Raw genomic sequence first — 55653 nt, forward strand, 5'->3', positions numbered from 1 at the left:
CGACCAGGCAGTACATCACGCCGATCTTCTTGTGATCGACGGAGGTGAACCACTCGTTCCAGAGATAGCCCCACTTCTTGAAATACGTGATCGCGCCCAGCAGCGCGGCACCGCCCAGGGCGACGCCGGCCAGCACGACCATGATGATCGGGTCATGAAACGGAATCGCCGACAAACTCAACTTGCCAAACATCATTGCTCCCAGGATTACGCGCCCGCCGCCAGCTTGGCCGGCGTGGTCATCGACAACTGCTCTTCGCCGAGGGTGTTGCGCGACGTGCAGATCGGGCCGCCCTTGAACCCGTCCGCGGCGACTGCCGTGCCGCTGTGGTCCATGTACTTGTGCAGGATGTTGTGGAAGAGCTGGTCTTCCACCTTGCCGTAGTACGTGACCGGCTCCTTCTCGCTGGGCTGTGCCAGCGTCTTGTAGCCTTCAACGCCCAGTTCGGTCGACGAGGCGCGAACCTTGGCGACCCAGTCGTCGAACTCGTAGTTCGACATGGCGACCGCCTTGAACTTCATGCCCGAGAAGCCGCCGCCGCTGTAGTTGGCGGACACGCCGTCATACGAGCCGGCATGGTTGGCGATCAGGTGCAGCTTGGTCTCCATCCCTGCCATGGCGTACACCTGGCTGCCCAGTTGCGGGATGAAGAACGAATTCATGATCGAATCCGAGGTGATCTTGAAGTTCACCGGGGTGTCGACCGGGAACGCGATCTGGTTGACGGTCGCGATCTTCAGTTCCGGATAGATGAACAGCCACTTCCAGTTCAGCGCGACCACCTCGATGGTGACCGGCTTCTTGTTCGATTCCAGCGGCTTGTACGGGTCCAGGTCGTGCGAGGACTTCCAGGTGATGATGCCCAGCGCGACGATGATCAGGCACGGGATCAGCCACACCACCACTTCGATCGCGGTCGAGTGTGACCAGTCCGGCTCATAGCGCGCCTTGGTATTGGACGCGCGGTACTTCCAGGCAAACACCAGCGTGAGCACGATCACGGGCACCACCACCAGCAGCATGAGCCAGGTGGCGATCAGGATGATGTTCTTGATGTCGACGCCGACCTGCCCTTTCGGGTCGAGCAGCGTCATGTTGCATCCGGCGAGCAGGAGCAGGCCGAGGCAGGGCAGGAACCGCGTCCAACGCGGCAGTATGGGTTTCTTCATGTCACGACTGGTTTGGTTACACCGCGCTTTGGGCAAAAGCGTGGCTAAACCGCCTGATGCTCGCGCAAGAGGCGTGGGGCTATGGGAAAACCGGAAGGACGTGTCCTTAGCTGGCGTTGCGGTCGGGCGGCGAATCTAACGCCGGAGGACCATGCGGCCTTGCAACGCCATGAACACGGAAGGACAACTGACTGCGCGCGCTGCAGGCCCTGTGGGACCTTGCCGGCGCTGCGGCACCTGATGGCCGAAACCGCGAACGGTCCCGGCTCAGTACAGCGGCCGGGTAGCGTTGGAATACGAGGTTTTTGCACTTCCCGACGGACCTGCCTTCAGCGACCTGAGGGCAAGCGCGGTTTTCGGCCGGGGAGCGCAACACGTAAAACATCGTGGGCGCGAATGTACCGCAACGCAACATTGAGGGTAAACCCAACGCCACAGAACACACCGTTCAGATAAACGGACAATCAAGTACTGCCCTCGCATCGCAGCATTTGATTGCCGTCAAGATCACAATATCGCCGATAAATATGCACAAAGCCGCGCATTGGCGCGGCTTTGCGGGTGCGGCATTTCTGTGTGGCATATTGTCGCAGCGCGTCAGAACCATTGTCGCAACTCAACGCCACACAGCCCGTTTTCGGTCATCCGTAGCGGCGGGAAATCGACTCGGCGACACATACCGGACGCTCGCTGCCCTCGCGCTCGATTGTCACCTCCCAGGTGGATTGGGCGCCCACCAGTTCCGGCGACTTCGGCAGCGGGTCCAGGCGTTCGACCTTGAGCAACTTGATTCGTGCCCGCAATTTGCTGCCGACTGGCACGGGCGCGGTGAAGCGCACGCGATTCAGGCCGTAGTTGACGCCGATTTTCGACGGCATGTGCAACGCGTTCTGCATGAACTTAGGCAGCAGCGACAACGTCAGGAAGCCATGGGCGATCGGGGCGCCATAAGGCGACTCCTTCTTGGCGCGCTCCACGTCGACGTGGATCCACTGGTGGTCGCCGGTGGCCTCGGCGAACTGGTTGACCTGCTGCTGGGTCACCTCCATCCAGTCGCTGACCGCGACTTCCTGCCCTTGCAGGGCTTCCAGCTCTTCCAGCGTTGCGATGGTACGCATTTCGGTTGCCTCCTATGAGTGAGTGGATGTGTCGTTATGCGGGGCGGCGGCCGTACATGCCCATGCCCTTGACCGTGCAGACGAGTTCGCCGCGCTGGTTGGTGGCTTCCCACTGGGTATGCACGATGCCGCGGTCCGGCTTCGATTGCGACGGGCGTGTGTCCAGCACATTGAGCACCACGGTCAGCGTGTCGCCGGCATAGACCGGCTTGATCCAGCGGATCTCGTCCACGCCGGGCGAGCCCATGCTGGCCGATTTGCCGGTGGTGCTCAGCACCAGCAAGCGCATCATGATCGAGCACGTCATCCAGCCGCTCGAGATCAGCCCGCCGTAGATGCTCCTGGCGGCGGCTTCCTTGTCGACATGGAACGGCTGCGGGTCGTACTGGCGGGCAAAGGCGAGGAGCTCTTCCTCGGTGACGACGTAGGAGCCCAGTTCGCGGCGGCTGCCAACCTCAAAATCCTCGAAATACAGCATTGCTTGTCTCTCCGTTGTGGATGGCTTTAGCCTTGTCTTGATGATGATCGCACGCACGCCAGCGCGCAGCGTGCGTATTTGCGGAAGGCGTCCCTAACAGGGCATAAAGAAAAACCGCGCCAAGGCCGAGTGGCCTATGGCGCGGTTTTGCGCTAGACGTGAGCCACCACCGCTGGTGAAGGCTCCCCTCTCCCACGCAGTGGGAGAGGGGTGGGGGAGAGGGCCGGCGCATCGACGAAGTACAGCGCGTCGGTATGCCACCGCCGGCCCTCTCCCCCTGCCCCTCTCCCGCAAGCGGGCGAGGGGAGCAAACCAGCGGTGTGCATGGCTTCCCGGCAATTTGCGTCAGGCTGCTTCCTGGAACCCCGGCTGGGCAGCAAACCGGCCCAGGTGGTGATCCACGTCGCCGAAGGTCGTGTTGATCAGCGTCAGCCGCTTGAACATATGCGCTGCCGGCAGTTCGTTGGTCACGCCCATGCCGCCGTGGATCTGCACCGCTTCCTGGCCGACCGTGCGCGCCGCCTGCCCCACGCGCGCCTTGGCGGCGGAGACGTAGCGGCGGCGCTCTTCAGGCGTTGCCTCTTCAAAACGGGCCGCGGCCAGCAACGTGATCGAGCGCGACTGCTCGGCATGGATGAACATCTCGACCATGCGGTGCTGCAGCGCCTGGAAGCGCGCGATCGGCTGGCCGAACTGCTGGCGCGTCTTGGCGTATTCCAGCGTGGCGGCATTGAGCGTGTCCATCACGCCCACGGCCTCGGCGCACAGCAGCACCGCGGCGTAGTCCGCCACCTGCTCGATGACCGGGAAGGCCTTGCCGGCCTCGCCCAGCAACTGGGCCGGCGCATCCTGGAACGTGAGGTCGGCCGCGCGCAGGTTGTCGATGGTGCGGTAGTCCTTGGTGCTGACACCGGCGCCCTTGGCATCGACCAGGAACAGCGAGATGCCGTCCTGGTCGGCGTCGCCGCCGCTGCTGCGCGCTGACACGATCAGCTTGTCGGCCTGCGCGCCATGCAGCACCACGGTCTTGCGGCCGTTGAGCTTGCCGTCGCGGGCCGTGACACGCACGTTGTTCAGTTCATAGCGCGCCTGCGGCTCGTTGAAGGCCACGGCCAGCTTCAGTTCGCCGCCGGCGACCTGCTCCAGCAGCGCGTCCTGCCCGCCCGCCAGGCCGAGCGCGTAGGCGCCCACCACGGTGGCCAGGTACGGCTCCACCACCAGCCCGCGGCCCAGCTCCTGCTGCACCACCATCATGTCGAGCGCCTTGCCCGAGAAGCCGCCCTGCGCTTCCGGCACCGGCAGCGCAGTGAGGCCAAGCTCGACCAGCGAGCCCCACGCGGATTCGCCGTAGCCGGCAGCGCCTTCGTAGTTCTTCTTGCGGTCCTCGAAACCGTAGTCCTTCTCGACAAAACGGCGGACGGCGTCGGCCAGTTGCTTCTGTTCGTCGCTGAGATTGAAGTTCATGTTACGTGTCTCCTCACAGCCCCAGAATCATCTGGCTGATGATGTTCTTCTGAATTTCGTTGGACCCGCCGTAGATGGAGGTCTTGCGATAGTTGAAGTAGTACGCGGACAGCGGCGCAGCGTCGTCGTAGCCGGTCACCGCATGCTCGGTCTCGCACTCCAGGTAGGCCGTGTCGAACGGCTGGGCGTACGGGCCGACAGCCTCGACCATCAGTTCGGTCAGCAACTGCTGGATCTCGGTGCCCTTGATCTTGAGCATCGACGCCTCGGGGCCGGGGCCCTTGCCGGCGGCTTCGCTCGACACCACGCGCAGCACGGTGATTTCAAGCGCCATCAGTTCGATTTCCAGCGCGGCGACCTTGGCGCCGAACACCGGATCTTCAAGCAGCGGCTTGCCGTTCTTCTGCTGCTGGCGCGCCACGCGCTTCAGGAAGCCCAGTTCGCGCTTGGAGTTGCCCACGCGCGCGATGCCGGTACGCTCATGGCCGAGCAAGTACTTGGCGTAGGTCCAGCCCTTGTTCTCTTCGCCGACGCGGTTCTCGACCGGCACCTTGACGTTGTCGAAGAAGACCTCGTTCACTTCATGCTCTTCATCGAGCATGATGATCGGGCGCACGGTGATGCCCGGGGTCTTCATGTCGATCAGCAGGAACGAGATGCCCTCCTGCTTCTTGGCTTCCGGGTCGGTGCGGACCAGGCAGAAGATCATGTCGGCGTGCTGGCCGAGCGTGGTCCAGGTCTTCTGGCCGTTGACGATGTAGTGCTTGCCGTCGGAGGTCAGTTCAGCGCGGGTCTTCAGCGAGGCCAGGTCCGAACCCGAGCCGGGCTCCGAATAGCCCTGGCACCACCAGTCGGTGCAGTCCAGGATGCGCGGCAGGTAGTACGACTTCTGCTGCTCATTGCCGTACTTCATGATCACGGGCGCCACCATGGCCACGCCGAACGGCAGCACGCCGGGCGCGCCGACGCGGGCGTTCTCTTCGTCCCAGATATGGCGCTGGGTGGCGTTCCAGCCGGTGCCGCCGAATTGGACGGGCCAGTGCGGCGCCGACCAGCCCTTGCCGGCGAGGATCTTGTGCCAGCGCACCAGGTCGTCGCGGTTCGGACGGCGGTGGTTGAGAATCTTGCCGCGGATGTCCGCCGGCAAGTTGGCTTCGAGCCAGCTACGCACTTCCTCGCGGAAGGCGTTGTCGGACGCCGAGTAGTTGAGATCCATGCCCGTCTCCATGATGGTGCCGGCATCGTCTCAGGCTGCCGGCGGTTTGTTCTGCCTTGCGCGTCATGCGCCGACAGCAACGGGCACAGGACGCAATTCAGTGAGCCGTCTGCTTCAGCGCATCCGGCACGACAAGCGGGAAAGTCTCGATGCCCTCATCGGCCAGCGCCTGCACTTCCTCTGGCGAAGCCGAGCCGCGAATGCCGCGTTCCGGCGCCTCGTCATAATGCATGCGCCTTGCTTCCTCGGCAAAACGGTCGCCAACATCCTCGGTCTGCGCCAGCACCTGCTTCACTGCCTTCATGTACAGCGCTTGCAGTGTCGCCGGTGCCGCGGCGGTTGCCGCTTGCTGCGCCGGCTTGGCGGCACCCTTCGGCGCGGTCGCGCCTGACAGGTTCAGGCGCGGCGCGCTGGGCAGCCGCGTCACGGCGTGGTCGCCACAGACCGGGCATTGGACGAGGTCGCGCGAGATTTGCGACTGCGCTTCTTCCTCCGAGGCAAACCAGCCCTCGAAACGATGGTCATGCGCGCAGCGCAGGTCGAGCACCTTCATGATCTTTCCAGCCCGTCAAAAGCTATATTATCCGCGAATCGAAATTTTGTGAACGGTCGTGCTAAATTTTTTCGAACGACCGTTCGACACACGAACATGCCGTTTTCGGCACATACGTTTATCGCCCTACACCCAGCTTAGCGCAGTGCGCGCCCCGCTGTCGGCGTGACTGAGCACGGGACCGCCTGCTCGCCCGGCTGCCAGGCACCGGAAACGACTTTCTCCAGCCAGAACGCCCCGATGATGGTCTTCACATCGCTGATGCGGCCGCTGCGCACCCAGTCGATCACCTGCCCCACCGGCGTGATGAATGTCTCAAGGAATTCGCCATCGTCCAGCTGCGCCTCGCCGTGCGTCAGATCGCGCGCCAGGAAGACGTCGATGAATTCGGTCGAGTAAGAGATGACCGGGTGGATGCGCGTCAGGTAGTCCCAGCGCCGGGCCGTATAGCCGGTCTCTTCCTGCAACTCGCGTTCGCCGCAGCGTTGCGCGCCCTCTTGCGGATCGAGCTTGCCGGCCGGGAATTCCAGCATGACTTCACCGATCGGATAGCGGAACTGCCGTTCCATCAGCACGGTGCCGTCGTCGAACAACGGGATCATCATCACCGCGCCCGGATGCACGATGTACTCGCGCCCGGTCTGCTTGCCATCTGGCAGGCGGACGATGTCTTGCTTCAGGGTGAGGAATTTGCCGCGATGGACGGTGGCCGAGGCGACGCAGACTTCCTTCAGTGCGTCGTCGTTGCCGGCGGGGTCGGCGAGCAAATGGGTGCCGCGTTGGATCTTGTCGGTCATGGACGCTCCGGATCAGGCAGGCCCGGCGCCGACAAGACCGGCTTCAGGCCGTGCGGTGTTTGACGAGGTATTGCCAGGTGAAGCCCGGGAAGGCGAACACCAGCATCATGCACGCGGTGATGGCGTAGAACTGCCAGCCCTGCGGGAAGGCATTGCCGAGGCTCGCCTCCACCGCAAAACCGGCGGCACCAGCCACCGCGTACCAGACGATCAGCTCCAGCAGGCGCAGCCACAGCGGCTTGCGCGCCCACCGGAGCGGGATCGCCATGAACAGGCGCTGGTTCACAAACGGCAGATTCGCACTGACGAGTGCCAGCAGGATGACAAACCAGCCGCTTGCGGATGCGCTCATGGCGTGTGGCTGATCAGGAACCCAGGGTCGAGCGGATGGCCTGGTAGCACAGGTTCATCAGCGCGGCCGGGAAAATGCCCAGCACGATCACGGCGGCGCCGTTCAGGCTCAGCATCGAGCGCAGGCCAGCGGTCGCTTCCAGCTGTTCTTCGCCTACAGGCTCATCGAAATACATCAGCTTGACGATGCGCAGATAGTAGAACGCGCCGATCAGCGAGAACATCACCGCGACCACGGCCAGCCAGCTCATGCCGGCCTTGACCACCGCATCCAGCACCGCCAGCTTGGCGTAGAAGCCCACGGTCGGCGGGATGCCGGCCAGCGAGAACATCATCACCAGCATCAGGAAGGCGAACCACGGGTTGCGGCGCGACATGCCCTTCAGGTCTTCCAGCGTCTCGGCCTCGAAGCCCTTGTTGGTGCGCAGCAAGATGATGCCGAAGGTGCCCAGCGTGGTCAGCAGGTAGGTCACCGAGTAGAACATCGACGCGCTGTACGCATCGGCGGCGCCATCGGCCTTGTTGGCCACCACGCCCGACAGCAGGCCCAGCAGCACGAAGCCCATGTGCGAGATGGTCGAGTACGCCAGCATCCGCTTCAGGTTGGACTGGACGATGGCGGTCAGGTTGCCGATCGCCAGCGAGATGATCGACAGCACCACCAGCATCATCTGCCAATCGTTGGCCAGCGGCAGCAGGCCTTCCACCAGCACGCGGATGAACAGCGCAAACGCTGCGACCTTCGGGCCGCCGGCAATCAGCAGCGTCACCGCAGTCGGCGATCCCTGGTAGATATCCGGGATCCACATGTGGAACGGCGCGGCACCCAGCTTGAACGACAGGCCGGCAACGATGAACACCACGCCAAAGGCGAGCATGGTGGTGTTGACGCGGCCCGACTCGACCACGCGGAACACCTCGCCCAGGTTCAGCGAACCGGTGGCGCCGTACATCATCGAGATGCCGTACAGCAGGAAGCCCGAAGCCAGCGCGCCCAGCACGAAGTACTTCATGGCCGATTCGGAGGTCACGCGCGACTCGCGGCGCAGCGCCACCAGCGCGTACGACGACAGCGACAGCAGTTCCAGGCCCAGGTACAGGGTCAGGAAGTTGTTGCCGGTAATCATCACGATCTGGCCGCCGAGCGTGAACAGCGCGAGCTGGTAGAACTCGCCGGCAAACATGTCGCGTTCCGCCAGGTAGCGGCGCGTGTAGACCAGCGTCACGAACAGGCCGGCGGAGCAGAACGCGGACAGCACGTTTGCCATCGGGTCGATCACGACCAGGTTGGAGAACGCGTAGTGCGTCTCACCGGCGGCGGCGTTCAGGCCGAACCAGACGGTCAGCACCAGCGTGGTCAGCAGCGACAGCGGATAGGCCACGCTTTGCTTGCCCTTGCCACGCGCAAGGTCGATCCAGTTGACCGCGCCGATGGCGATCGCCAGGAAAATAATCGGCGCCACGGGGCCGAATGTCGAGGACGGTTGCATGTTGATTTCTCTCCCCGATTACAGCTTGGACTGTGCCGCGTGGGACAGCAGGTTCACCACGGACTCGTGCATCACGTCGGTAAAGGGCTTCGGGTGCAAGCCCATGTACAGCGTCATGATGGCCAGCAGGCCGAGCATGACGAACTCACGCTTGTTCAGGTCGACCAGCTCGCGCACGTGCTGGTGCACGATGTCGCCGAAGATCACGCGCTTGACCATCCACAGCGAGTAGGCGGCGCCGAAGATCAGGGCGGTGGCAGCCAGCACGCCGATCCAGAAGTCGAACTTGACCGCGCCCAGGATCACCATGAATTCGCCGACGAAGCCCGAGGTGGCCGGCAGGCCGCAGTTGGCCATCGCAAAGAACACCACCAGCGCCGCGAACTTGGGCATGGTGTTGACCACGCCGCCGTAGTCGGCAATCTGGCGCGAGTGCACGCGGTCGTACAGTACGCCGATGCAAAGGAACATCGCGCCCGAGATAAAGCCGTGCGAGATCATCTGCACGATGCCGCCTTCGACGCCGATGTCGCTGAAGATGAAGAAGCCCAGCGTGACGAAGCCCATGTGGGCGATCGACGAGTACGCCACCAGCTTCTTCATGTCAGCCTGCACCAGCGCGACCAGGCCGATGTAGATCACGGCGATCAGCGAAATGGTGATGATGAACGGGGCCAGGTAGTGGCTGGCGTCGGGCGCGATCGGCAGCGAGAACCGCAGGAAGCCGTAGGCGCCCAGCTTCAGCATGATGGCGGCCAGCACCACCGAACCGCCGGTCGGCGCTTCCACGTGGGCGTCGGGCAGCCAGGTGTGCACCGGCCACATCGGCACCTTGACCGAGAACGCGGCGAAGAAGGCAATGAACAGCACGATCTGCTCGTTCATCGACAGCTTGGCCTGGTGCCATTCCAGGATCTGGAAGGTGCCGGTCTTGTTGTACAGGTACAGCAGCGCGACCAGCGTCAGCAGCGAGCCCAGCAGCGTGTACAGGAAGAACTTGAAGGCCGCGTAGACGCGGTTCGCACCGCCCCACACGCCGATGATGATGTACATCGGGATCAGCGTGGCCTCGAAGAACACGTAGAACAGCATGCCGTCCAGCGCGCAGAACACGCCGATCATCAGGCCCGACAGGATCAGGAACGAGGCCATGTATTCAGCCACGCGCTCGGTGATCACTTCCCAGGCCGAGATCACCACGATCACCGTGATGAAGGCGGTCAGCACCACGAACCACATCGAGATGCCGTCAACGCCCAGCAGGTACTGGATGTTGAAGCGCTCGATCCAGTTCGCCTTCTCGACGAACTGCATCGCCGCGGTCGTACGGTCGAAGTGGAACACCAGCGGCAGCGTGACGACGAAGCTGGCGATCGAGCCGAGCAGCGACATCCACCGCACGAAGCCGGGGCTGCGGTCCGAGCCGAAGGCCAGGACCAGCAGGCCGAAAAAGACAGGCAGCCAGATTGAGAATGACAGAACCATTTCTATGTTTTCCTTACTTGGTGCCTATCACTTGGTACCGATCACGCCCGTGACCGTCAGCGTCAGCAGCACCAGCATGCCGACGATCATCGCGAACGCGTAGTGGTAGATATAGCCCGATTGCAGGTAGCGGCTCGCCGAAGCGAACGACGCCACCACGCGCGCCGCGCCGTTGACGAACAGGCCGTCGATCAGGCTCTGGTCGCCGCCCTTCCACAGGCCGGTACCGAGCAGGCGTGCGCCGCGGGCGAACACGGCCTGGTTGATGGCGTCCATGTAGTACTTGTTGTCCAACAGCTTGTACAGGCCAGAGAAGCGATTCGCGATAGCCTCAGGGATATCCGGGCGCTTCATGTAGAAGAACCAGGACAGCACCACACCGGCAACGGCCAGCCACAGCACGGGCGTGGTCAGCGAGTGCTGCGCCATCGCCACCCAGCCATGGAAGGCTTCCTTCAGCTCCGCCATGGCGTGGTGGTTCTCGCCGACGAAGATCACTTCCTTGAAGGCGATGCCGTTCTTGAAGAAGTTGCCGAACAGCATCGGCTCGATCGCGATCGCACCAATGATCACCGACGGGATGGCCAGCAGCACCAGCGGCAGGGTCACCACCCACGGCGACTCGTGCGGCTTTTCGCCGGCAGCCAGGCCATGGTGGTGGTCGAGCGAGACTTCCTCATCCTCGTGGTCGCCCTCATGGTGCTGGTGCGCATGGTTCTGGCCCCAGCGCTCCTTGCCGTGGAAGACCAGGAAGTACATGCGGAACGAGTAGAACGCGGTCACGAACACGCCGGCCAGCACGGCGTAGTAGGCAAAGCCCGAACCGGCGATATGCGACTCCGCCACGGCCTCGATGATCGAGTCCTTGGAATAGAAGCCCGCGAAGAACGGCGTGCCGATCAGCGCCAGCGAACCCACCAGCGACGTGATCCAGGTGATCGGCATGTACTTGCGCAGGCCGCCCATATTGCGGATGTCCTGGTCGTGGTGCATGCCGATGATGACCGACCCCGCGCCCAGGAACAGCAGTGCCTTGAAGAAGGCGTGGGTCATCAGGTGGAACACGGCCACCGAGTAGGCCGAGGCGCCCAGTGCCACAGTCATGTAGCCCAGCTGCGACAGCGTCGAGTACGCGACCACGCGCTTGATGTCGTTCTGGATGATGCCCAGGAAGCCCATGAACAGCGCGGTGATGGCGCCGATCACCAGCACGAACGACAGCGCGGTGTCCGACAGCTCGAACAGCGGCGACATGCGGGCAACCATGAAGATGCCGGCGGTCACCATCGTCGCCGCGTGGATCAGCGCCGAAATCGGGGTCGGGCCTTCCATCGAGTCAGGCAGCCAGACATGCAGCGGGAACTGCGCCGACTTGCCCATCGCGCCGATGAACAGGCAGATGCACGCGACGGTGATCATCATCCAGTCGGTGCCCGGGAAAACCACGGTAGCCAGCTGGTCGCGCGCGGCGAACACTTCTGTGTAGTCCATGCTGCCGCTGTAGGCCAGCAGCAGGCCGATGCCCAGGATAAAGCCGAAATCGCCGACGCGGTTGACCAGGAACGCCTTCAGATTGGCGAAGATCGCGGTCGGGCGGGTGTACCAGAAGCCGATCAGCAGGTACGACACCAGGCCCACCGCCTCCCAGCCGAAGAACAGCTGCAGGAAGTTGTTGCTCATCACCAGCATCAGCATCGAGAAGGTGAAGAGCGAGATATAGGCAAAGAAGCGGTTGTAGCCGGGGTCCCCGTCCATGTAGCCAACGGTGTAGATATGCACCATCAGCGAAACGAAGGTGACCACGACCATCATCATCGCGGTCAGCGAGTCGACCAGGAAGCCGACCTCCATCTTCAGGTCGCCGATGGCCATCCACTCGTAGACGGTGCCGTTGTAGCCGGCGCCGTTCATCACGTCGAGCAGCACCATCACCGACAGCACGAAGGAAATGGCCACGCCCAGGATGGTCGCGGAATGCGCCACCATCCGGCCGCCGCGCGACTCCGAGGAAAACAGGTCGAAGAACTTGGTACCGAACAGGCCGGCGATTGCTGAGCCGACTAGCGGCGCCAGCGCAATCGCGAGCAGCAGGTTGGGGTTGAGCGTGGTTGCCATAGGACGCTTATTGGTGTGCGGTCGGTGAGTCTTGGTTATCTACGTAGTGCGGCACGGATCAGTACTTCAGGGTGTCCATGTCGTCCACGTTGATCGTATCCAGGTTGCGGAACAGCACGACCAGGATTGCCAGACCGATTGCCGACTCGGCGGCGGCCACCGTAAGGATGAAGAAAACGAAAACCTGACCAGCCAGGTCACCCAGGTAATGCGAGAAGGCGACGAAGTTGATGTTCACCGCAAGCAGCATCAGTTCGATCGCCATCAGCAGCACGATCACGTTCTTGCGGTTCAGGAAGATGCCGACGATGCTGATCGCAAACAGGATCGCACCGAGCACGAGGAAGTGGGCGAGAGAGAGCACAGCGTTTCTCCGGGCTTTAGTTCTTATTGGCGGTAGCCGCGGCTTCCGTCTGCGGGTTCTGGACCTCGGCCTGCATCGGCACCAGGCGCACGCGCTCGTCGCGGCGGGTGCGCAGCTGCGCCGACACGTTCTGGGCCTTGACGTCCTTGCGGCGGCGCATGGTCAGCACCACGGCAGCGATGATCGCCACCAGCAGGATGATGCCGGCCACTTCGAAGGCGTAGATGTAGTCGGTGTAGATCAGCTTGCCGAGCGCGGCGGAGTTCGAGTAGCCCGGCTCCTGCGAACCGTTGGTGACCACCGGCGTGGTGGTGCCGATGAAGCTGCGCACCAGCACGATCGCCATCTCGGCGATGATCAGCGCGCCCACCACCGAGGCCATCGGCACGTAGGTCCAGAAGTCGCGGCGCAGATGCTCGATATCGATATCGATCATCATCACCACGAACAGGAACAGCACCATCACCGCGCCGACATAGACCAGCACCAGCAGGATGGCGAGGAATTCCGCCTTGAGCAGCATCCAGATCGCGGCTGCCGTGAAGAACGACAGCACGAGGAACAGTGCGGAATGCACCGGGTTCTTCGCAGTGATGACTTTCAGTGCGGAGAGCACCAGCACCAGCGCAAAGACATAGAAGATGGTGGTCGTGAGTTCCATGGTTCCTATCGGATCCTCTCAGGGCCGTCCGGCACAAGCCTTCCCCTTCGGGTGGCCCGCTCCTGCGGCATCCTTGCTTTGGCCCCTCGCATTGAAGGGACCGTATTCAAATTCGGTGGCAGAAGCAGCCAGGTCTGATACTGGTGGCCGCCCTGCCGTTTGGCGCATGCGCCGGTCAGCGATACTTGGCGTCGGCAGCCTTGGCCGCCGCGATCTGCGGCTCGTAGCGGTCGCCCACTGCCAGCAGCATATCCTTGGTGAAGTACAGGTCACCGCGCTTCTCGCCGTGGTACTCCAGGATCTGCGTTTCCACGATGGCGTCGACCGGACAGGCCTCTTCGCAGAATCCGCAGAAGATGCACTTGGTCAGGTCGATGTCGTAGCGGGTGGTACGGCGCGTGCCGTCGTTGCGCACGTCCGACTCGATGGTGATGGCCAGCGCCGGGCACACCGCTTCGCACAACTTGCAGGCGATGCAACGCTCTTCGCCGTTCGGATAACGGCGCAGCGCGTGCAGGCCACGGAAGCGCGGCGAGATCGGCGTTTTCTCTTCCGGGAACTGGACGGTGACCTTGCGCGCGAAGAGATAGCGGCCAGTCAGCGCCATGCCCTTGAAGAGTTCCTTCAGGAGCAGGCTGTTGAAGAAGTCCTTGATGGCGAGCAGCATGACGATTGCTTCCTAGTATTTCCACGCGGTGCGCGCTGCCGTATTGCAGCGATGCACCGTCGTTTGGCCGTTCAGGGCCAGATGTTCCAGGGCGACTTGATCCAGATCGCCACGATGATCAGCCATGCCACGGTCAGCGGAATGAACACCTTCCAGCCCAGGCGCATGATCTGGTCATAGCGGTAGCGCGGGAACGAGGCACGGATCCAGATAAAGACCGACAGCAGCAGGAAAACCTTGATCAGCAGCCAGAAGAAGCCGGGGACCGCGTTGGTGACCACGCTCGAGAACGGAGGCGCCCAGCCGCCCAGGAACATCAGCGCGGTCATCGCCGAGATGATGATCATGTTGATGTACTCGGCCAGGAAGAACAGCGCGAAGCCCATGCCCGAATATTCGATCATGTGGCCGGCCACGATTTCCGACTCGCCTTCCACCACGTCGAACGGGTGGCGGTTGGTTTCGGCCACGCCCGAGATGAAGTAGACGCCGAACATCGGCAGCAGCGGCAGCCAGTTCCACGACAGGATGTTGATGCCCATGTCGGCGAAGTAGCCGGTGTTCTGGCCGTTGACGATGGCCGACAGGTTCAGGCTGCCGGCAACCATCAGCACCGTCACCAGCGCGAAGCCCATGGCGATTTCGTACGACACCATCTGTGCCGCGGCACGCATGGCGCCGATGAAGGCGTACTTGGAGTTCGAAGCCCAGCCGGCCAGGATCACGCCGTAGACGCCAACCGAGCTGATCGCCATCACGTACAGCAGGCCGGCGTTGACGTCCGCCATCACCACTTCGGCCTGGAACGGGATCACGGCCCAGACCGCGACGGCTGGCATCAGCACCATCAGCGGCGCGATCAGGTACATGCCTCGGCTGACCTGCGTCGGCATCATGACTTCCTTGAGCAGCAGCTTCAGCACGTCGGCGATCGGCTGCAGCAGGCCGAGCGGGCCGACGCGGTTCGGGCCCAGACGCACGTGCATCCAGCCGATCAACTTGCGCTCCCACAGGATCAGGTAAGCCACGCACAGCAGCAGGGGCACCACGATCAGCACGGCGCGGATCAGGATCCACAGCGGCGTCCAGTACGCGCCCAGTACGCCCTGCCCTTGCGAGGTAATCCAGTCAATCATGTCTTCTTCTCGCTCTTGTTCTTACGCCGTGGCCACGGCGCCGGTGGTGGCCGGTGCCAGGTCGATGGCCTTCTCTACGGTGACCGTGCCGAACATGCCGCCCAGGCCCATGGCCGCGGGCGTTGCCGCCGGCACGCGCACGGTGTTGCCCGGCAGCGTGGCTTCGAGCACGGCCGGCAGCACCACGCTGCCCTGCCCTTGCGTGACGCGGACCGGATCGCCCGACTGGATGCCCAGGCGGGCAAACATGTCGGCCGGCAGCGCGATCTGCATGGCGCGGCGCGCGGCAGCGGTCAGCTGCAGCGAGTCGGCGCGGCGCACGATCGGGTCGGCGTGGTAGATAGGCACGTCGGCGATACGTTCGATGCCGTTGGCGACGGCGGCGGCTACGCGGATCGGCGCATCGGTGGCGTTGTCCAGTTGGGCCTCGACCGGGGCCGACAGCGCTTCGGCACGGACCGACTCAGCGGTCTCGTAGTCGAAGCCGGCGACGTCCAGCAGGTTGCCCAGCACGCGCAGCACCTTCCAGCCCGGGCGCGACTCGCCCAGCGCGCGGACCACGCCATTGAAGCTCTGTGCCTTGCCTTCGCAGTTGACGAACGTGCCGGAGGTTTCGGTGAACGGCGTCACCGGCAGGATCACGTCGGCGTACTGCATGGCCGCTTCCGAACGGAACGGCGACAGCACCACCACGGTGTTGGCCTGCGACAGCGCGGCCAGTGCCTTGCCCGGATCGGCGGTGTCGAATTCCGGCTCGGTGTTCAGCAGGATATAGGCCTTGCGCGGCGCGTCCAGCATCGCCTGCGCGTTGGCGCCGCCTTGCTTCGGCAGCGCGCCGGCGATGTAGCCGCCGACGGTGTTGGCCGCTTCGGTCAGGAAGCCCAGCGTCGCACCCGTTGCGGTGGCGATCCACTGTGCCAGCGCATGCAGCGCCGAGAACTGCGGATGACGCACCGCCTCGTTGCCGAGGAACACGGCACGGCGCTCGCCCTGCAGCAGCGCTTCCGCCACCTTGGCGGCGGCATCGCCACCATCGAAACCATCGGTGCCGGCCGGGGCGGCTACGCCCTTGGCGGCGGCCACGGCACGGGCCACGCCGGCCAGTGCGGCGGTCCAGCCGGACGGCGCCACGTCGATGCGGGTCGCCGGCATCAGCAGGTCTTCACCGCCGGCGCCCAGCACGGCCACGCGGGCGCCCTTCTTGGTCGCCTGGCGCAGGCGCGAGGCCAGCAGCGGATGATCCTTGCGCAGCGACGAGCCGATCACCAGCACGCGTTGCAGCGCGGTGACGTCAGCCACCGGCAGGCCCAGCCACGGCGCGCCCTTCAGCGCGGCCGAGAAGTCGGACTGGCGCAGGCGGAAGTCGACGTTGTCGCTGCCCAGGCCACGCACCAGCTTGCCCAGCAGGAACAGTTCTTCCAGCGTGCTGTGCGGGCTGGCCAGCGCGGCGATCTGGTCGGCACCATGCTCGCGCTTGATGCCGGCCAGGCCATTGGCCACGTATTCCAGCGCGGTCTGCCAGTCGGTTTCCATCCATTCGCCGCCTTGCTTCAGCAGCGGGCGGGTCAGGCGGTCGGCGCTGTTCAGGCCTTCATACGAGAAGCGGTCCTTGTCGGAAATCCAGCACTCGTTGATGTCTTCGTTTTCCAGCGGCAGCACGCGCATCACGCGCTGGTTCTTGGTCTGCACCACCAGGTTCGCGCCCAGGCCGTCGTGCGGCGACACCGACTTGCGGCGGGCCAGCTCCCAGGTACGGGCCGAGTAGCGGAACGGCTTGCTGGTCAGCGCGCCGACCGGGCACAGGTCGATCATGTTGCCCGACAACTCCGAGTCAACGGTCTTGCCGACGAAGGTGGTGATCTCCGAGTGCTCGCCGCGGCCCAGCATGCCTAGCTCCATCACGCCGGCCACTTCCTGGCCGAAGCGCACGCAGCGGGTGCAATGGATGCAGCGGGTCATCTCCTCCATGGAGATCAGCGGGCCCACGTTCTTGTGGAACACCACGCGCTTCTCTTCCTTGTAGCGCGACTCCGATGCACCGTAGCCCACGGCCAGGTCCTGCAGCTGGCACTCGCCGCCCTGATCGCAGATCGGGCAATCCAGCGGGTGGTTGATCAGCAGGAATTCCATCACGGACTTCTGCGCCTTGACTGCCTTCTCCGAATTGGTGAAGACCTTCATGCCGGGGGTCACCGGCGTCGCGCAGGCGGGCAGCGCCTTCGGGGCCTTCTCGACCTCGACCAGGCACATGCGGCAATTGGCCGCGATGGACAGTTTGCGGTGGTAGCAGAAGTGCGGGATATAGGTGCCCAGCTTGCGGGCCGCTTCCATCACCAGGCTGCCCTCAGCAACCTCAACCTTCTTGCCGTCGATCTCTAGTTCAACCATGTTCTGCCACGCTTAGATGTAGGCCGGAACCATGCACTGCTTGTGTTCGACGTGATATTCGAACTCTTTCCAGTAGTGCTTGAGCATGCCGCGGACCGGCATCGCCGCGGCATCGCCGAGCGCGCAGATGGTGCGGCCCATGATGTTTTCCGCGACGTTGTTGAGCAGGTCCAGGTCTTCCTGGCGCCCTTCTCCGTGTTCGATGCGATTGACCATGCGATACAGCCAGCCGGTGCCTTCGCGGCACGGCGTGCACTGGCCGCACGATTCCTCAAAATAGAAGTACGACAGGCGCAGCAGCGAGCGGACCATGCAGCGCGTCTCGTCCATCACGATCACCGCGCCCGAGCCCAGCATCGAGCCGGCCTTGGCGATCGAGTCGTAGTCCATGTCGGACGCCATCATCAGGTCGCCCGGCACCACCGGCGCGGACGAACCGCCCGGGATCACCGCCTTGATGCGCTTGCCGCCGCGCATGCCGCCGGCCAGTTCCAGCAGCTTGGCGAACGGCGTGCCCAGCGGGATCTCGTAGTTGCCGGGACGCTCGACGTCGCCCGAGATCGAGAAGATCTTGGTGCCGCCGTTGTTCGGCTTGCCCAGCTTCAGATAGTTCTCGGGACCGATGGCCAGCAGGAACGGCACCGCGGCAAAGGTCTCGGTGTTGTTGATCGTGGTCGGCTTGCCGTACAGGCCGAAGCTGGCCGGGAACGGCGGCTTGAAGCGCGGCTGGCCCTTCTTGCCTTCCAGCGATTCGAGCAGCGCGGTTTCCTCGCCGCAGATGTAGGCGCCGTAGCCGTGGTGGGCGTGCAGCTGGAAATCAAAGCCCGAACCCAGGATGTTGTCACCCAGGAAGCCGGCAGCACGCGCCTCTTCGAGGGCTTCCTCGAAGATCTTGTACTCGTTCCAGATCTCGCCGTGGATGTAGTTGTAGCCCACGGTGATGCCCATCGCATACGCGCCGATGGCCATGCCTTCGATCAGCGAGTGCGGGTTGTAGCGGATGATGTCGCGGTCCTTGAACGTGCCGGGCTCGCCTTCATCGGTGTTGCAGACCAGGTATTTCTGACCCGGGAACGTGCGCGGCATGAAGCTCCACTTCAGGCCGGTCGGGAAACCCGCGCCGCCGCGGCCGCGCAGGCCGGAGGCCTTGACGTCGGCAATCACCTGCTCGGGCGGGATCTTCTCGGTCAGGATGCGCTTCAGTTGCTGGTAGCCGCCACGCTTGACGTAGTCTTCCAGGTGCCAATTCTTGCCGTCCAGGCCGGCCAGGATCAGCGGCTGGATATGGCGGTCGTGCAGACTGGTCATGTTACTTGCCCCCCTTGGCGGCTTCGCTCTTGAGCTCGTCGACAAGCGCGTCGAGCTTGTCGTCGCTCATGAAGCTGCACATGCGGGTGTTGTTGACGATCATCACCGGCGCGTCGCCGCAGGCGCCCATGCACTCGCCCTCTTTCAGGGTGAAGCAGCCGTCAGCGGTGGTCTCGTTGTAGTCGATCCCGAGCTTGCGCTTCAGGTAGTCGCCGGCCCGCTCGCCGCCCGACAGGGCGCACGGCAGGTTGGTGCAGACGGCGAGCTTGAATTTGCCCACCGGCTTGGTGTCGTACATGTTGTAGAAGGTCGCCACCTCTTCCACCCACACGGGCGGCATCTCGAGGTAATTGGCGACGAACTGCATGACTTCAGGGGAAACCCAGCCCACCTCGCCCTGTGCCACGGCAAGCGCCGCCATCACGGCCGACTGCTTCTGGTCGGCCGGATACTTCGCGATCGCGCGATCGATTTCCTTGAGAGCTTCTGCTGATAGCATGGTCATTGCAGTAAAACGGCGGATGCAGCGCCACTGGGCGTCCATCCGCAGGTTTGCAGCCGTCGCTGCCGTTCCGCCGGCGGGCCTTAGGCCTTGCCGGTCCGCCGCGGGTCTTCCGGGCCGCTCCGCTCGGCGGAGCTCCTCGGAAAGCGCCCGGATCGTCGTCCGGGCCGGCGGTCCGTGATTAGCGGTCGATCTCGCCGAAGACGATGTCTTGCGTGCCGATGATCGTTACCGCGTCAGCAATCATGTGTCCCTTGGCCATCTCGTCCAGCGCGGCCAGGTGCGGGAAGCCAGGCGCACGGATCTTCAGGCGGTACGGCTTGTTCGCGCCGTCCGAGATCGCGTAGATGCCGAACTCGCCCTTCGGGTGCTCCACCGCTGCGTACGCTTCGCCTTCGGGCACATGCATGCCTTCGGTGAACAGCTTGAAGTGGTGGATCAGTTCTTCCATGTTGGACTTCATGTCCACGCGCGAGGGCGGCGCCACCTTGTGGTTATCGGTGATCACCGGGCCCGGGTTGCGGCGCAGCCATTCGATGCACTGCCTGATGATGCGGTTGGACTGGCGCATCTCTTCCACGCGCACCAGGTAGCGCGCGTAGCAGTCGCCGCCCACGCCCACCGGGATGTCGAAGTCCACCTTGTCGTACACCTCGTACGGCTGCTTCTTGCGCAGATCCCACTCGATGCCCGAGCCGCGCAGCATCGGACCGGTAAAGCCCATCTGCATCGCACGTTCCGGGCTGACCACGCCGATGTCCACAAGGCGCTGCTTCCAGATCCGGTTGTCGGTCAGCAGCGTCTCGTACTCGTCGACGTACTTCGGGAAGCGGTTGGTGAAGTCCTCGATGAAGTCCAGCAGCGAGCCCGAACGCGCTTCGTTCATCACCTTGATGGCGCGCTCGTTGTGGATCTTCGAGGCACGATATTGCGGCATCGTGTCAGGCAGGTCGCGGTAGACGCCACCCGGACGATAGTAGGCCGCGTGCATGCGCGCGCCCGACACCGCCTCGTACATGTCGAACAGGTCTTCGCGCTCGCGGAAGGCGTACAGGAACACCGCCATCGCGCCCACGTCGAGTGCGTGCGCACCGATCCACATCAAGTGATTCATGATGCGGGTGATCTCGTCGAACATCACGCGGATGTACTGCGCGCGGACCGGCACTTCGACGTCCAGCAGGCGCTCGATCGCCATCACGTAGGCGTGCTCGTTGACCATCATCGACACGTAGTCGAGGCGGTCCATGTAGGGCACGCTCTGGATCCAGGACTTCTGTTCGGCCAGCTTCTCGGTGGCACGGTGCAGCAGGCCAATGTGGGGATCGGCGCGCTGGATGACTTCGCCGTCCAGCTCCAGCACCAGGCGCAGCACGCCGTGCGCGGCCGGGTGCTGCGGGCCGAAGTTCAGGGTGTAATTCTTGATGTCTGCCATGGCGCGTTCTCAGTGCTCCAAACCGCCGTACTTGTCCTCGCGGATCACGCGCGGCGTGATTTCGCGCGGCTCGATCGTGACCGGCTGGTAGATGACCCGCTTCTGTTCGGGGTCGTAGCGCATCTCGACATAGCCGGAGACCGGGAAATCCTTGCGGAACGGATAGCCGACGAAACCGTAGTCGGTCAGGATGCGGCGCAGGTCCGGGTGGCCGTCAAACACGATGCCGTAGAAATCGAAGGCTTCGCGCTCGAACCAGTTCACCGAGTTCCACACGTCGATCAGGCTGGCCACCACCGGGAAATCGTCGTCCGGAGCGAACACGCGCAGGCGCACGCGCCAGTTGTGGGTAATCGACAGCAGGTGCGAGACGGCGGCAAAGCGCGGGCCGTCCCATGCGCCGTCGCCGAAGTCGGAATAATCCACGCCGCACAGATCGATCAGCTGCTCGAAGCGCAGCGAGGGATCATCGCGCAGGATGCGGGCGGCTTCCAGGTAGTCGTCGGCCTTGACGATCAGCGTCAACTCGCCGGTCGCCTCGATCAGTTTCTGCACGCGCTTGCCGAGAGCCTTCTCGAGCGCGGTCTTCAGGATGTCGAGCTTCGCCATTTCAGCCCTTGCGCGCGATGGTGTTGGTACGCTTGATCTTGTTCTGCAGCTGGATCACACCGTAGATCAGCGCCTCAGCCGTCGGCGGGCAGCCCGGCACGTAGATATCCACTGGCACGATCCGATCGCAACCACGCACCACCGAGTACGAATAGTGGTAGTAGCCGCCGCCATTGGCGCACGAGCCCATGGAGATCACCCAGCGCGGCTCCGCCATCTGGTCGTAGACCTTGCGCAGCGCGGGGGCCATCTTGTTGCACAGCGTGCCGGCCACGATCATCACGTCCGACTGGCGCGGCGACGGGCGGAACACCACGCCGAAGCGGTCCAGGTCATAGCGCGCGGCGCCGGCATGCATCATTTCCACGGCACAGCAGGCCAGGCCGAAAGTCATCGGCCACAGCGACCCCGTGCGGGTCCAATTGATCAGCTTGTCAGCGGTAGTCGTGACAAAGCCTTCGTTGAGAACGCCTTCGATTGCCATTTCACATCACTCCCAATCGAGCGCGCCCTTTTTCCAGATGTAGACGAAGCCCACGATGAATTCCAGCAGAAACACGCCCATGGCGATGAAACCCGGCCAGCCGATATCCCTCAGGGCAACACCCCAGGGAAACAGGAAGGCGGTTTCGAGATCGAACAGGATAAAAAGGATGGCGATGAGGTAGTAGCGCACGTCGAACTTCATGCGCGCATCCTCGAACGCTTCGAAGCCGCACTCGTACGGCGACAGCTTCGCGGGATCGGGCTTGTTCGGACCGAGGATCCGACCAATCGACATCAATGCCACGCCGAGCACGACACCGAAGATGATGAAGATGAGAACGGGGAAGTAGGCTTCGAGATTCAAGGTACGGCCAGCCTTATCTGGAATGTTGTCAACAGCACCAGCTGAAGCGGCGTCCTGTTGCCCACCCCAGGCGCTAAGCCACGAGAACCATGGCGCGCCGCCTTGCGGACTGCCGGAGCCCCATGCGCGGGTGCATTGCCCGGCCAGGGACTCCGATCAAGTTGTTTGGTGCCGACGGCGAGACTCGAACTCGCACAGCTTTCGCCACTACCCCCTCAAGATAGCGTGTCTACCAATTTCACCACGTCGGCTGGGGGAGAAACAATATTGCCTGGCGCCGGGTTTTCAGGCCCTTCAGGACTCTCGCTGGGGCATTTTGCCTTCGCTTAAGACCCATCGCTGGGGAATCGTTTCAAGCCTTGCATTCTAACCTAAATTTCTTGCTTTGTTCAACGCACAACTGCAAAAAAACTCAGGAATCCGCCGCAAGGCAATCGGATTATTTCGGTACAGCGGGAGCTGCGGGTGCCGAAGCGTCAGCAGCGGCTGCCGGGGCAGCGACAGGAGCCGATGCGCCTGCCGTGGCCGGCGCTGAAGCCGGAGCGGCGCCCATCACGCCCAGCGACGCAGCGGGCTTGTAGTTGCCCAGCAACGTCAGCGCCAGCGTGCACACGAAGAACAGCGTGGCCAGCACGGCGGTGGTACGCGACAGGAAGTTTGCCGAGCCGGTGGCACCGAACAGGCTGCCCGAGGCGCCCGAGCCGAATGCCGCGCCCACATCGGCACCCTTGCCATGCTGGATCAGCACCAGGCCAATCACGCCCAGGGCCGACAGCACCTGCAACACCACCAACAAAGTCTTGAAGATTGCCATTTGATTTAAATAAGCGTTACTTGCCTGGTTACTTCCTGATCGAAACGATCGGAACGGCCGGCATTCAGGCGTTGCCGATCGCGAGAAAATCTTCCGACTTCAGCGAGGCGCCACCAATCAGCCCCCCGTCGATATCGGCCATGGAAAACAGCTCGGCGGCATTGTCCGGCTTGACGCTGCCACCGTACAGGATGGCCAAGCGCTCGGCCACGCCGGCGTCGCGCGCCGCCACCTTGCCGCGCAGGAAAGCATGCACGGCTTGCGCCTGCTCGCTGGTCGCGGTCTTGCCGGTGCCGATCGCCCAGACCGGCTCATAGGCCAGCACTACGCGGCCCAGCTGCTCCACCGACAGCACTTCCAGCACTGCCTGCAGCTGACGGCCAACCACGGCCTCGGTCTGGCCGGCCTCGCGCTCGGCCAGCGTTTCGCCTACGCAGACCACGGGGACAATACCGAATTCCAGCGCGCGCAGCGCCTTGGCGGCGACAACCTGGTCAGTCTCGGCATGGTAGGTGCGGCGCTCAGAGTGGCCGACCAGGGCATAAGTGCAGCCGAACTCACCCAGCATGGAAGCAGCCACTTCGCCGGTGAAGGCACCGCGCGCCTCCGCCGAGACGTCCTGCGCACCCCAGGTCACTTGCGAGCCGTTCAGCACCGCCTGGCATTGTGCAAGATAGGGGAACGGTGCGCACACCGCCAGCGACGCACGCGCCACGCCGGCCTTGATTCCCTCCAGCAGCGCCGCGTTCGCAGCCAGGCTGCCATGCATCTTCCAATTGCCGATGACGAGCTTTTGTCTCACGAAGTGCCCCTCCAAAATCAAACCCGCTATTGTAGCGTGTGGCAGGGGCGGGACGCTACCGCCGCCCGACAACGGCGGGCGGCGGCATTTTTCTGCGCCGTGCCGATGCCGGCATATTCAGCGCCAGCAGGCGGCGCGCGGCATCACCACGTCAGCACGATCTTGCCGATGTGCTCGCTCGACTCCATCAGGCGGTGCGCGTCGGCGGCCTGCGCGGCCGGGAAGACCTGGTGGATCACCGGCTTGATCTTGCCAGCGGCCAGCAGCGGCCACACCTGCTCGTGCAGCGCCGCGGCGATCTTGCCCTTGAACGACGCCGGACGCGGTCGCAGCGTGGAGCCGGTCACGGTGATGCGGCGGCGCAGGATATCGCCCAGCGGGATCTCAGCCTTGGCGCCGCCCAGCAGCGCAATGATGACAATGCGGCCGTCGTCGGCGATGCACTTCAACTCGCGCGCCAGGTACGGGCCGGCGACCATGTCGAGGATCACATCGACGCCCTTGCCACCGGTCAGCGCCGCCACCTCGGCCACGAAATCCTGCGTCTTGTAGTTGATCGCGCGATCGGCCCCCAGGTCCTCGCACGCCTTGCACTTTTCATCGGTGCCCGCCGTGACGAACACCTTGAAGCCCAGCGCCTTCGCGACCTGGATCGCGGTGGTGCCGATGCCGCTGGAGCCGCCCTGGATCAGCAGCGTTTCGTCCTTGCCACGCGGCCCCTGGCCCAGGTAGCCGCGGTCGAACACATTGCTCCACACCGTAAAGAAGGTTTCCGGCAGCGCCGCGGCTTCGATATCGCTGAGACCGTCGGGCGCCGGCAATACCTGCGCCAGCGGCGCGGTGCACAGTTGCGCGTAGCCACCGCCCTGCACCAGCGCGCAGACGCGGTCGCCCACCTTGAGGCCGAAGCGGTTGTCGACATGGGACAGGTCGCCGCCCACCACCACGCCCGCCACTTCCAGGCCAGGCAGATCCGACGCACCCGGCGGCACGGGGTAATTGCCGGTGCGCTGGAACACGTCCGGGCGATTCACGCCGGCGGCCGCCACGCGGATCAGCACCTCGCCCGCGGTGGGCACGGGATCGGGCCGCTCAGTCAGCTGAAGGACTTCGGGGGCGCCGTATTCGCGGATCTCGATGGCTTGCATGCTTCTTTGCTCCTTGTCTTTGCTCGGTGTGAGCCTTCGCTCGATGGGTTGCCGCAGTGTAAACAAAAAAACGGCCGGGCATCGCCCGGCCGTTTTTCCACGGCACCGCCTTGCGGCGGCACCTTTGGGACAGTCACTGCCCTGCTTACTGCTGCTGTTCCGAGCCGCCGGCCGGTGCTGCCGGAGCAGCGCCTTCACCAGCGTTGATCGGGCTGATGCTGCCGCCCTCTTCGGCCAGCGCGGCCTTCAGCGACAGGCGCAGGCGACCCTTCTCGTCAGCCTGGATCAGCTTGACGCGGACCTGCTGACCTTCCTTCAGCCAGTCCTTGATGTCCTTCACACGCTCGTTGACGATTTCCGAGATGTGCAGCAGGCCATCCTTGCCCGGCAGGATGTTGACGATCGCGCCGAAGTCCAGCAGCTTCAGCACGGTGCCGCTGTAGATCTTGCCCACTTCGGCTTCCGCGGTGATGCCCTCGATGCGGCGCTTGGCTTCGGCCATGCCTTCGGTCGAGGTCGAGGCGATGGTGATGGTGCCGTCTTCCTGGATGTCGATGGTGGTGCCGGTTTCCTTGGTCAGAGCCTGGATGGTCGAACCGCCCTTGCCGATCACTTCGCGGATCTTGTCCGGATGGATCTTCATGGTGATCATGCGCGGGGCGTGCTCCGACAGTTCGGTGCGGGCGTGGCCCATGGCTTCCTGCATGTTCGACAGGATGTGCAGGCGGCCTTCCTTGGCCTGCGCCAGCGCAACCTGCATGATCTCCTTGGTGATGCCCTGGACCTTGATGTCCATCTGCAGCGCGGTGATGCCGTTGTCGGTACCCGCCACCTTGAAGTCCATGTCGCCCAGGTGATCTTCATCGCCCAGGATGTCGGTCAGCACGGCGAACTTGTTGCCTTCCAGGATCAGGCCCATGGCCACGCCGGCCACGTGCGCCTTGACCGGAACGCCGGCGTCCATCAGCGCCAGGCAGCCGCCGCAGACCGAAGCCATCGACGACGAGCCGTTGGATTCGGTGATCTCCGAAACCAGGCGGATGGTGTAGGCGAATTCATCGTCCTTCGGCAGCACCGGGATCAGTGCGCGCTTGGCCAGGCGGCCGTGGCCGATTTCGCGGCGCTTCGGGCTGCCCACGCGGCCGGTTTCACCGGTGGCGAACGGGGGCATGTTGTAGTGGAGCATGAAGCGGTCGCGGTATTCGCCGGCCAGCGCGTCGATGATCTGCTCGTCGCCCTTGGTGCCCAGCGTCGCCACCACCAGCGCCTGCGTCTCGCCGCGTGTGAACAGCGCCGAGCCGTGCGCGCGCGGCAGCACCGACGAACGGATCTCGATCGGACGCACAGTGCGGGTGTCGCGGCCGTCGATGCGCGGCTCGCCGTTCAGGATCTGGCCGCGGACGATCTTGGCTTCCAGGTCGAACATGATGTTGCCGACTTCCACCTTGTCGGCTTCCACGCCGGCTTCTGCCAGCGCGGCGGCCACGTTGGCCGACACTTCCTTCAGCTTCTGGCTGCGGGCCGACTTCTGGCGCAGCTGGTAGGCTTCCTGCAGCAGCGGCAGCGCGACTTCGGTGACCTTGGCGATCAGCGGCTCGTTCTTGGCGGCTGCGGTCCAGTCCCACTCGGGCTTGCCGCCTTCGCGCACCAGTTCATGGATGGCGTTGATGGCGGTCTGCATCTGCTCGTGGCCATAGACCACGGCGCCCAGCATCACGTCTTCCGACAGCTGGTTGGCTTCCGACTCGACCATCAGCACGGCGCGCTCGGTGCCGGCGACCACCAGGTCCAGGTCCGAGGTGGCGATCTGCGAGCGGGTCGGGTTCAGCAGGTACTGGCCGTCCTTGTAGCCCACGCGCGCGGCGCCCACCGGGCCGCTGAACGGGATGCCCGACACGGCCAGCGCGGCCGACGCGCCGATCAGCGCGGGGATGTCGGCGGGCACTTCCGGGTTCAGCGACACCACGTGCACCACCACCTGCACTTCGTTGTAGAAGCCTTCCGGGAACAGCGGACGCAGCGGACGATCGATCAGGCGCGAGGTCAGGGTCTCGTTCTCCGACGGACGGCCTTCACGCTTGAAGAAGCCGCCGGGGATCTTGCCGGCCGCATAGGTCTTCTCGATGTAGTCGACGGTCAGCGGGAAGAAGTCCTGGCCCGGCTTCGGGTTCTTGGCGGCGACCACGGTCGCCAGCACCACGGTGTCTTCCACATCGACGAGCACGGCGCCGCCGGCCTGGCGGGCGATTTCGCCGGTTTCCATGCGGACCGTGTGCTGGCCCCATTGGAATTCCTTGACGATCTTGTTGAACATGGACATGTGCATTCCTTGTCTTGCGTGCACGCCGCGATCACTGCTCGCGATCATTGCGCAGCGTGCCACGCCTGCGTTCTCAGCCGCAGGCAAACTGCCGGAGACAGCTGCAGTCGCAGGGAAGTGCTATGCCATTCCAGCGCGGCACTGTTGCCGATGCCGCGCTGGAATGACACAAAGCCCTGTTTCCTTGGCCGGTCCGGATACTAAACCCAGAAAAAAGAACAACTTACTCCGTTGCGCGCCTTGCCGCAACGGGGTTCCGGCGAATCGGGATTCTCCGGAAACAGTGAAGCGAAAATCACTCCAACAACCTGCAGCATTGCCGGCCGGCGCGGAAATCGCCCGGCCAGAAATGCAAAATGCCTGCCCCAGCAATGCTGAAGCAGGCATCCAGGCCTCACGCGATACCGTGCAAACCCTGGAATCGCGCTGCCATCGTCCGCAACCTCTTGCGCAAGCTTACTTGCGCAGGCCCAGCTTTTCGATCAGGGCGCGGTAGCGGTCGGCGTCGTTGGACTTGAGGTAGTCCAGCAGGCGGCGGCGGCGGCTCACCATGCGCAGCAGGCCGCGGCGGCTGTGGTGATCCTTCATGTTGGCCTTGAAGTGGGGGGTCAGTTCGTTGATGCGGGTGGTCAGCAGGGCCACTTGCACTTCCGGGCTACCGGTGTCGTTGGCGCCACGTGCGAACTGCTTGATGACTTCAGACTTGTTGATATCGGCGACTGCCATGATGATTTCCTTTCACTTGCGAACGCCACAGCGCGGGATGCGCCGCATGCGTCGTGTCACGGATTTGCCGCCATCCGGCCAGGGGCCAGTCGACGACAGCCGCGGATTATAGCCGAAAAGGCGCGCGCGGAGAACCGCCCCACCCTGGGCAGCATTCCAGCGCTCAAGGGCGCTCCATCCGGCAGGTGGTCGGCAGCGTGGTCTGCGCGGCCTTGAGCTTGCGCACGGTCCGGAAACCGTAGCCCGAGCCCTCGTTGTCGAACCGCACCGCACCGCCCTGCCTGTCCATCACGGACACATACAGCGGCTGCAGTACCTGGTGGTCGTCCGCGCGGATGGTTGCCTCATGGAAGTCGTTGACATAGCGCATGTTCTCCAGCGCCCGCGCCACCTTGACCGCGTCGGTGGAGCCTGCCTTTTCGATGGCGCGTGCCAGCATTTCCACCATCATCTGCATGCGCAGATGCACGTAATCATCCTTCGGCTCGGGGTAACGCGCGCGGAACTGCTGGTAAAACGCATCCGAGGCGGCGCCGCCCACGTTCGGGTGCCATTCGGCCACCGCCAGAACGCGGCCGACGCCGGCATCGCCCATTGCCGCGGGGGCACCCAGGCCGTTGCCGTAGAAGGTGTAGAACTTGGCCTGCAGCCCGCCCTCGCGCGCAGCCTTGACCATCAGGGTCAGGTCGTTGCCCCAGTTGCCGGTGATGACCGCGTCGGCGCCGCTCGCCTTGATCTTGGCGATATAGGGGGCAAAATCCTTGATCTTGCCGATCGGATGGAATTCGTCGCCGACGACCTGGATGTCCGGGCGGCGCGCGGCCAGCATCTCTCGCGCCGAACGCGCCACCTGGTGGCCGAAGCTGTAGTCCTGGTCAATCAGGTAGACCTTGCGCACGGACTGGTCCTGCCGGATCACCTCGGTCAGCGCCTGCATGCGCATGTCGGCGCTGGCATCGAAACGGAAATGCCAGAAGCTGCAGTTCTCGTTGGTCAGGCTGGGATCGACTGCCGAATAGTTCAGGAACAGCACGCGCGCATCGGGCTGGCGCGCATTGTGGCGGTTGATGGCAGAAACCAGTGCCCCGGCCACGGCCGAGCTGTTGCCCTGCAGGACGAAGGGAATGCGCCGGTCAGTCAGCGCCCGGAACTGGATCAGGCTCTCGTCGACATTACCCTTGCTGTCGAACGTCACCAGCTCGAGTGGCCGGGCGCCCTCGGCCGTCTTGACGCCGCCGCGGGCATTGACGCGCTCGATTGCCAGGCGCAGGTTGCGCGCCACTGCCTCGCCCGCGTTGGCGAACGGACCGGAAAGACCGTCGATCATCCCCAGCCGGATCGGCTCCTGGGCAGACGCGCCCGCTGCCACTACCAACAAAAGGCCGCCCAACCAACCTCGCAACCGCGCCACACCCTGCATAGTCTCTCCCGGAAAGCGGTGGATGGTACGGCAGCACGCCGGTCGGGCGCAAATGAGGCCACTCGCCTCGCGCACACCGGGATTTGTCGCGAATGCCGGCATGTTGCGCGAAGTAGCACCGAAAAGCAGCGCCAAGGCCACACAATGGCAGGCGCGGGACTACACTCTCGATATCACCAAAGCACTGACCGAGGCCGTCATGAACCCTGCAATTGCCGGCGGTGCCCGCCGGCTTACCCTGGCGTTTGCTGCCGCCCTGCTCTGCGCCTGCACCACGCTGATGCCGGTCCAGGAAGGCACCAAGCTGGTCGGCCAGCCCAAGGCGACGGTCCAGGCGACATTCGGGCCGCCCACCGATATCTTCAACCTGCCCGACGGCACCTCGCGCTGGATCTACTCCAAGCAGCCGCTGGGCCAGTACGCCTACGGGGCCGAATTCGATCGCAACGGCAACCTCACCAGCTTCCGCAACATGCTCTCGACGCTGGAGCTGTACAAGGCGCAGGTCGGCACCTGGACCCGGGAGGACGTCGCCGAGCACTTTGGCGTGACGCGGCTGCCGGTCGAGTACTACCCGCGGATGCGGCGCGAAGCCTGGTCGTACCGCTTCCGCCACGAAGACGTGTGGCCGTCTCTGTTCAATTTCTATTTCGACGACGCCGGCGTCCTGCGCCAGACCCAGATCACGCCCGATCCGCTCTACGACCCCGACGAGCGCCGCCGATGATGCCATGGAAAAAGCCCGCCATCCCCGGGTCGGGAATGGCGGGCTTGGTCCGTACGCTCAGGCCGGGTAAGCCGTCCGCCGTCTAACGCAGAAGCCTTGGTCAGATCTGCGGGTTGATCTTCTGCACGGCTTTGTCGTGCAGCTTGTTCAGCGCGGCCAGGTAGGCCTTGGCCGAGGCGGCGACGATATCCGGGTCGGTGCCTACGCCGTTGACGATGCGCCCGCCCTTGGACAGGCGCACGGTCACTTCGCCCTGGGCCTCCGTGCCGCCGGTGATCGCGTTCACCGAGTACAGGACCATCTCGGCGCCGCTGGACACGCGCGACTCGATCGCATGCAGCGTGGCGTCGACCGGGCCGTTGCCCTCGCCTTCGCCGCTCTGCTCCTGGCCGTCCATGCTGAACACCACGCGTGCATGCGGGCGCTCGCCGGTCTCGGAACGCTGCGACAACGAGATGAAGCGGAAGTGCTCGTTCGCGTCATGCTGGGCCTCGTTCGAGACGATCGCCATGATGTCTTCGTCGAAAATCTCCGCCTTCTGGTCGGCCAATTCCTTGAAGCGGGTGAAGGCGGCGTTGACTTCGCTCTCGCTGTCGAGCTCGATGCCGAGTTCCTGCAGGCGCTGCTTGAACGCATTGCGGCCCGACAGCTTGCCCAGCACGATCTTGTTGGCGGTCCAGCCCACGTCCTCCGCGCGCATGATCTCGTAAGTGTCGCGAGCCTTGAGCACGCCATCCTGGTGGATGCCTGATGCATGCGCAAAGGCGTTGGCGCCGACGACAGCCTTGTTCGGCTGCACCACGAAACCGGTGATCTGCGAAACCAGCTTGGAGGCCGGCACGATCTGCGTGGTGTCCACGCCGACGTCCAGGTTGAAGTAGTCGCGACGGGTCTTCACCGCCATCACCACCTCTTCCAGGCTGGTGTTGCCAGCGCGTTCGCCCAGGCCGTTGATGGTGCACTCAACCTGGCGCGCACCGCCCAGCTTGACCGCGGCCAGCGAGTTGGCCACTGCCATGCCGAGGTCGTTATGGCAGTGCACCGACCAGATCGCCTTGTCCGAATTCGGGATGCGCTCGCGCACCGAGCGGATCAGCTCCGCGTAGCCTTCCGGCACGGCATAGCCCACGGTATCCGGCAGGTTGATGGTGGTCGCGCCCTCGGCGATCACGCCTTCGAGCACGCGGCACAGGAAGTCCATGTCCGAGCGGCTGCCGTCTTCCGGCGAGAACTCGATATCGTCGGTGAACTGGCGCGCAAAGCGCACTGCCAGGCGGGCCTGCTCATACACCTGGTCCGGCGTCATGCGCAGCTTCTTCTCCATGTGCAGCGCGGACGTGGCGATGAAGGTGTGGATGCGGAACGAGTTGGCGGGCTTGAGCGCCTCGGCCGCGCGGGCAATGTCCTTGTCGTTGGCGCGGGCCAGCGAGCAAATGGTCGAGTCCTTCACCACCTGGGCGATCGAGCGGATGGCTTCGAAGTCGCCGTTGGAGCTGGCCGCAAAGCCGGCCTCGATCACATCGACCTTCAGGCGTTCCAGCTGGCGCGCGATGCGGATCTTCTCCTCGCGGGTCATGGAAGCGCCGGGCGACTGCTCGCCGTCACGCAAGGTGGTGTCGAAAATGATGAGTTTGTCAGACATTTTGTGGAGCTCCTGTGTAGCTTTCTGGTGTGCTGTCCCCGGCATGCTGCGTCCGGGGCTTACCGCCTGTTCCGCGCTCCACGGCTGTGGAATGCAAAACGCCCCGGCGTGCATGAGCAGGCCGGGGCGTTGGTGTTCCTTACGGATTCCGCGCTAAGGGTAGCGTTGTCCTCAGCGCGCGCGCGTCCCGACCTGATGGCCTAGTAGGCCACCTAGGGTGGTGCGGGCGAGTAGGACTTGGCGCGAAATCATGGGAGCGACTATAGCCGGTTTGGCGCGCGCGTGCAATACAGGGTTTTGCCGCACGCGCCCGCGGATCTGTGCGCGCCTCAACCCTTGGGCGGGATGCGCAGCTTCTGGCCAGGGTAGATCTTGTCCGGGTGCGACAGCATCGGCTTGTTGGCTTCGAAGATCTTGTTGTAGTCAGCGCCGTTGCCATAGGCAGCCTGCGCGATCGCCCACAGCGTGTCGCCCTTGACCACGGTGTGCCATTGCGACTCGGCCGATTCGACGTTGACCGACATCTTGTCTTCGACCTTGTCCACGCCCTCGACGTTGCCGGCGCACAGGATGATCTTCTCGCGCGTGGCCTGGTCCGGCGCCACGCCGAATACCGTCACCAGACCCTGCGAGCCATCCACCTGCACCATCAGCCCGGTGGCATCGAGTCCCATCTTCTTGATGTACGCCTCGATCGCCTCGCCCGCGGCACGGTTAGCGGCATCGACCTTCTCGGCCGATGCATCCGCCGCCGCGGCCTGCTGCGCCGCCTTGGCCTCGCCGGTGCCGAACAGCTTTTCCCCCGCTTCCTTGATGAAATCGAACATGCCCATGACATCCTCCTGACGGTAAATGGAAAACACTGCAGAGTGCCACGGCCAGTGGCCGCAGCGTGAAAACAATTGTGAGACCGGGAAAGCACGAAGGGCGCCGTAGCGCCCTTCCCTGCCCGCAACAATCAACCGTTGCCGCCGTTTCCGCCATTGCCGCTTTCGCGCGCCTTGCGGACCCCGCCCGGCTGCCCATGCAGGGCACGCCAGCCCCACAGCACGTAGCCCGAGATCGCGTAGGCAACGAACAGTCCGAACAGCGCCACCGGCGGATCGGTCGACACCACCACGAACAGCACCAGGACCAGCACCATCATGCCGAACGGCACGCGGTAGCGCACATCCAGCGCCTTGCCGCTGTAGAACGGCGCGTTGGACACCATCGACAGCCCCGCGTACAGCGTGATGCCGAACGCCACCCACGGCATCCACAGTTCCTTGACCGGCAGCTTGTTGTCGATCACCAGCCAGACAAAGCCGGCAACCAGTGCCGCGGCAGCCGGGCTGGGCAAACCCTGGAAGAAACGCTTGTCGACCACGCCGATATTGGCGTTGAAGCGTGCCAGCCGCAGCGCCGCGCAGGTGCAGTAGACAAAGGCAGCAATCCAACCCCACTTGCCGAGGTCATGCAGGATCCATTCGTACATCACCAGCGCCGGCGCCACGCCAAACGAGGTCATGTCCGACAGCGAATCGTACTGTTCCCCAAACGCGCTCTGCGTATTGGTGATGCGCGCCACGCGCCCATCCATGCCATCTAGCACCATGGCCGCGAAGATCGCGATGGCGGCCACGTCGAAGCGCATGTTCATCGCCTGCACGATGGCGAAGAAGCCGGCGAACAAGGCCGCTGTGGTGAACGCATTCGGCAGCAGGTAGATGCCGCGGCGGCGCGGCCGCTGACGCTCGTAGGCGATGTCGTGGTCGTCCGCGGCATCGTCGTCATAGTCCTCGGCGCCACGCAGCTGGTTATGGCGGAACGGGCGCAGGTGCGTCACGTTGCCGCTGCTGGCCCGTTTGTTACGTCGATGGAAGGCAACCATCGCAGTCCTCCTGTCTTCCTGTCGTGCTGGTCAGGCCTTCGCTCACTTCACGTCGAGTTCGGCGAGGATTGTCGACGACGCCGACACCTTCTCGCCAATGGTCACGCGCGGACGCGCGTCGAGCGGCAAGTACACGTCCACGCGCGAGCCGAAGCGGATGAAGCCATAGCGCTGGCCGCGCGAGAGCTTGTCACCAACCTTGGTGTAGCAAAGGATACGGCGCGCCACCAGGCCGGCCACCTGCACCAGCGTGACCACCTGGCCGTCGGTCGCACGCCGGATGACCACGGCATTGCGCTCGTTCTCGGTCGAAGCCTTGTCGAGGTCGGCGTTGACGAACTTGCCCGGGAAATATTCGACCTTCTCGACCGCGCCGTCGACAGACACGCGGTTCGAGTGCACGTTGAAAACGTTCATGAAGACGCTGATCTTCAGCGCCTCGCGGTTGGCGTACGGATCCATGGCCTTCTCTACCACGACGATGCGGCCGTCGGCCGGCGCCAGCACCGCGTTGGGCGCCGACGGGATCGGGCGCGGCGGATCGCGAAAAAACTGCAGCACGAACACCGTGATGATCCACAGCGGCAGCGCCCACCAGAAGCCCGCGCTGGCGTGCACCAGCAGCGAAATGACAAAGGCGCCGGCCAGGAACGGCCAGCCTTCACGGGCGATCAGCGGATGAGGATAGTTCATGCAGTACGAGATTCGGTGGATTCAAAACCAGGGCGAGGCGGTACGGCGGCGGCGATATCCGCCGGGGCGGCGCTGGCCAGCTCATGTCGCGGAGCAGCATCATGCGCACACCTTGCCCGAAAAGTTCGACAAGGATAACAAAAAGCCGTTCAGGTCCCGGCAATCCCCTTCCGATGATAGAAGGGCAAGGCACGGAACGCTGAACGGCTTCGGCCCGCCGCCGTGCGGCGCGGGCCATCAGGCAGCCCAGTGTTGAAGACCGGAGCTTAGTTCTTCGACTGGTCGACCATCTTGTTCTTGGCGATCCACGGCATCATCGCGCGCAGCTTCTCGCCCACCACTTCGATCTCGTGCTCGGCGTTCAGGCGGCGGCGCGAGATCAGGGTCGGGGCGCCGGCCTTGTTCTCCAGCAGGAAGCTCTTGGCGTATTCGCCGGTCTGGATGTCCTTCAGGCATTGCTTCATCGCCTTCTTGGTCTCTTCGGTCACCACGCGCGGGCCGGTGACGTACTCACCATATTCCGCGTTGTTGGAGATCGAGTAGTTCATATTGGCGATGCCGCCTTCGTAGATCAGGTCGACGATCAGCTTCAGCTCGTGCAGGCACTCGAAGTAAGCCATTTCCGGCGCGTAGCCGGCTTCCACCAGGGTCTCGAAGCCAGCCTTGATCAGCTCGACGGTACCGCCGCACAGCACGGCCTGCTCGCCGAACAGGTCGGTTTCGGTTTCTTCGCGGAAGTTGGTCTCGATGATGCCGGCACGGCCGCCGCCGTTGGCCGTGGCGTACGACAGGGCGATGTCACGGGCGGCGCCGGACTTGTTCTGGTGCACGGCGATCAGGTGCGGCACGCCGCCACCTTGCGTGTACGTGGCGCGCACGGTGTGGCCGGGGGCCTTCGGCGCGATCATGATCACGTCCAGGTCGGCGCGCGGGATCACGGCACCGTAGTGCACGTTGAAGCCGTGGGCGAAGGCCAGCGCTGCGCCTTCCTTGATGTTGTCGTGCACTTCGTTCTTGTACACGTCGGCAATCTGCTCGTCCGGCAGCAGGATCATGACCACGTCGGCGCCCTTGACGGCCTCGGCCACTTCCTTGACTTGCAGGCCTGCGTTGGCGGCCTTGTTCCACGACGCGCCGCTCTTGCGCAGGCCGACCGTCACGTTGACGCCCGAATCCTTCAGGTTCAGCGCGTGGGCGTGGCCCTGCGAGCCATAACCGATGATGGTGACGTTCTTGCCCTTGATCAGCGAGAGGTCGGCGTCCTTGTCGTAAAACACTTTCATGATAAATCCTTCAATCTCTGTCTTTTATATGAGGGGGGCGGCATCCTCGTGCGCATTGTGTGCGTACGGATCGCGCCGCCCGGGGATACTGCTTGAACCTGTGCGAGCGGCGTTGGATCAGACCTTCAGGATGCGCTCGCCGCGGCCGATGCCCGAGCCGCCGGTACGGACGGTCTCCAGGATGGCGGTACGGTCGATTGCGTCCAGGAACGCATCGAGCTTGACGCCGTTGCCGGTCAGCTCGATGGTGTAAGTCTTCTCGGTGACATCGATGATGCGGCCGCGGAAGATATCGGCGGTGCGCTTCATTTCCTCGCGCTCCTTGCCAACCGCGCGCACCTTGACGAGCATCAGCTCGCGCTCGATGTGCGCGCCTTCGGTCAGGTCGACCACCTTGACCACTTCCACCAGGCGGTTCAGGTGCTTGGTGATCTGCTCGATCACGTCATCCGAACCGGTGGTGACGATGGTCATGCGCGACAGCGAGGAATCCTCGGTGGGCGCCACGGTCAGCGTCTCGATGTTGTAGCCGCGGGCCGAAAACAGGCCCACCACGCGCGACAGCGCCCCGGCTTCGTTTTCCAGCAGGACCGAAATAATGTGTCGCATTACAGGTCCTCCGCGCCGAGCAGCATTTCGGAAATGCCCTTGCCCGCCTGGACCATCGGCCAGACGTTTTCGGTGGGATCGGTCTGGAAGTCCAGGAACACGGTACGGTCCTTCAGGCGGAACGCCTCACGCAGCGCCGGCTCGACGTCGGACGTCTTCTCGACGCGCATGCCGATATGCCCGTAGGCTTCGGCCAGCTTGACGAAATCGGGCAGCGCGTCCATGTAGGAATGCGAGTAGCGGTTGTCGTACTCGATCTCCTGCCACTGGCGCACCATGCCGAGGTAGCCGTTGTTGAGCGAGCAGATCTTCACCGGGGTGTCGTACTGCAGGCAGGTCGACAGTTCCTGGATGCACATCTGGATCGAGCCTTCACCGGTGATCGTGACGACTTCCTTCTCCGGGAACGCCTTCTTGATGCCCATCGCGTACGGCAGGCCCACGCCCATCGTGCCCAGGCCGCCAGAGTTGATCCAGCGGCGCGGCTCGTTGAACTTGTAGAACTGCGCGGCCCACATCTGGTGCTGGCCGACGTCTGAACAGATGAAGGCGTCGCCGTGGGTCAGTTCCCAGATCTTTTCCACCACGTACTGCGGCTTGATGATCTCGGAGTTGCGGTCGTACTTCAGGCAGTCCACCGAGCGCCATTGCTCGATCTGCTCCCACCACTTCGCCAGGGCTTCGCGCTTGGGCTTGACGTCGCTGGCCTTGAGCTGGGCGATCAGTTCCTGCAGCACGTCCTTGACGTTGCCGACGATGGGGATGTCGACCTTGACGCGCTTCGAGATCGACGACGGGTCGATGTCGATATGGATGATCTTGCGCGCCTGCGAGGTGAAGTGCGACGGGTTGCCGATCACGCGGTCATCGAAGCGGGCACCGATGGCGATCAGCACGTCGCAGTTCTGCATGGCCATGTTGGCTTCATACGTGCCGTGCATGCCGAGCATGCCGACGAACTGCTTGTGGGTGCCGGGGAACGCGCCCAGGCCCATCAGCGTGTTGGTCACCGGGTGGCCGGTCATCGCCGCCAGCTGGCGCAGTTCATCGCTGGCATTGGCCAGCACCACGCCGCCGCCGCTGTAGATGTACGGACGCTCGGCGTTCTGCAGCAGCGCCACCGCCTTGCGGATCTGGCCCGAGTGACCCTTGTTCACCGGGTTGTACGAGCGCATGTCGATCGACTTGGGGTACTCGTACTTGCAGGCATTGCGCGAGACATCCTTGGGGATGTCCACCACCACCGGGCCCGGACGGCCGGTCGAGGCAATGAAGAACGCCTTCTTGATGGTCGCGGCGAGGTCGCGCACGTCCTTCACCAGGAAATTGTGCTTGACGATCGGGCGGGTGATGCCGACGGTGTCGCACTCCTGGAAGGCGTCCTGGCCAATGGCGTGGGTCGGCACGTTGCCGGTGATCACCACCATCGGGATCGAGTCGAGGTACGCGGTGGCAATGCCGGTGACGGCATTGGTCACGCCGGGACCGGAAGTCACCAGCGCTACGCCCACCTTGCCGGTTGCCCGTGCATAGCCGTCTGCGGCATGGACCGCGGCCTGCTCGTGGCGCACCAGGATGTGCTCGAACTTCTTTTGCTTGTGGAGCTCGTCGTAGATATACAGCACTGCGCCGCCGGGGTAGCCCCAGACGTACTCGACGCCTTCTTCGGCAAGTGCGTGAACGAGGATTTCCGCCCCGATCATTTCGGGTGCGGCAGATGAATTGCTGTCTGCGTGGGAGAATTCCGCGCTGGGCATGTTCATTTCAGTCCTTTGCAATTTTCGGCAAAAAATTGTTTGGATGCTCTCTGCCGAACTTGTGGCTCGGGTTCAAGCGGTGCGCGTCTGCATGGAAGACCGCCTCATAAGCGGCCGGATGAGACAACCACTGATGTCGTGTGAACCTTCGATGATACTGCAATGCACCAGCGCGGTCTATGGTTGTTTTGCGGCGGTTTATCAGGGGTTTTACGCAGGGCGGATGACGGTTTCCGGCTACGCAATGTATTCCCCTCAATACAAAGTGGTACATGCGCGGGTTTTTTTGCTAGCATCGCAGCACCTTGCGTATGCTACGGGCCGTACGCAGCACATTCGCAGGGGCCGGGCAATCGAAGCCGCAACAAGCTGCACACCAAGCCGCACTCCGCCTGAATGGCCACCGACCAGGAACTGACCGATTTTCTCGCCAGCGTCGAACGCCGCGCCTTCAAGCAGGCCGTGTTCGCGGTCCGCGACGACGAGGCGGCGCTGGATATCGTGCAGGACGCGATGATCAAGCTGGCCGAGAAATACGGCGACAAGGGCGCGGCCGAGTTGCCGCCGCTGTTCCAGCGCATCCTGAAGAACACCATCCACGACTGGTTCCGCCGCCAGAAGGTGCGCAACACGTGGGTCACGCTGTTCTCCAGCCTGCGCGACGACCGCGACGGCGGCGACGACAACGACCTGCTGGAGACGCTGGAGGCGCAGGCCGGCTCCGAATCGGCGGAAAGCAGCGCCGACAAGGTCGAGCGCGCACAGGTGATGCACATCATCGAGCAGGAGATCAAGCGCCTGCCGGCGCGTCAACGCGAGGCATTCCTGATGCGTTACTGGGAAGATATGGACGTTGCCGAAACCGCAGCCGTCATGGGCTGCTCCGAGGGTAGCGTCAAGACGCACTGTTCCCGTGCCACGCATACTCTGGCGCAAGCCTTGCGCGCACGGGGGGTCCGACTATGAGCATAAACGAGAGAGATATCCGCGAACGCCGCTTCGCCCATGAGATTCGCACGGCACTCGATGCCAGTGCCGAGGCTTTACCGGCCGACATTGCCGAACGGCTTGCCGCCGCGCGCCGGATTGCGCTCGCGCGCAAGAAGGCTGAAGTGGCCGTGCCGGTGCCGCAACTCGCCATGCCGGGGCCGCACGTTCCAATGTTCGACGAGGACGACTCGTCGCTGCACCGCGCCGGTGCCTGGCTGCGCCGCCTGGGCCTGATCTGGACGCTGGTGGCGCTGGCCGCAGGCCTGATGGGCATCTATCACTGGCAGCAGCAGAAACGCGTCGAAGAACTGGCCGATGTCGATGCGGCCATGCTGCTCGACGACCTGCCGCCCACGGCCTACGCCGACGAGGGCTTCCACGTCTTCCTGAAACGCGGGCAATAGCATGGCGCCCGCATTGTCCCGCCCCGACGCCCTGCGCCGCCGGCTGGCCGCGCTGCTGCTGGCCGTGTCCGGCGCCGCCGCTGGCTGGTCCCTGCTGCCAGCCGCCGCGCACGCACAAGCCGCTTCCGGCGCCACGCCGGCACCGGCAGTACCTGCGGCAGCCAGCGCGCGCCCGGCGTGGTCCGAGCTGAGCCTGGTCAACCAGCGCATTCTGGCGCCGCTGCAGCCGCTGTGGGACACCCTGCCCGAACTGAACCGCCGCAAGTGGCTGCGCATTGCCGAGCGCTACCCGAAGTTCTCGCCGGCGGAACAGGCGCGGCTGCAGGCGCGCATGGCTGAATGGGTCAAGATGACGCCGCAGCAGCGGCGGCTGGCGCGCGAGAACTACCAGATCACCCGCGCGCTGCCGGCCGAGAAGAAGGCCGAGGCGTGGGACAAGTACCAGCAACTGCCGGAAGAGCAAAAGAAGAAGCTGGCTGACGCGGAGCGCGTGCCCAGCCGGCCCGGTGCCGTCAGCGCGCTGCCGAGCACCAAGCGCCTGCCGGGCGGCACCAGCCACGCGGTTCGGCACGAGCCTAAGGCCACCGGCGCGGCCGGCAAGCCGGCCAGCGAAGCCCAGGCCGATTCTGCCGCGGCCGCATCGTCGGCAAACGCATCCGCACCGGCCGCGCTGCCAGCCACGGCAGCCACTCCAGCCAGCGCCTCGGCCGCAACCGCGCCTGCTGCGGCCTCCAGCACAGCTCCGGCCGCCCCGGAACCCGCTACCGAGGCCGCCGCGGCCTCTGAAGGCACGGCGCGCCAGTAGTCGCCCGATGGGTGGCCGGCATGCCCTTTGGCATAATGGCCGTCTTGCGCGACCCGCGCCGCGCTCGCTTGTGCCGCCCTTCTTCGCCTGACATGCCCGCTGCCACCACCCTCGACCCGAAGCCCGCCGCAGCCACTGCACCCGTGGCACCGCCACTACGCCGCCGCATTGCCTGCATGCTGTATGAAGGCGTACTGCTGTTCGGCGTGCTGAGCGCTTCCACTGCCTGTTACCTGCTGCTGCGCCCGCTGCTGCAGCATTTCGGCGTGGACGGTCCGCTGACGATCCAGCTGTGGAGCTTCGTGGTGCTGGGCCTGTATTTCACCTGGTTCTGGCAGCGCAACGGCCAGACCCTGGCCATGCAGACCTGGCGCATCCGCGTCGAGAACGCCTCCGGCGTGCCGCCGCGCTGGCCGCAAGCGGCGCTGCGCTACGTGCTGGCCTGGCTATGGCTGCCGCCGTCAGCGGCGCTCGGGCACTGGCTGGGGCTGGTCAAGGGCCCGTTCGTCGGCGTGCTGTGCGCCGGCCTGCTGGTCTGGATCCTGCTGGCCTGGCTCGACCCGCGCCGGCAGTTCCTGCACGACCGCCTCGCCGGCACGCGGCTCGCGGACCTGCGCACGCCCAAGGCATGACGCTAGGTGCCGCCGGCATCCGCCGCCTGGCGGTAACCGCGCAGGCAGCCGCGGCGCTTGGCATCGGCGCCACCCTGGTGCGGCTGGCGGGATGGCCGTGGCCGGGCGCGATCGCCGCCGGCATGGCGGTGATCCTCGGCGGCTTCGCAGCCGGCATCGCCATTGCCTTTGCCTTTACCGAGCGCGGCCTGTGGGTGGCGTCAGGCCACCGCCCGCCCGCACCACCGCAAGAACTTGCCACGACACGCCGCCCGTTGCGCTTGCCTGAAGCGCTGCGCTGCTACCTGAATGAGATCGGGTCCGTCCTGCGCATGTTCGACTGGCTGCAGCCGTTCCGCGCCCGCGCGCACTTTGCCCCGCCCGCCAACGCCCTGCCCGGCTGCGACGCGCCGCCGGTGCTGCTGGTCCACGGCTACGCCTGCGGACAGGCGATCTGGCTCGACATGCAGCCCGCGCTGGCGGCCGCGGGCTACCGCTGCGAAGGGATCGAACTGCTGCCGGTCCTCGGCGATATCGACGACTACGCGCACGCGCTGCTGAGCGCGATGCGGCGCGTGACCGCGGCTTACGGCCGTGCGCCATTGCTGGTGTGCCACAGCATGGGCGGGCTGGTGGCACGCGCGGCGCTGCAACTGGCTGGCGACGAAGACATCTGCGCCGGCATCGTGACCCTCGGCACCCCGCACCATGGCAGCGCGCTGGCCCGCTTCGGCGGCGGGCACAACGCCAGGCAGATGCGCTGTGGCAGCCCCTGGCTGCGCGAGCTTGCCCGCGCGGAAAGCCCGCGCCTGCGCGCCCGCATGATCTCGGTGTTCAGCTGGCACGACTCGATCGCCGGGCCGCCCTGCACCGGCTGGCTCGACGGCGCCGGACATATCGCGCTGTCAGGCATCGGCCATGTGTCGCTGCTGCGGCATCCGGCGGCGATCCGGGCGGTGCTGGATGCGCTGCAGGAGCTGTCGGCGCGCGGACGCTAGCCGACATCGACGGCATCGCCACTGTCCTGCTTACGCCACGGTTTTCCACGCTTCACAAGTCAGTCATGTTTCCGTCACGGCGCCGTCATCGCACGCTGGCTGAATGCAGCCATTGCCGCTACCGGGACTGCCATGGTGCAAGCACTCCGATCCGCGCGCGGATACCTGTCGAAGGCCGCGCAACTGAAGCAACGGCTGCGCCGCAGTCCCGGCAGCGGCTGGGATACCGCGGCACCGCTGAGCGCGTTCCTGCCCCCGGGCCTTGACGCCGCCGCACTCGCGCCGCTGCGCGAGCAGCCCGACACCTATCCGCCCGCGCCGCACCCGGTCCACCGCTACCGCGCCATCTGGCTGTCCGACATCCACCTGGGCACGCCCGGCTGCCAGGCCACCTACCTGCTCGATTTCCTCAAGCACAACGAATCCGACCAGCTCTACCTGGTCGGCGACATCATCGACGGCTGGCAGCTGCGCCGCGGCTGGTACTGGCCGCAAAGCCACAACGACGTGGTGCAGAAACTGCTGCGCAAGGCGCGCAAGGGCACCGAGGTGATCTACGTGCCCGGCAACCACGACGAAGCCGCGCGCCAGTTCGACGGCATGGCGTTCGGCGACATCACCGTGCGCGAAGAGGCGGTCCATGTCACCGCCACCGGGCGCCGGTTGTGGGTGGTGCACGGCGACCTGTTCGACGGCGTGGTGCAGCACGCACGCTGGCTCGCCTACCTGGGCGATTCGCTGTACACGATGATCCTGGCACTGAACCGGCACTTCAACCGGCTGCGTGCGCGGCTGGGCTTCCCATACTGGTCGCTGTCGCAGTTCCTGAAGCACCAGGTCAAGAACGCGGTCAACTACATCAGCGCCTTCGAGACCGCGATGGTCGACGAAGCGCGCCGGCGCGGCTGCGATGGCGTGGTCTGCGGCCACATCCACAAGGCCGAGATCCGCGAAGTCAACGGCCAGCTCTACTGCAACGACGGCGACTGGGTAGAAAGCCTCTCGGCGCTGGTCGAGACCATGGAGGGCGAGTTGAAGATCGTCTACTGGACCACGCTGCTGGATCCGCCCGAACCGGCCACCCGCCGCCGGCGCCGTGCCGCTGTGGCGAGCTGATGCTGGCCCGTCAAGCCTGATTCCGCATTGCCCTTCCAACGCCCCCTAGGAGGCTGCATGAAGATCCTGATCGTCACCGATGCCTGGGAACCGCAGGTCAATGGCGTGGTGCGCACGCTCAAGTCCACGCGCCGCGAACTGGAAGCACTGGGCCACACGGTCGACATGATCACGCCGCTGGAATTCCGCACGGTGCCGTGCCCGACCTACCCCGAGATCCGGCTGTCGCTGTTGCCGTCGGCGCGGGTGCGGCGGCGCATCGAAGCGTTCGGCCCCGATGCCCTGCATATCGCCACCGAAGGCCCGCTCGGACTGGCCGCCCGAAGCCATGCGCTGCGCCGGCGCCTGCCGTTCACCACGGCCTACCACACGCGCTTCCCGGAGTACGTGCAAGCGCGCTTCGGCGTCCCGCTGGCCTGGACCTACCGCTTCCTGCGCTGGTTCCACGGCCCGGCACAGGCGGTGATGGCGCCGACGCCGGTAGTGCTCGACGACCTGCACCAGCACGGCATCGACCACGGTGTACTGTGGACGCGCGGTGTCGACCTCGACATCTTTACGCCGCAGCGCGCCAACGTGCTCAACACAGCGCACCCGATTTTCCTGTACGTGGGCCGCGTCGCAGTGGAAAAGAATGTCGAGGCCTTCCTCGCGCTCGACCTGCCCGGCTCCAAGTGGGTGGTCGGCGACGGCCCCGCGCTGTCCGCGCTGCGCGGGCGCTATCCGGGGGCCAACTACCTGGGCGTGCTGAGCCAGCCGGAACTGGCCCGGGTGTATGCTTCGGCTGATGTCTTCGTGTTCCCTAGCCGCACCGACACCTTCGGGCTGGTGCTGCTGGAAGCGCTGGCCAGCGGCCTGCCGGTGGCGGCGTACCCGGTCACCGGCCCGATCGACGTGCTGGGCGACAGCCCGGCGGGCGTGATGCACGAAGACCTGCGCGAAGCCTGCCTGGAAGCGCTGCGCATCGACCGCGCCACGGCCCGAGCCCATGCCGAGCGGTTTTCATGGCGCGCCGCCTCCGAGCAGTTCCTGGCCCATTTGCGGCCGTTCGCTGCCGGCAAGCCCGGCGGCGCGGCGGCCCAACCCGCATCGCAAAGCCATGCCGAAATCCCATCCGGAACTGCCGTCCGACCCGCCCCTGCAGAGGCCGCCGGCAGCCCAGAGCGCTGACTACACGATCGAGCAGAACCCCCACAAAGGCAACCGCGGCCTGGCACGCGCCTGGCACGCCGCCATCAACTCGCTGTCCGGCCTGCGCTACGCGGTGCTGGAGGAAAGCGCGTTCCGCCAGGAGCTGACGCTGGTGGCGATCCTGGCGCCATGCGCCTTCCTGCTGCCCGTGGGGGTGGTTGAACGCATCCTGCTGCTCGGCACGCTGCTGGTGGTGCTGATCGTGGAACTGCTCAACTCCAGCGTCGAGGCGGCCATCGACCGGATTTCGCTGGAACGCCACAGCCTGTCCAAGCGCGCCAAGGATTTCGGCAGCGCCGCGGTGTTGCTGGCGCTGGTGCTGTGCGGCGGCACCTGGCTGGCCATTGCCGGGCCCCATGTGATGCATTGGGTACGGGCGCTGGCGGGCTAAATCCCAGGCGAGATGCCAGCCGGGGCCCGCCGGGCCGTGGCCCGGGCCGATTGCTTATAATCGCTACCCTGCCACGATTCAGCGATCGACCCATCGCCCGGACGCCCATGGAACCGAAACCGCAAACCGGCCCCCGCCGCACCAGGGACCGCATCCTCGACGTCTCGCTGCGCCTGTTCAACGAAGTCGGCGAGCCGAACGTCACCACCACGACGATCGCGGAAGCGATGGAGATCAGCCCCGGCAATCTCTACTACCACTTCCGCAACAAGGACGACATCATCAACTCCATCTTCGTGCGCTTCGAGCAGGAGATGGAGCGCCGCCTGAAGATGCCGGACGACCACAAGGCGACCCTGGATGAGAGCTGGGGCTACCTGCAGTACATGTCCGAGTTCCTGTGGAACTACCGCTTCCTGTATCGCGACATCAACGACCTGCTGGCGCGCAACCGGATGCTGGAGACCAACTTCAAGCGCATCGTCGAGCAGAAGCAGCGCTTCGCGCACGAGATCTGCCGGCAGTTCCTGGAAGATGGCGAGATGGAAGCGACGCCCGAGCAGGTCGAGGCGATCTGCACCAACATGGTGGTGATCGCCACCTACTGGCTGTCGTTCCAGTTCGTGCAGCATCCGCGCCAGTACAACGATCCCGAGCAGATCCGCGGCTACCTGCACGGCTCGAGCTACCACATCTTCTCGATCCTCGCGCCCTACCTGCGCGGCCGCGCGCGCGCGGCGTTCGATCAGCTGGCGCGCGACTACGCGGCGTCCAAGGCAGCCGCCGAGGCGGCAAAGGAAAAGAAGTGAAATCTGTCTGCGTCTATTGCGGCTCCAGCCCCGGCAACCGCCCCGAATATGCCGAGGGCGCGCGCCTGCTCGGCCGCACGCTCGCCGAGCGCGGCCTGGCGCTGGTCTATGGCGGCGGCAAGGTCGGCCTGATGGGCACCGTGGCCGACGCGGTGCTGGAACATGGCGGCACCGTCATCGGCATCATCCCGGAAGCGCTGATGCAAAAGGAGGTGGGCCACCGCGGCCTGACCGAGCTGCACGTGGTGCGCAACATGCACGAGCGCAAGCAAATGATGGCCGATCGTTCCGATGCCTTCATCGCCATGCCCGGCGGCGTGGGCACCTTCGAGGAGCTGTTCGAGACCTTCACCTGGCTGCAGTTGGGCTACCACGACAAGCCGGTGGGACTGCTCAATGTCGGTGGTTTCTATGAGGGCATGCTCGGCTTTCTCGGCCATGCCGTGCAGGAAGGATTCCTGAAGCAGATGCATGCCGACCTGCTGCACGTGGCGGACCTGCCGGGCACGCTGCTGGACCAGTTGGCCGCCGCGCCGCGCGTGCGCGTGGACAAGTGGCAGCAGGCCCGCGACAAGACCTGACGCCCGGCGCGGCGTCTGCCGCGCCTAGAACGACGAGCCCGGCCGCTGCAGGAACGCCAGTTCCTCCGCCGTGCTCGGCCTGCCCAGCACCGCGTTGCGGTGCGGGAAGCGGCCAAAGCGCGCGATGATCTCGCGGTGCTTGTCGGCCCACTCCACCACATCCACCCTTCCGCCACTGGACTTGCGCAGCTGCATCATCAGCCGCACCGCCTCGTCCTGGTCTTCCAGCGTTTCCGAATGCTCGAACGGCATGTAGCAGAACATGCGGTGGTAGTCGGTCGGCAGCGCACGGTCCATGCCGGTCGCGACGATGCGCTTGGCCAGCGCCAGCGCCAGCGCATCGGTGCCGAAGCTGCGCGGATCATTGCGGAATATGTTGCGCGGGAACTGGTCCAGCAGCACCACGCGCGCGCAGGCGCCTTCGGGCGTGACCGACCAGTCGTCCGGTGCGCCCTCGCTGGCAACCTGCCAGTCGGACAGGAAGTGCGTGCGGATCCGGGCGTCGAAGTCATCCGACTTGGTGAACCATGCGGGGCGCGCGGTATTCCAGGCCGACGAACCGGGCTGGTCGAACCAGAAATCGAGCACGCGGCAGGCACCTTCAGGCAGTTGCACGGACATGGGCGGAGTTTTTTTCGCGGTGAAAAGGGGGAGGGAGGCGCCTCAGCGCGCCACGTTGCGCATCCAATCGGCGGTCTGGAAGAACGCCTGCATCAGGCGCAGCTGCAGGTCCTCGGGCAGGCCGACGTCCTGCATCGCCAATGCCATGCAGCGCATCCACTGGTCGCGCTCGCTGATGCCGATCTCGAACGGCATGTGGCGCGCGCGCAGGCGCGGATGGCCGAAGCGCTCGATAAAGTGGTTGGGGCCGCCCAGCCAGCCGCACAGGAACCAGAACAGCTTGTCGCGCGAGCCTTCCAGCGAAGGCGGATGGATCGCACGCAGCGCGGCAAACTGGGTTTCCAGGTCCATCAGGTCGTAGAAGCGGTCGACCAGCTCGCGCACGCGCGCCTCGCCGCCGACCAGCTCGAATGCCGTGACCTCGGGGGTGCCGTCGGTGTTGCTGGATTGTTGATTGGATTCAGTACTCATCACAAACTCGGGACGTGGCGCCGCTCAGGCGTCACGCAAGGTCGCCAGCGCCGGCTGGCGCAGCACTTCGCGCAGGCCCAGCCAGCCGCCGGCAAAAGCGCACAGCATGCCAGAAACCACGCCGACCGGCACGATCCACGCATTGAAGCGGTAGGGGAAGTCGAAAACGAACTGCGACAGCCCCCACCCCACAGCGATCGCGCCCAGGCTCGCCAGGAAGCCGGCCAGGCCGCCCACCACGAGGAATTCCGCGTATTGGGTCTGCCGCACCAGCGCCGCCGACGCCCCCAGGGCCTTGAGCAGGCCGGCGTCGCGCATGCGCTCGTCGCGCGCGCCGGACAGCGCCGCGTACAGCACCGTTACGCCGGCGGCGAGCGTAAAGATAAACAGGAACTCCACCGCAGCGATCACCTGGTCCAGGATGTCCTGGATCTGGCGCAGGATCATGTCGGTGTTGACCACTGTGATGTTGGGGAAGGCCGCGATCAGCCGGTTGCCCAGCGCCGCGCTGGCCGCGGGCAGGTGGAACGACGTGATGTAGGTCTCAGGCATGCCCTGCATCGCCGACGGCGGCAGGATCACGAAGAAATTGACCCGCATCGAGCCCCAGTCGAGCTTGCGCAGCGAGGTCACGCGCGCCTGCACCGCCTGGCCGGCCACGTCGAAGCGCAGCGTGTCGCCGAGGCGGATCCCCAGCGTCTTGGCGATGCCCTCCTCCACCGAGGCGCCCGCGCCGGTGCCGGCGCTGCCGTCGGACCACCGGCCGGCGATCACGCGATTGCCCTCCGGCAGCACATCGGTATAGGAAAGGTTGAATTCGCGCTCGACCAGGTTGCGCGCGCGGCCGTCCTCGAAGCTGCCGGCCTGGATCGCGCGCTCGCCGATATGGGTCAGGCGCCCGCGCACCATCGGATAAAGCAGGTCCTTGATGCCCGCGCCGGCCAGCATCAGGCGCAGCGACTCGCGCTGGTCGGGCTGGATATTGATGATGAAGCGGTTAGGCGCGTCGGCAGGCGTGGCGCTGCGCCACGAATCGACCAGGTCGTTGCGGGTCATGCCGAGCAGCAGCAGCGCCATCAGCCCCACCGCCAGCGCCACGGTCTGCAGCACGGTGACGCCGCGGCGGCGCTCCAGCACCGCCAGCGCGAAGCGCCAGCCCATTGACGCGGCGCCACGCAAGCGCCCGCGCAGCAGGCGCGACAGCAACGTGAGCAGCCCCAGCGCCAGCAAGCCGAACACCACGCCGGCGCCGACGAAGCCGCCCGCGGTAGTCAGCCCAAGCCGCAGGTCGCGCGCCGCCACCAGCAGCAGCGCAACGAAGGCACCCAGTCCAAGCGCGTACGCGACCCACGCCGATACCGGCGGCAGCCCGATATCGCGGCGCAGCACCCGCAGTGGGGCCACGCGCGTCAGCGCCAGCAGCGGCGGCAGCGCAAACCCGGTCAGCAGCACCAGTCCCGCCAGCACACCCACCACCGCCGGCAACGCCGACGGCTGCGGCAGCGACACCTTGAGCAGCCCGCCCAGCGACAGCAGCAGCCCGTAGTGCGCCACATAGCCGATCAGCACCCCGGCCAGCGCGCCGGCCGCACCGATCAGCAGGAATTCCAGCCCGAACGCGCGCAGGATCTGCCCGCGCGACAGCCCCAGGCACTTGTAGACCGCGCAGGCGTCGGTATGGCGCTGCATGTAGCGGCGCGCCGACATCGCGATCGCCACCGCCGCGATCATCGAGGACAGCACCGCCACCAGCGACAGGAAGCGCTCGGCCCGGTCGAGCGTTGCGCGCATCTGCGGCTGGCCGGATTCGAGCGATTCGATGCGGGTGTTGCGCAGCTTGCGGCGGCCGATTTCATCCTGCGCCCATTTCTGGTACGCGGCGCCGGCGGCGTCCGGGCCAGCCACCAGCAACCGGTAGGTCACGCGGCTGCCCCAGCCGACCAGGCCGGTGCCTTCAAGGTCCGACAGCGGCATCAGCACGCGCGGCGCGAAGTTCATGAAGCCCGTGCCGCGGTCCATCTCCTGCGTGATGATGCGGTCGATGCGGAAGGTGCGGCTGCCGAGCTGCAGCGCATCGCCCACGCTCACGCCGAGCGCGCCCAGCAGCGCTTCGTCGACCCATACCGTGCCCGGCGCGGGAATGCCTTCGGCGGGCGCGTCCGGCGTGCCCGGCGCGTTGGTCACCCTGAGCTTGCCGCGCAGCGGATAGCCGTCGGTCACGGCCTTGAGCGCGGCCAGCTGGCTGGGCGCGTCGGCGCCGGCCGCGCGCGGCTTGCCGCTGGCCGTGGCCATGCTCGGAAAGGTCACCGTCTGCGCCACCGCCAGCCCCTGCTGCCCGGCACGCTGCGCGAAGGCGGCGTCGAAAGGATGGTCCGAGACCAGCAGCACGTCCGCGGCGATCATCTGCCGCGCATCGCGCTCCAGCCCCAGCCGCATGCGGTCGGCCATGAAGCCGACGCTGGACAGCGCCGCCACCGCCAGCACCAGCGCGAACAGCAGCAGGTAGAGCTCGCCGGCGAGCCAGTCGCGGCGTGCCATGCGCAGCGCCTGGCGCCAGGCGGAAAACCTGCCCGCTTGCGCGGTGCTCGCGCCGGCGGCGGGACTGGCGTTGGTGGTCGGGGCGTCAATGGCGGACTCGGGGGGCATCGGTTGTTCGGTTATTTGTTCGGTTCTTGCGTGGCGCCGGTGCGCCCCGGATCAGTCGGGAAGCCAGGGAGCAGGGATACGGTCCGGCGTGAACGGCACAGCGCTAGGGAGGTCCCGGCCGCCCCGGCCGCGCGCTGCCGCCGCGCAGCGTGGCATGCAGCCGGCGCACGCCACGCCATAGCTTGGGCAGCAGCCAGATCGCGGCCACCAGGAACAGCGCCAGCACCACCAGGAACACCACCGGCAGGAAAAACGCCAGTAGCAGGCTGCCGGTCGCGGTCAGGTCCTCGGTGAATGAGGCTGCCCAGTTGGAAAACGGTTCCGGCGAAATGTTGATCAGGGCCCGCGCGCCGGCCTTGGCCGCATGCGCGGTGCCGGCCAGCGTGCCGCCGATCAGTCCGGCCGCCACCACCCACTGCGGGTCGAGCTGGCCGAACGCGGCGGCCGCCAGGATCGCGCCGGCGGGGATGCGCACAAAGGTATGGATGCCGTCCCAGACCGAGTCAAAGCCCGGCACCTTGTCGGCGACGAACTCGGCCACGGCCAGCACTGCGGCCACGCCGATCACCCACCAGGATTCCAGCGGCTGCAGCCCGGGGGGCAGTTCCAGCCAGCCCAGGCGTGCCAGCACGCCGGCGGCGAGGACGGCGAGGTAGAGGCGAAAACCACTGGCCCAGGACATGCCCGCGGCCAGCGCGGCGGTTTCCAGCATGGTGCTCCTTGCAAGGCCGGGCGCGCGCGGGGGCACGCCCTGGCAAGGAGTGTAATACGACCGGGGCGGGCGGGCAGCGCGCCCGTGATCCCTCACTTCATCCCGCCCGGCTTGCTGCTCAGCTACCCTCCTTGCCATCAGGCCCGAACCAGGGCAGCGCTTCCTGCGGCGTCAGCACCCCGGCTGGTTCGGCCATGGCATAGCCGGGCAGCGCTTCGATGCGTTTGGCAAACGCCGGATCTGCCAGCAAGGCCATCAGCGCCGCCATCCAGCCGGCGGTCTGGTCGTTCTTGCGCAACGCCAGGTAATAGGCCTCGCGCGTCAGCGGTACAAAGGCCAGTCCGTGGCTTTCGGCATTCATGCGCAGCCCGAAGCCGACCTGGGCCCGTCCGCCATGGACCGCTTCTCCCACCTTCTCATTACTGAACTCCGTATCCTCGTAGCCGGCGATCTGGTCGGGATACAGGCCCCGCGCCGCCAGCAACTGGTCGAACAGCATGCGCGTGCCGGAACTACGCTGGCGATTGATAAAGCGCGCCTGGGTGCGCACCAGGTCGGGTAGGTCGCGGATCTCGCGCGCCAGCTCCGGCGCCACGATCAGCCCCTGCTCGCGCCATGCCAGGCGCAGCAGCCGCACGGACGCCGGCCGAAGCCATTTGCGCAAGGTCACATGCGCTACCGATCCCGCCGTCTGCACCGGCGACACGTAGAAGCCCGCCAGCTCCGACTGCCGCTCCTGCAGGCATACCAGCCCTTCCACGCTGCCGCAGAATACGGTGTCGAGGCGCAAAGGCGTGGCTGCCTGCCCCAATGCGGCCGCCAGCAGCTCCACCGCTGGATCATGGCTGCCTGTGAAATGCACGCTGGATTGTGGCTGCTGCGCATCGTCCAGCTCGGCAATGAATTCCGCCATCGCCTTCTGCACCACCGGCTCGACCGACTCGCGCAAGCGCAACTCGGCACGCAGCAGCCGCTCGCCAAAACGTGTCAACGACGCCCCGCGGCCGCGCTCCATGTCGAGCATGGTGCGCCCCAGCATCTCTTCCCACGTGCGCATCACGCCCCAGGCATGGCGGTACGACAAGCCGATCTCACGCGCGGCGCGGTGCAGCGACCCTGTCTCGCGCACCGCCTTGAGCAGCTGGAACACCTTGTCGTTGGCGCGCGGATTGTCGTCAGGCGCGATGACCGGGAACAGATCGAATCGAAAGCTCATATGTTCCCCACCTCATATTTACTTGTGAAATCTCGCTGAACCACAATGAACACCCCATGTTTATTGTCTTTCGCTGCATTCTCCCTGAGAGGGATAAGGAAAGGCAATTATGTCCGTTAAAACATAATTCAAAGGATCCCAGCATGCCGTCGCGCCACATCCCACGCACGTTCCGCCACCTGCGCCACGCCACCGCCGTTGCCTGCCTGGCCCTGATCTCAGCGACGCAGGCCGGCGAACTGAAGCTAGCCACTACCACCAGCACCGAAAACTCGGGCCTGCTGAAGTACCTGCTGCCCCGCTTCGAGCAGAAGTCCGGCGTCACGGTCAAGGTGATCGCTGTCGGCTCCGGCAAGGCGATGAAAATGGGCGAGATGGGCGACGTCGACGTGCTGCTGGTCCACGCCCGCAAGATGGAAGACGCCTTCGTCGCCGCCGGCTATGGCGTCAACCGGCGCGATGTGATGTACAACGACTTCATCGTGGTCGGCCCGTCGAGTGACCCTGCTGGCGTGAAGGGCGGCAAGGATGTGCTCGCCGGCTTCCGCAAGCTCGCCGGCAGCGGCAGCAAGTTCATCTCGCGCGGCGACAACTCCGGCACCGACGTGATGGAGAAGGAGTACTGGAAAGAGATCGGCATCAAGCCCAAGGGCAAACCGTGGTACGTCAGCGCGGGGCTGGGCATGGGCGAGGTCTTGACCATGGCCGCGCAGATGCCGGGATACACGCTGTCAGACCGCGCCACCTATGGCGCCTACCGCGCCAAGACGGGGCTGGCCATTGCCATCGAAGGCGACCCGAAGATGTTCAACCCGTACGGCATCATCGCGGTCAATCCGGCCAGGCATGCGGGCATCAACTATGCGGATGCGATGAAGCTGGTGGAGTGGATCACTTCAAAGGAAGGGCAGGACGCGATCGCCGGCTACAAGGTTGAGGGGGAACAGTTGTTCTTCCCGAGCTACAAGGCGCAGACCGCGCAGAAATAAGACGCCGGCGGGGCATCACCCCGCCTCCGCCTCCAGCCGCGGCAATTGCGGCAGGTCCGCGGCCACCTCTGCGATCATCCGCCGGATCCACATGATGTCCGGCGCCGCATGGCAGCGCTCATGCCAAAGCTGGTAGAAGCGCATGCGCGGGAACGACACCGGCGATGGCACCATCCGGATCGGCAGGTATTGCGCATAATGCGCCGCGAACTGGCGGCCGGTGGTGAAGACCATGTCGGTCTTCATCAGCACATATGGCACCAGCCCGAAATACGGCAGCGTCACCTGGATATTGCGCTTGTAGCCCTGCTCGGCCAGGGCCTGGTCGATCATGCTGCGCTGCATCGACGCATACGGCGCCGGCGCGAGGTGCGGCATTTCCAGGTAGTGCTTCAGCGTCAGCCCCTTGCGCGCCAGCGGGTGCTGCGCGCCCAGCATGCACACCACCTCATCGTCGAACAGCGGCGAGATATGCAGGTGCTCCGGCGGCGACAACCAGTTGCCGACCACGATATCCAGCTGGCCCTGCTCCAGGTCGTCCAGGAAGTCCGACGACGACGTCATCGGATGCACGAACAACTTGGCGCCCGGCGCCAGCCGGCGCACGCGCTCGACGATATTGGGCAGGAAGAAGGCGTCCAGGTAGTCCGGCGCGCCCAGGTGGAAGGTGCGCGTGGTGGTAGCCGGGTCGAACTGCTGCGGCGGGCGGGCGATGCGGTCCATCGCCGCCAGGCTTTGCTCGGCCAGCGCCAGCAGTTCGCGGCCGCGTTCGGTCGGCACCATGCCATTTTTGCCCCGCACCAAAATGGCGTCGCCGGTGATCTCGCGCAGGCGCTTCAGGGTGTTGCTGATGGCGGGCTGCGACTGGCCCAGGCGCACGGCGGTACGGGTCACGCTCTGCTCGGTCAGCAGGGTGTGGAGCACCCGCAGCAAATAAGTATCGAGATGGTCGCGTCCGTGCATGGCGATGGGCGGCCCTCCGGCGGCGGCCGGATGGGTGGCGTGGGGGATGGGAACGGCGCATAGTGTATGACACGCACCCCACAATCGGTCAAATCCGCATATCGCTCAGTGCGGCCGGGCACCGACGGGCGTGCCCGCTGATGGCGCATATCACCTGGGTCGAATATTGCATGAAACGTAGCGATGCTATGTTTCCGCCATCCCCAAGAGAGAGAAGACCATGGAGACGCAAACCATCCGCTTTTTCCACCGCGGCCAGGTCAAGGAAGTATCCGACGCCCCCATTACCCGCACCGTGCTGCAGTACCTGCGTGAAGACGCCCGCTGCACCGGCACCAAGGAAGGCTGCGCCGAAGGCGACTGCGGCGCCTGTACCGTCGTCATCGGCGAGCTGCAGTACGGCGGCGACGTCGAATTCAAGGCGGTCAATGCCTGCATCCAGTTCCTGCCCACGCTCGACGGCAAGGCCCTGATCACGGTCGAGGACCTGCGCCAGGCCGACGGCACCCTGCACCCGGTGCAGGAAGCCATGGTCGAGTGCCACGGCTCGCAGTGCGGCTTCTGCACCCCCGGCTTCGTGATGTCGCTGTGGGCGCTGTACCAGCAGCACACCCCGGGTGGCGAGGCGCCTTCGCGCCAGACCATCTGCGACGCGCTGACCGGCAACCTGTGCCGCTGCACCGGCTACCGCCCGATCATCGACGCCGGCGAGCGCATGATGGCCCTGCCCGCCCCCACGGACGGCAAGCTGGACCCGAAGCAGATCGCCGACACGCTGCGCAACCTCAAGCGCGGCGAGACCTTCCGCTACCGCGCGCAAGGGCAAGAATTCTTCGCTCCGCGCACCGCGGCCGAGTTTGGCGCCATCAAGGCGGCGCAGCCCGACATCCGCATCCTCGCCGGCAGCACCGACGTCGGCCTGTGGGTGACCAAGCAATTCCGCGAGCTGGGCAACCTGCTCTACGTTGGCCAGGTGGAAGACCTGAACCGGATCGAGGAACGCGACGGCATGGTCGAAATCGGTGCCGCCGTGACGCTGGAAAAGGCCTACACCGCGCTGAACGCCGTGCACCCGGAACTGGAAGAGCTGTGGAAGCGCTTCGCTTCGCTGCCGATCCGCAATGCCGGCACGCTTGGCGGCAACATCGCCAACGGCTCGCCGATCGGCGACTCGATGCCGGCGCTGATTGCGCTGGGCACGGAAGTGGTGCTGCAGCTTGGCGAAACCCGCCGCACGCTGCCCCTGGAAGACCTGTACCTGGCCTACCAGAAGACCGCCATGCAGCAAGGCGAATTCGTCGCCGCGCTGCGCGTGCCGGTGGCGGGACCGCAGCACTTCCGCACCTACAAGCTGTCCAAACGTTTTGACGAGGATATCTCCGCCGTGTGTGCCGCATTCGGCATCACCGTGCAGGACGGCATCGTCAGCGAGGCGCGCATCGCCTTCGGCGGCATGGCAGCCACGCCCAAGCGCGCGGCCGCCACGGAAGCGGCCCTGACCGGCCAGCCGTGGAACGAAGCCACCGCCCGTGCCGGCATGGCCGCGCTGGCGCAGGACTACACCCCGCTGAGCGACATGCGCGCGACCGCGTCGTACCGCAGCCGCGGCGCCGCCAACCTGCTGTACCGCTTCTGGCTGGAAACCACCAGCGAAGCGCTGCCCGCGGCAGCCGTCAATGTCCGTGCGCCCGGCGCCGGCACCATCGCAATCGTCACGGCCTGAGAGAAAAAGGAAAATCGGCATGAACAAGCAAACCGAACCCTTCCTGCTCGACGCCGGCATTGCCGCCGAGGCAGTGCCGCAGGTCGGCATCTCGCGTCCGCATGAATCCGCCCACCTGCACGTGGCCGGCACCGCCACCTATACGGACGACATCCCCGAGCTGGCCGGCACGCTGCACGCCGCGCTCGGCATGAGCAGCCGCGCGCACGCCCGCATCAAAGCCATTTCGCTCGACAAGGTGCGTGCCGCGCCCGGCGTGGTGTCCGTGCTGACGGTGGACGACATCCCCGGCACCAACGACTGCGGCCCGATCATCCACGACGACCCGATCCTGGCGCGCGACGTGGTGCAGTTCATCGGCCAGCCAATCTTCATCGTGGTGGCGACGTCGCACGACGCTGCCCGCCGCGCCGCACGCCTGGGCGTGATCGAGTATGAAGACCTC

The 55653-nt window shown here is 65.2% G+C and carries 57 protein-coding genes and 1 tRNA gene (2 of these 58 running past the window's edge); 15 read left to right on the top strand and 43 right to left on the bottom strand.

The annotated features are described in order from the left end of the window. The 30 genes from cyoB to ACIP1U_RS09990 all read right to left on the bottom strand — a co-directional run. On the bottom strand, positions 1-193 hold the start of the coding sequence (cyoB, locus tag ACIP1U_RS09845; protein ID WP_400314307.1) for a cytochrome o ubiquinol oxidase subunit I. Its footprint begins 1781 nt before the window's first position; only the first 193 of its 1974 coding nucleotides appear in the window; its start codon is at positions 191-193; its stop codon lies beyond the left edge, outside the window. A gap of 14 nt (positions 194-207) precedes the next feature. Then, entirely contained in the window at positions 208-1170 is a 963-nt protein-coding gene (gene cyoA / locus ACIP1U_RS09850; RefSeq protein WP_400314308.1) for a ubiquinol oxidase subunit II, read from the bottom strand. 641 nt (positions 1171-1811) lie between these two features. Further along, entirely contained in the window at positions 1812-2288 is a 477-nt protein-coding gene (locus ACIP1U_RS09855; RefSeq protein ID WP_400314309.1) for a MaoC family dehydratase, read from the bottom strand. Positions 2289-2322: 34 nt separating this feature from the next. Further along, positions 2323-2766: a MaoC family dehydratase gene (locus tag ACIP1U_RS09860; protein WP_400314310.1), complete on the bottom strand. Its 444-nt coding sequence runs from the start codon at positions 2764-2766 to the stop codon at positions 2323-2325. Positions 2767-3111: 345 nt separating this feature from the next. Beyond that, positions 3112-4230 (bottom strand): acyl-CoA dehydrogenase family protein, encoded by a 1119-nt coding sequence (locus tag ACIP1U_RS09865; RefSeq protein ID WP_400314311.1) that lies wholly within the window; start codon positions 4228-4230, stop codon positions 3112-3114. Between the two features lie 13 nt (positions 4231-4243). After that, the gene (locus ACIP1U_RS09870; RefSeq protein ID WP_400314312.1) at positions 4244-5446 is read right to left on the bottom strand and encodes an acyl-CoA dehydrogenase family protein; all 1203 of its coding nucleotides are present in this window, start codon (positions 5444-5446) and stop codon (positions 4244-4246) included. Between the two features lie 97 nt (positions 5447-5543). Further along, positions 5544-5999 carry a DUF1178 family protein gene (locus tag ACIP1U_RS09875; protein ID WP_400314313.1) on the bottom strand — a complete coding sequence of 152 codons (456 nt, stop codon included), beginning with the start codon at positions 5997-5999 and terminating at the stop codon, positions 5544-5546. A 137-nt stretch (positions 6000-6136) separates the two neighbouring features. Beyond that, on the bottom strand, positions 6137-6796 hold the full coding sequence (locus ACIP1U_RS09880; RefSeq protein ID WP_400314314.1) for an NUDIX domain-containing protein: 660 nt from the start codon (positions 6794-6796) through the stop codon (positions 6137-6139). A 43-nt stretch (positions 6797-6839) separates the two neighbouring features. Then, positions 6840-7148, bottom strand: a complete 309-nt coding sequence (locus ACIP1U_RS09885; protein ID WP_400314316.1) for a DUF2818 family protein — start codon at positions 7146-7148, stop codon at positions 6840-6842. A 13-nt stretch (positions 7149-7161) separates the two neighbouring features. Next, positions 7162-8637, bottom strand: coding sequence for an NADH-quinone oxidoreductase subunit NuoN (gene nuoN / locus ACIP1U_RS09890; RefSeq protein ID WP_400314318.1), 1476 nt, complete (start codon positions 8635-8637; stop codon positions 7162-7164). An 18-nt stretch (positions 8638-8655) separates the two neighbouring features. Next, positions 8656-10122, bottom strand: coding sequence for an NADH-quinone oxidoreductase subunit M (locus tag ACIP1U_RS09895; protein ID WP_400314320.1), 1467 nt, complete (start codon positions 10120-10122; stop codon positions 8656-8658). A 27-nt stretch (positions 10123-10149) separates the two neighbouring features. Then, positions 10150-12237 carry an NADH-quinone oxidoreductase subunit L gene (nuoL, locus tag ACIP1U_RS09900; RefSeq protein ID WP_400314321.1) on the bottom strand — a complete coding sequence of 696 codons (2088 nt, stop codon included), beginning with the start codon at positions 12235-12237 and terminating at the stop codon, positions 10150-10152. Positions 12238-12295: 58 nt separating this feature from the next. Beyond that, the gene (gene nuoK, locus ACIP1U_RS09905; RefSeq protein ID WP_029044763.1) at positions 12296-12601 is read right to left on the bottom strand and encodes an NADH-quinone oxidoreductase subunit NuoK; all 306 of its coding nucleotides are present in this window, start codon (positions 12599-12601) and stop codon (positions 12296-12298) included. Between the two features lie 16 nt (positions 12602-12617). Beyond that, a complete protein-coding gene (locus ACIP1U_RS09910; RefSeq protein ID WP_400314322.1) occupies positions 12618-13262 on the bottom strand; it encodes an NADH-quinone oxidoreductase subunit J in 645 nt (214 codons plus the stop codon). Between the two features lie 175 nt (positions 13263-13437). Then, complete coding sequence (gene nuoI, locus ACIP1U_RS09915) at positions 13438-13929, bottom strand: NADH-quinone oxidoreductase subunit NuoI (protein WP_022534067.1); 492 nt, start codon at positions 13927-13929, stop codon at positions 13438-13440. A gap of 71 nt (positions 13930-14000) precedes the next feature. Further along, the gene (gene nuoH / locus ACIP1U_RS09920; protein ID WP_400314324.1) at positions 14001-15065 is read right to left on the bottom strand and encodes an NADH-quinone oxidoreductase subunit NuoH; all 1065 of its coding nucleotides are present in this window, start codon (positions 15063-15065) and stop codon (positions 14001-14003) included. 21 nt (positions 15066-15086) lie between these two features. After that, positions 15087-17453, bottom strand: a complete 2367-nt coding sequence (gene nuoG, locus ACIP1U_RS09925) for an NADH-quinone oxidoreductase subunit NuoG (protein ID WP_400314325.1) — start codon at positions 17451-17453, stop codon at positions 15087-15089. A gap of 12 nt (positions 17454-17465) precedes the next feature. After that, positions 17466-18761, bottom strand: a complete 1296-nt coding sequence (nuoF, locus tag ACIP1U_RS09930; RefSeq protein WP_400314327.1) for an NADH-quinone oxidoreductase subunit NuoF — start codon at positions 18759-18761, stop codon at positions 17466-17468. 1 nt (position 18762) lies between these two features. Continuing rightward, entirely contained in the window at positions 18763-19260 is a 498-nt protein-coding gene (nuoE, locus tag ACIP1U_RS09935; RefSeq protein WP_400314328.1) for an NADH-quinone oxidoreductase subunit NuoE, read from the bottom strand. A 184-nt stretch (positions 19261-19444) separates the two neighbouring features. Then, positions 19445-20698, bottom strand: a complete 1254-nt coding sequence (locus ACIP1U_RS09940) for an NADH-quinone oxidoreductase subunit D (protein WP_400314330.1) — start codon at positions 20696-20698, stop codon at positions 19445-19447. Positions 20699-20707: 9 nt separating this feature from the next. Next, a complete protein-coding gene (locus ACIP1U_RS09945; protein ID WP_400314331.1) occupies positions 20708-21307 on the bottom strand; it encodes an NADH-quinone oxidoreductase subunit C in 600 nt (199 codons plus the stop codon). Between the two features lies 1 nt (position 21308). Continuing rightward, the gene (locus ACIP1U_RS09950; protein ID WP_011297145.1) at positions 21309-21791 is read right to left on the bottom strand and encodes an NADH-quinone oxidoreductase subunit B family protein; all 483 of its coding nucleotides are present in this window, start codon (positions 21789-21791) and stop codon (positions 21309-21311) included. A 6-nt stretch (positions 21792-21797) separates the two neighbouring features. Beyond that, positions 21798-22157, bottom strand: a complete 360-nt coding sequence (locus ACIP1U_RS09955; protein WP_010809131.1) for an NADH-quinone oxidoreductase subunit A — start codon at positions 22155-22157, stop codon at positions 21798-21800. Positions 22158-22323: 166 nt separating this feature from the next. Beyond that, a tRNA-Leu gene (locus tag ACIP1U_RS09960) sits at positions 22324-22408 on the bottom strand. Positions 22409-22596: 188 nt separating this feature from the next. Next, positions 22597-22971 (bottom strand): preprotein translocase subunit SecG, encoded by a 375-nt coding sequence (gene secG / locus ACIP1U_RS09965; RefSeq protein ID WP_400314333.1) that lies wholly within the window; start codon positions 22969-22971, stop codon positions 22597-22599. 64 nt (positions 22972-23035) lie between these two features. Beyond that, complete coding sequence (gene tpiA / locus ACIP1U_RS09970; protein WP_400314335.1) at positions 23036-23773, bottom strand: triose-phosphate isomerase; 738 nt, start codon at positions 23771-23773, stop codon at positions 23036-23038. Positions 23774-23916: 143 nt separating this feature from the next. Continuing rightward, on the bottom strand, positions 23917-24921 hold the full coding sequence (locus ACIP1U_RS09975) for an NAD(P)H-quinone oxidoreductase (protein ID WP_400314336.1): 1005 nt from the start codon (positions 24919-24921) through the stop codon (positions 23917-23919). Positions 24922-25066: 145 nt separating this feature from the next. Further along, positions 25067-27241: a polyribonucleotide nucleotidyltransferase gene (gene pnp, locus ACIP1U_RS09980; protein ID WP_400314338.1), complete on the bottom strand. Its 2175-nt coding sequence runs from the start codon at positions 27239-27241 to the stop codon at positions 25067-25069. Between the two features lie 456 nt (positions 27242-27697). After that, a complete protein-coding gene (gene rpsO, locus ACIP1U_RS09985) occupies positions 27698-27967 on the bottom strand; it encodes a 30S ribosomal protein S15 (RefSeq protein ID WP_010809136.1) in 270 nt (89 codons plus the stop codon). A gap of 163 nt (positions 27968-28130) precedes the next feature. After that, on the bottom strand, positions 28131-29387 hold the full coding sequence (locus ACIP1U_RS09990) for a branched-chain amino acid ABC transporter substrate-binding protein (protein WP_400314340.1): 1257 nt from the start codon (positions 29385-29387) through the stop codon (positions 28131-28133). A gap of 199 nt (positions 29388-29586) precedes the next feature. Between ACIP1U_RS09990 and ACIP1U_RS09995 the strand changes: the two genes are divergently transcribed. Then, on the top strand, positions 29587-30114 hold the full coding sequence (locus ACIP1U_RS09995) for a hypothetical protein (RefSeq protein ID WP_400314341.1): 528 nt from the start codon (positions 29587-29589) through the stop codon (positions 30112-30114). Between the two features lie 100 nt (positions 30115-30214). Here the strand turns inward: ACIP1U_RS09995 and ACIP1U_RS10000 are convergent, their stop codons facing one another. The 4 genes from ACIP1U_RS10000 to ACIP1U_RS10015 all read right to left on the bottom strand — a co-directional run bounded on the left by ACIP1U_RS10000 (position 30215) and on the right by ACIP1U_RS10015 (position 34322). Beyond that, positions 30215-31756, bottom strand: a complete 1542-nt coding sequence (locus tag ACIP1U_RS10000; protein ID WP_400314342.1) for a 2-isopropylmalate synthase — start codon at positions 31754-31756, stop codon at positions 30215-30217. 329 nt (positions 31757-32085) lie between these two features. Further along, positions 32086-32589 (bottom strand): peptidoglycan-binding protein LysM, encoded by a 504-nt coding sequence (gene lysM, locus ACIP1U_RS10005; RefSeq protein WP_400314343.1) that lies wholly within the window; start codon positions 32587-32589, stop codon positions 32086-32088. Positions 32590-32714: 125 nt separating this feature from the next. After that, positions 32715-33629 (bottom strand): CDP-diacylglycerol--serine O-phosphatidyltransferase, encoded by a 915-nt coding sequence (gene pssA / locus ACIP1U_RS10010; RefSeq protein WP_400314345.1) that lies wholly within the window; start codon positions 33627-33629, stop codon positions 32715-32717. A gap of 42 nt (positions 33630-33671) precedes the next feature. After that, positions 33672-34322: a phosphatidylserine decarboxylase gene (locus ACIP1U_RS10015; RefSeq protein ID WP_400314347.1), complete on the bottom strand. Its 651-nt coding sequence runs from the start codon at positions 34320-34322 to the stop codon at positions 33672-33674. On the opposite strand from ACIP1U_RS10015, the gene ACIP1U_RS10020 reads away from it, so the two are divergent. Next, on the top strand, positions 34321-34578 hold the full coding sequence (locus ACIP1U_RS10020) for a hypothetical protein (protein ID WP_400314349.1): 258 nt from the start codon (positions 34321-34323) through the stop codon (positions 34576-34578). The two genes, ACIP1U_RS10015 and ACIP1U_RS10020, sit on opposite strands and share 2 nt — an antisense overlap. Before the next feature lie 10 nt (positions 34579-34588). Here ACIP1U_RS10020 and ilvC read toward each other — a convergent pair whose 3' ends face one another. The 3 genes from ilvC to ACIP1U_RS10035 form a co-directional block, all read right to left on the bottom strand. Next, a complete protein-coding gene (ilvC, locus tag ACIP1U_RS10025; protein WP_029044781.1) occupies positions 34589-35605 on the bottom strand; it encodes a ketol-acid reductoisomerase in 1017 nt (338 codons plus the stop codon). A 117-nt stretch (positions 35606-35722) separates the two neighbouring features. After that, on the bottom strand, positions 35723-36214 hold the full coding sequence (gene ilvN / locus ACIP1U_RS10030) for an acetolactate synthase small subunit (RefSeq protein ID WP_012352317.1): 492 nt from the start codon (positions 36212-36214) through the stop codon (positions 35723-35725). After that, entirely contained in the window at positions 36214-37977 is a 1764-nt protein-coding gene (locus ACIP1U_RS10035; RefSeq protein ID WP_400314351.1) for an acetolactate synthase 3 catalytic subunit, read from the bottom strand. The genes ilvN and ACIP1U_RS10035 overlap by 1 nt, the downstream gene beginning before the upstream one ends. 390 nt (positions 37978-38367) lie before the next feature. Between ACIP1U_RS10035 and ACIP1U_RS10040 the strand changes: the two genes are divergently transcribed. The 10 genes from ACIP1U_RS10040 to ACIP1U_RS10085 all read left to right on the top strand — a co-directional run bounded on the left by ACIP1U_RS10040 (position 38368) and on the right by ACIP1U_RS10085 (position 45867). Then, a complete protein-coding gene (locus ACIP1U_RS10040) occupies positions 38368-38937 on the top strand; it encodes an RNA polymerase sigma factor (protein ID WP_400314353.1) in 570 nt (189 codons plus the stop codon). Then, the gene (locus tag ACIP1U_RS10045) at positions 38934-39365 is read left to right on the top strand and encodes a DUF3619 family protein (RefSeq protein WP_400314355.1); all 432 of its coding nucleotides are present in this window, start codon (positions 38934-38936) and stop codon (positions 39363-39365) included. Before ACIP1U_RS10040 ends, ACIP1U_RS10045 begins: the two co-directional genes overlap by 4 nt. Position 39366: 1 nt before the next feature. Continuing rightward, the gene (locus ACIP1U_RS10050; protein ID WP_400314356.1) at positions 39367-40170 is read left to right on the top strand and encodes a DUF3106 domain-containing protein; all 804 of its coding nucleotides are present in this window, start codon (positions 39367-39369) and stop codon (positions 40168-40170) included. A 92-nt stretch (positions 40171-40262) separates the two neighbouring features. Then, positions 40263-40802: an RDD family protein gene (locus ACIP1U_RS10055; RefSeq protein WP_400314358.1), complete on the top strand. Its 540-nt coding sequence runs from the start codon at positions 40263-40265 to the stop codon at positions 40800-40802. Then, positions 40799-41779: a lipase family alpha/beta hydrolase gene (locus tag ACIP1U_RS10060; RefSeq protein ID WP_400314360.1), complete on the top strand. Its 981-nt coding sequence runs from the start codon at positions 40799-40801 to the stop codon at positions 41777-41779. Before ACIP1U_RS10055 ends, ACIP1U_RS10060 begins: the two co-directional genes overlap by 4 nt. A gap of 132 nt (positions 41780-41911) precedes the next feature. Beyond that, entirely contained in the window at positions 41912-42895 is a 984-nt protein-coding gene (locus ACIP1U_RS10065) for a UDP-2,3-diacylglucosamine diphosphatase (protein WP_400314362.1), read from the top strand. Positions 42896-42952: 57 nt separating this feature from the next. Continuing rightward, the gene (locus ACIP1U_RS10070) at positions 42953-44065 is read left to right on the top strand and encodes a glycosyltransferase family 4 protein (RefSeq protein WP_400314364.1); all 1113 of its coding nucleotides are present in this window, start codon (positions 42953-42955) and stop codon (positions 44063-44065) included. Continuing rightward, positions 43995-44477, top strand: coding sequence for a diacylglycerol kinase (locus ACIP1U_RS10075; RefSeq protein WP_400314366.1), 483 nt, complete (start codon positions 43995-43997; stop codon positions 44475-44477). The genes ACIP1U_RS10070 and ACIP1U_RS10075 overlap by 71 nt, the downstream gene beginning before the upstream one ends. A gap of 107 nt (positions 44478-44584) precedes the next feature. Then, on the top strand, positions 44585-45286 hold the full coding sequence (locus ACIP1U_RS10080) for a TetR/AcrR family transcriptional regulator (protein WP_400314368.1): 702 nt from the start codon (positions 44585-44587) through the stop codon (positions 45284-45286). Beyond that, complete coding sequence (locus ACIP1U_RS10085; RefSeq protein WP_400314370.1) at positions 45283-45867, top strand: TIGR00730 family Rossman fold protein; 585 nt, start codon at positions 45283-45285, stop codon at positions 45865-45867. The genes ACIP1U_RS10080 and ACIP1U_RS10085 overlap by 4 nt, the downstream gene beginning before the upstream one ends. 24 nt (positions 45868-45891) lie before the next feature. Here ACIP1U_RS10085 and ACIP1U_RS10090 read toward each other — a convergent pair whose 3' ends face one another. The 5 genes from ACIP1U_RS10090 to ACIP1U_RS10110 form a co-directional block, all read right to left on the bottom strand. Further along, entirely contained in the window at positions 45892-46488 is a 597-nt protein-coding gene (locus ACIP1U_RS10090; RefSeq protein ID WP_400314371.1) for a DUF924 family protein, read from the bottom strand. Positions 46489-46530: 42 nt separating this feature from the next. Continuing rightward, positions 46531-46959, bottom strand: a complete 429-nt coding sequence (locus ACIP1U_RS10095; protein ID WP_400314373.1) for a group II truncated hemoglobin — start codon at positions 46957-46959, stop codon at positions 46531-46533. Between the two features lie 24 nt (positions 46960-46983). Beyond that, positions 46984-49605 (bottom strand): ABC transporter permease, encoded by a 2622-nt coding sequence (locus tag ACIP1U_RS10100; protein ID WP_400314374.1) that lies wholly within the window; start codon positions 49603-49605, stop codon positions 46984-46986. A gap of 103 nt (positions 49606-49708) precedes the next feature. After that, complete coding sequence (locus ACIP1U_RS10105; RefSeq protein WP_400314375.1) at positions 49709-50317, bottom strand: DUF4126 domain-containing protein; 609 nt, start codon at positions 50315-50317, stop codon at positions 49709-49711. Positions 50318-50435: 118 nt separating this feature from the next. Continuing rightward, complete coding sequence (locus tag ACIP1U_RS10110) at positions 50436-51533, bottom strand: substrate-binding domain-containing protein (protein ID WP_400314376.1); 1098 nt, start codon at positions 51531-51533, stop codon at positions 50436-50438. Positions 51534-51676: 143 nt separating this feature from the next. Between ACIP1U_RS10110 and ACIP1U_RS10115 the strand changes: the two genes are divergently transcribed. Further along, a complete protein-coding gene (locus ACIP1U_RS10115) occupies positions 51677-52522 on the top strand; it encodes a substrate-binding domain-containing protein (protein WP_400314378.1) in 846 nt (281 codons plus the stop codon). A gap of 15 nt (positions 52523-52537) precedes the next feature. Here the strand turns inward: ACIP1U_RS10115 and ACIP1U_RS10120 are convergent, their stop codons facing one another. Beyond that, positions 52538-53485, bottom strand: coding sequence for a LysR substrate-binding domain-containing protein (locus ACIP1U_RS10120; protein ID WP_063241445.1), 948 nt, complete (start codon positions 53483-53485; stop codon positions 52538-52540). A gap of 220 nt (positions 53486-53705) precedes the next feature. On the opposite strand from ACIP1U_RS10120, the gene xdhA reads away from it, so the two are divergent. Both xdhA and xdhB read left to right on the top strand, forming a co-directional pair. After that, a complete protein-coding gene (xdhA, locus tag ACIP1U_RS10125; RefSeq protein ID WP_400314380.1) occupies positions 53706-55208 on the top strand; it encodes a xanthine dehydrogenase small subunit in 1503 nt (500 codons plus the stop codon). A gap of 19 nt (positions 55209-55227) precedes the next feature. Continuing rightward, positions 55228-55653, top strand: the beginning of a protein-coding gene (gene xdhB, locus ACIP1U_RS10130) for a xanthine dehydrogenase molybdopterin binding subunit (RefSeq protein WP_400314382.1). Its footprint extends 1929 nt past the window's final position; 426 of the gene's 2355 nt are visible here — the first part of the coding sequence; it begins with the start codon at positions 55228-55230; its stop codon lies beyond the right edge, outside the window.

It is taken from the genome of Cupriavidus sp. NPDC089707 (genome assembly GCF_044748965.1).
Taxonomy (GTDB): Bacteria; Pseudomonadota; Gammaproteobacteria; order Burkholderiales; family Burkholderiaceae; genus Cupriavidus.

Bases quoted from the DNA above. Each gene is read 5' to 3' on its own strand.
- cyoA (WP_400314308.1), bottom strand. From the start codon at position 1,170: ATGAAGAAACCCATACTGCCGCGTTGGACGCGGTTCCTGCCCTGCCTC.
- ACIP1U_RS09855 (WP_400314309.1), bottom strand. From the start codon at position 2,288: ATGCGTACCATCGCAACGCTGGAAGAGCTGGAAGCCCTGCAAGGGCAG.
- ACIP1U_RS09860 (WP_400314310.1), bottom strand. From the start codon at position 2,766: ATGCTGTATTTCGAGGATTTTGAGGTTGGCAGCCGCCGCGAACTGGGC.
- ACIP1U_RS09865 (WP_400314311.1), bottom strand. From the start codon at position 4,230: ATGAACTTCAATCTCAGCGACGAACAGAAGCAACTGGCCGACGCCGTC.
- ACIP1U_RS09870 (WP_400314312.1), bottom strand. From the start codon at position 5,446: ATGGATCTCAACTACTCGGCGTCCGACAACGCCTTCCGCGAGGAAGTG.
- ACIP1U_RS09875 (WP_400314313.1), bottom strand. From the start codon at position 5,999: ATGAAGGTGCTCGACCTGCGCTGCGCGCATGACCATCGTTTCGAGGGC.
- ACIP1U_RS09880 (WP_400314314.1), bottom strand. From the start codon at position 6,796: ATGACCGACAAGATCCAACGCGGCACCCATTTGCTCGCCGACCCCGCC.
- ACIP1U_RS09885 (WP_400314316.1), bottom strand. From the start codon at position 7,148: ATGAGCGCATCCGCAAGCGGCTGGTTTGTCATCCTGCTGGCACTCGTC.
- nuoN (WP_400314318.1), bottom strand. From the start codon at position 8,637: ATGCAACCGTCCTCGACATTCGGCCCCGTGGCGCCGATTATTTTCCTG.
- ACIP1U_RS09895 (WP_400314320.1), bottom strand. From the start codon at position 10,122: ATGGTTCTGTCATTCTCAATCTGGCTGCCTGTCTTTTTCGGCCTGCTG.
- nuoL (WP_400314321.1), bottom strand. From the start codon at position 12,237: ATGGCAACCACGCTCAACCCCAACCTGCTGCTCGCGATTGCGCTGGCG.
- ACIP1U_RS09910 (WP_400314322.1), bottom strand. From the start codon at position 13,262: ATGGAACTCACGACCACCATCTTCTATGTCTTTGCGCTGGTGCTGGTG.
- nuoI (WP_022534067.1), bottom strand. From the start codon at position 13,929: ATGCTGCTCGCCATCAAGGACTTCTTCAACAGCCTGCTCCTGAAGGAA.
- nuoH (WP_400314324.1), bottom strand. From the start codon at position 15,065: ATGATTGACTGGATTACCTCGCAAGGGCAGGGCGTACTGGGCGCGTAC.
- nuoG (WP_400314325.1), bottom strand. From the start codon at position 17,453: ATGGTTGAACTAGAGATCGACGGCAAGAAGGTTGAGGTTGCTGAGGGC.
- nuoF (WP_400314327.1), bottom strand. From the start codon at position 18,761: ATGACCAGTCTGCACGACCGCCATATCCAGCCGCTGATCCTGGCCGGC.
- nuoE (WP_400314328.1), bottom strand. From the start codon at position 19,260: ATGCTATCAGCAGAAGCTCTCAAGGAAATCGATCGCGCGATCGCGAAG.
- ACIP1U_RS09940 (WP_400314330.1), bottom strand. From the start codon at position 20,698: ATGGCAGACATCAAGAATTACACCCTGAACTTCGGCCCGCAGCACCCG.
- ACIP1U_RS09945 (WP_400314331.1), bottom strand. From the start codon at position 21,307: ATGGCGAAGCTCGACATCCTGAAGACCGCGCTCGAGAAGGCTCTCGGC.
- ACIP1U_RS09950 (WP_011297145.1), bottom strand. From the start codon at position 21,791: ATGGCAATCGAAGGCGTTCTCAACGAAGGCTTTGTCACGACTACCGCT.
- secG (WP_400314333.1), bottom strand. From the start codon at position 22,971: ATGGCAATCTTCAAGACTTTGTTGGTGGTGTTGCAGGTGCTGTCGGCC.
- ACIP1U_RS09975 (WP_400314336.1), bottom strand. From the start codon at position 24,921: ATGCAAGCCATCGAGATCCGCGAATACGGCGCCCCCGAAGTCCTTCAG.
- pnp (WP_400314338.1), bottom strand. From the start codon at position 27,241: ATGTCCATGTTCAACAAGATCGTCAAGGAATTCCAATGGGGCCAGCAC.
- rpsO (WP_010809136.1), bottom strand. From the start codon at position 27,967: ATGGCAGTCGCCGATATCAACAAGTCTGAAGTCATCAAGCAGTTCGCA.
- ACIP1U_RS09990 (WP_400314340.1), bottom strand. From the start codon at position 29,387: ATGCAGGGTGTGGCGCGGTTGCGAGGTTGGTTGGGCGGCCTTTTGTTG.
- ACIP1U_RS09995 (WP_400314341.1), top strand. From the start codon at position 29,587: ATGAACCCTGCAATTGCCGGCGGTGCCCGCCGGCTTACCCTGGCGTTT.
- ACIP1U_RS10000 (WP_400314342.1), bottom strand. From the start codon at position 31,756: ATGTCTGACAAACTCATCATTTTCGACACCACCTTGCGTGACGGCGAG.
- lysM (WP_400314343.1), bottom strand. From the start codon at position 32,589: ATGGGCATGTTCGATTTCATCAAGGAAGCGGGGGAAAAGCTGTTCGGC.
- pssA (WP_400314345.1), bottom strand. From the start codon at position 33,629: ATGGTTGCCTTCCATCGACGTAACAAACGGGCCAGCAGCGGCAACGTG.
- ACIP1U_RS10020 (WP_400314349.1), top strand. From the start codon at position 34,321: ATGCAGTACGAGATTCGGTGGATTCAAAACCAGGGCGAGGCGGTACGG.
- ACIP1U_RS10015 (WP_400314347.1), bottom strand. From the start codon at position 34,322: ATGAACTATCCTCATCCGCTGATCGCCCGTGAAGGCTGGCCGTTCCTG.
- ilvC (WP_029044781.1), bottom strand. From the start codon at position 35,605: ATGAAAGTGTTTTACGACAAGGACGCCGACCTCTCGCTGATCAAGGGC.
- ilvN (WP_012352317.1), bottom strand. From the start codon at position 36,214: ATGCGACACATTATTTCGGTCCTGCTGGAAAACGAAGCCGGGGCGCTG.
- ACIP1U_RS10035 (WP_400314351.1), bottom strand. From the start codon at position 37,977: ATGAACATGCCCAGCGCGGAATTCTCCCACGCAGACAGCAATTCATCT.
- ACIP1U_RS10040 (WP_400314353.1), top strand. From the start codon at position 38,368: ATGGCCACCGACCAGGAACTGACCGATTTTCTCGCCAGCGTCGAACGC.
- ACIP1U_RS10045 (WP_400314355.1), top strand. From the start codon at position 38,934: ATGAGCATAAACGAGAGAGATATCCGCGAACGCCGCTTCGCCCATGAG.
- ACIP1U_RS10050 (WP_400314356.1), top strand. From the start codon at position 39,367: ATGGCGCCCGCATTGTCCCGCCCCGACGCCCTGCGCCGCCGGCTGGCC.
- ACIP1U_RS10055 (WP_400314358.1), top strand. From the start codon at position 40,263: ATGCCCGCTGCCACCACCCTCGACCCGAAGCCCGCCGCAGCCACTGCA.
- ACIP1U_RS10060 (WP_400314360.1), top strand. From the start codon at position 40,799: ATGACGCTAGGTGCCGCCGGCATCCGCCGCCTGGCGGTAACCGCGCAG.
- ACIP1U_RS10065 (WP_400314362.1), top strand. From the start codon at position 41,912: ATGGTGCAAGCACTCCGATCCGCGCGCGGATACCTGTCGAAGGCCGCG.
- ACIP1U_RS10070 (WP_400314364.1), top strand. From the start codon at position 42,953: ATGAAGATCCTGATCGTCACCGATGCCTGGGAACCGCAGGTCAATGGC.
- ACIP1U_RS10075 (WP_400314366.1), top strand. From the start codon at position 43,995: ATGCCGAAATCCCATCCGGAACTGCCGTCCGACCCGCCCCTGCAGAGG.
- ACIP1U_RS10080 (WP_400314368.1), top strand. From the start codon at position 44,585: ATGGAACCGAAACCGCAAACCGGCCCCCGCCGCACCAGGGACCGCATC.
- ACIP1U_RS10090 (WP_400314371.1), bottom strand. From the start codon at position 46,488: ATGTCCGTGCAACTGCCTGAAGGTGCCTGCCGCGTGCTCGATTTCTGG.
- ACIP1U_RS10095 (WP_400314373.1), bottom strand. From the start codon at position 46,959: ATGAGTACTGAATCCAATCAACAATCCAGCAACACCGACGGCACCCCC.
- ACIP1U_RS10100 (WP_400314374.1), bottom strand. From the start codon at position 49,605: ATGCCCCCCGAGTCCGCCATTGACGCCCCGACCACCAACGCCAGTCCC.
- ACIP1U_RS10105 (WP_400314375.1), bottom strand. From the start codon at position 50,317: ATGCTGGAAACCGCCGCGCTGGCCGCGGGCATGTCCTGGGCCAGTGGT.
- ACIP1U_RS10110 (WP_400314376.1), bottom strand. From the start codon at position 51,533: ATGAGCTTTCGATTCGATCTGTTCCCGGTCATCGCGCCTGACGACAAT.
- ACIP1U_RS10115 (WP_400314378.1), top strand. From the start codon at position 51,677: ATGCCGTCGCGCCACATCCCACGCACGTTCCGCCACCTGCGCCACGCC.
- ACIP1U_RS10120 (WP_063241445.1), bottom strand. From the start codon at position 53,485: ATGCACGGACGCGACCATCTCGATACTTATTTGCTGCGGGTGCTCCAC.
- xdhA (WP_400314380.1), top strand. From the start codon at position 53,706: ATGGAGACGCAAACCATCCGCTTTTTCCACCGCGGCCAGGTCAAGGAA.